This window comes from Streptomyces sp. NPDC012466 (assembly GCF_042955215.1).
In the GTDB taxonomy this organism is placed as follows: domain Bacteria; phylum Actinomycetota; class Actinomycetes; order Streptomycetales; family Streptomycetaceae; genus Streptomyces.
Genome location: NZ_JBIBEQ010000001.1, coordinates 223,705 through 278,223, shown reverse-complemented (window position 1 = coordinate 278,223; position 54,519 = coordinate 223,705). Strand labels below are relative to the sequence as shown.

Genomic DNA, 54,519 nt, shown 5'->3' with positions numbered 1-54,519 from the left:
TCGAGAAGCCGTCGGCCGTGCGGGCACGGGCCGTGCCGCGTGCCGTGCTGCGGCTCACCGCGGTCCTCCTGCTCCTGTTCGGGGGGATCGCGCTGACGCCCGTCGGGGCCCGGGTACCGGCGTCCCTGGTCCAGTGGTGGTGCCGGTGGATCGTGCGGGCCGCAGGGGTCCGGGTCCGTATCACCGGTGCCGCCGCGCCCACCGGCGGACTGCTGCTGGTCGCCAACCACATCTCCTGGCTGGACATCCCGCTGCTCGCTGCCGTCCGCCCCGCCCGGATGCTGGCCAAGACCGAGGTACGGCGCTGGCCCGTCGCCGGTGCGCTGGCCGCGCGCGGCGGGACCCTGTTCATCGACCGGGACCGGCTGCGCGCCCTCCCGGACACGGTCGCCCGGATCGCCGGGGCCCTGCGCGAGGGCGCCGCGGTCGCGGCGTTCCCCGAGGGCAGCACCTGGTGCGGCCGGGCCCAGGGCCCCTTCCGCCGGGCCGTCTTCCAGGCCGCCCTGGACGCCGGGGTGCCGGTCCAGCCGGTGCGCATCGGCTACCGGCTCAGCGGCGGAACGGCCACCACGGCCCCCGCGTACGTCGGCGAGGACACGCTGATGGCCTCCCTGTGGCGGGTGGCGACGGCCCGCGGCCTGATCGCGGAGGTCGAGGTCCGGGACCCCATCCCCCCGGGCAGCAGTCCCGACCGCCGCGCCCTAGCCCACTCGGCACAGCCGTGGCAGACGGCCGCGCCGGCCTGGACGCACAAGGTGCTGGTGGCGTAGCGGCCCGGGCCTCGGCGGGACCCGGCGTGGGTGTTTCCGGGGCCTTCGGCGGGACCCGGTTGCCTGCTCGGGGGCCTCAGCGGCCCCCGGACAGCGTGCGCGCCAGATACGGCGCGGTCCGGCTCTCCGTCGAGCGTGCGACGTCCGGGGGCGGTCCCGACGCCACGATCCGGCCGCCCGCGTCGCCACCGCCCGGGCCGAGGTCGATCACCCAGTCCGCCCGCGCGACGACGGACATGTCGTGCTCGACGACGATCACGGTGTGCCCGGCGTCGACGAGGCCGTGCAGCTGGCGCATCAGGACGTCCACGTCGGCCGGGTGGAGGCCGGTCGTGGGCTCGTCGAGGAGGTAGAGCGTGTGGCCGCGCCGGCCGCGCTGCAGTTCGCTCGCCAGCTTGATGCGCTGGGCCTCCCCGCCGGAGAGCTCCGTCGCGGGCTGCCCCAGGCGGAGGTAGCCCAGACCCACGTCGAGCAGGGCGCCGAGGCTGCGTGCCACGGCCGGGATGTCCGCGAAGAACTCCGCCGCGCTCTCCACCGTCAGATCCAGCACCTGCGCGATGTTCCGCCCGCGGTACGTCACTTCCAGCGTCCGCGGGTTGTAGCGGGCCCCGCCGCAGTCCGGGCAGGGCGCGTACGTGCTGGGCAGGAACAGCAGCTCCACGCTGACGAACCCCTCACCCTGGCAGGTCTCGCAGCGCCCTCCCGCCACGTTGAAGGAGAACCGCCCGACACCGAAACCGCGTTCGCGGGCCCCGTCGGTCGCCGCGAACACCTTGCGCACGACGTCGAAGAGGCCCGTGTAGGTGGCGAGGTTCGAGCGCGGTGTGCGGCCGATCGGCTTCTGGTCGACCGAGACCAGCCGGCCCACCCCGGCCGTGTCCTGCGTGATCTCGCCGATGAGGGTGGATTTGCCGGAGCCGGACACGCCGGTGACGGCGGTGAACACGCCGAGCGGGAACTCCGCGGTCACGCCGCGCAGGTTGTGCCGGGTGACCGGGCCGGTCCTCAGCCACCCGGTCGCCTCGCGCACGGCCCGGGCCGGAACGGGGGAGCGGTCGAACAGGTAGCGGGCCGTCGCCGACTCCCCGACACCGGCCAGCTCGGCCACCGGGCCGCTGTGCAGCACCCGCCCGCCGTGCTCGCCCGCGTCCGGACCCACGTCCACCAGCCAGTCGGCGCCGCGCACCACGTCCAGGTGGTGCTCCACGACGAACACCGAGTTCCCGGACGCCTTCAGCCGCTCCAGCACCGTGAGCAGCGCCTCGGTGTCCGCCGGGTGCAGTCCGGCCGACGGCTCGTCGAGGACGTAGACGACACCGAACAGGCCGGAGCGCAGCTGGGTGGCCAGGCGCAGGCGCTGGAGTTCGCCCGCGGAGAGGGTGGGGGTGGGGCGGTCGAGGCTGAGGTAGCCGAGCCCCAGCTCGACGACCGGCGCGATACGCGACCTCAGGTCGTCGGTGAGGACCCGGGCGGCCTCCGCGTCCCCGTCGAGACCGGCGGCCAGGTCCACCAGAGGCACGGCCGCCAGCTCGGCGATGGTCCGGCCGCCGAAGGTCACCGCCAGGGCCTCGGGGCGCAGCCGGCTGCCGCCGCACGCCGGGCAGGGCGCGCTGGTGAGGAACCGCTCGGCCTTCGCCCGCAGGGTCGGGCTCTTGGAGTCCGCGAACGTCTTCATCACATACCGGTGGGCGCTCATGTAGGTGCCCTGGTACGGCCGCTGGATGCGGTCGGCGTCCCGCACCGGGTGCACGGTGACCACCGGCTGCTCGTCCGTGAACAGGATCCACTCCCGCTCCCCGGCGGGCAGCTCCCGCCACGGCCGGTCCACGTCGTACCCGAGCGCGTCGAGGATGTCCCGCAGGTTCTTGCCCTGCCAGGCGCCCGGCCACGCGGCGATCGCGCCCTCGCGGACCGACAGCGACGGGTCGGGGACCAGCAGTTCCTCGCTCGAGCGGTGCACCTGCCCGAGCCCGTGGCACTCCGGGCAGGCTCCCACGGCCGTGTTGGGCGAGAAGGAGTCGGAGTCGAGCCGCCCGGCGCCGGGCGGGTAGGTGCCGGCCCGGGAGAACAGCATGCGCAGGGAGTTGGAGAGGTTGGTGACGGTGCCGACGGAGGAGCGCGAGGTGGGCGCCGCGCGGCGCTGCTGGAGCGACACGGCCGGGGGCAGACCGGTGATCTCCCCGACCTTCGGGGCGCCGACCTGGTGGATCAGCCGGCGCGCGTAGGGCGCGACCGACTCGAAGTAGCGGCGCTGCGCCTCCGCGTAGATCGTGCCGAACGCCAGCGACGACTTCCCCGAGCCGGACACGCCGGTGAACACGGCCAGCACGTCCCGGGGGATGTCGACGTCGATGCCCTGGAGGTTGTGCTCGCGGGCGCCGCGGACACGGACGAACGGGTCATGGGGGTCGCGGTCGTGCATGGGAGACGACTCTAACCGGAGGTGATCGCGGCCAGCCGCCGGTAGGAGTCCAGCAGGGCGTCACGGTCGTACGTGCTGGTCGTGACGAGTACCTCCTGCGCGCCCGTCTCCTTCAGCACCGTCTCCAGCTCGTGCGCGACCTGCTCCTCGGTGCCGGCGATGTGCCCGGTCAGGCCGGACTCGTAGAAGCCGCGCTCCTTGCCGGTCATCGTGCGTGCCTCCACGCGCTCGGCGGGCGGCAGGGGCGGGAAGGTGCCGTGGGTGCGGGAGTACGCCATGGACCAGGCCTCGGGGATCAGCAGCCGCCGGGCCTCGTCGGGGGTGGCGGCCACGGCGATGGTGCCGGAGATGACGACGTAGGGTTCCGCGGCCCAGGGGGAGGGGCGGAACCGGTCGCGGTAGAGGTCGATGCCGCGCCGCATCTTCTCCCGGTTCCTGAGGTCGCCGATGACCATGGGCAGGCCCGCGCGGGCGGCGATGCCGGCGCCCTCACCCATCGCCAGGACGAACGGCGGCACGTTCAGGCCCTCCGCGGGCCGGGCGTGGACCCCGGTGGGGGAGGTGCCCCGGAACCAGCCGAGCAGCTCCCCGAGCTGGGCCTCGAAGTCCTCGGCGTCGCCCTTGTCGCGGCCCAGCGCCCTGCGCACGCCGTCGGTGAAGCCGACGGACCGGCCGAGGCCCATGTCGATCCGCCCGGGGAACAGCGATTCCAGCACCCCGAACTGCTCGGCCACGACCAGCGGCCGGTGGTTGGGCAGCATCACCCCGCCGGTGCCGACCCGGATCGTGCGGGTCGCGCCCGCCACCGCGGCGGCCAGGACGGTCGGCGCGGAACCGGCGACCCCGGGCACGCCGTGGTGCTCCGAGACCCAGAGCCGGTGGTAGCCCAGCCGCTCCAGCTCCCGCGCCAGCCGCACGGTGTCGCGCAGCGCCTCGGGGTGGGTGTGCCCCTCGCGGGTGCGGGAGCGGTCGAGGACGGACAGGCGCACGGGTTCCATACCAGGTTCTACGCCGGGCGGGGCCGTCGGTATTCCGCCGCCGCGGCGGGGCACCCGCGGAAAACGGGGTGACCGCGTCCGGGTGCGTCAGGACAATGTCACGGTACCCAGAAGCGAAAGGCGGCCGACCGTGACCGTCCCCAACGTCCTGCTCTCCGGCATCGTCGGATCGACCGCCTACGGCCTCGCCCGCCCGGGCTCGGACATCGACCGTCTCGGCCTCTTCGCCGCGCCCACCGAGGAGCTCCACGGTCTGCGCCGGCCGAAGGAGTCCCACGTCAGCACGGCGCCGGACCGCACCCTGCACGAGGCGGCCAAGTGGTGCCGGCTGGCCCTGGGCGGCAACCCGACCGCGATGGAGCTGGTGTGGCTCCCGGACGACCTGTACGAGGTGCGCACCCCGCTCGGCGACGAACTCATCGGCATCCGCACGGCGTTCCTGAGCGCCAAGCGGGTCAGGGACGCCTACCTGGGCTACGCCACCCAGCAGTTCCGGCGGCTGGAGGCACGCGGTGACGGTTCCTTCTCCGCGGACACCCGCAAGCGCACCGCGAAGCACGCCCGGCACCTGAAGCGGCTGTGCGGGCAGGGCCTGGAGCTGTACACCACGGGCCGGTTGACGATCCGGGTCGAGAACCCGGAGGAGTACCACGCCTTCGGCGAGCGGGTCGCCGCCGACCCGTCGGCCGCGCTGCCCCTGCTCAGGCACTACGAGGCCGCCTTCGACGCGGGCCCGACGGCGTTGCCGGACGAGCCCGGCGAGGCGCCGGTCGAGGCGTGGCTGCGCCGGGTCCGCGCACACTTCTACACGGAGGCGGCGTGCTCAGCCGTCGGGGCGTAGCAGCCCGCGCTCGTAGGCCTTGACGAGGTTCTGCGGTACGAGGTGACGGACGCCGTCGACGGTGACCGGCACCAGCGCCGGCATGGCCGCCTTCCACTGGGCGCGGCGGTGACGGGTGTTGCTGCGGGACATCTTCCGCTTCGGGACAGCCATGGGACTCCTCCTCGGTGGGGCGGGCACCGAGGACGCTACATGAAAATGGATCCCATTAACAATGTGCGTCCCGGTGCCCGGCCGCGGTAGCCCCGCGGGGACGTGTCAGTCGTCCGCGCCCACCAGCATCCGCACCTCGAACTTCTCGTGCGCGGAGGCCTCTTCGGCCGGACCCTTGTCCAGCACCGTGCCGAGCCAGCCCAGCAGGAAGCCGGCCGGGATGGAGACGATGCCGGGGTTCTGCAGCGGGAACCAGGCGAAGTCGGCCTCCGGGTAGAACGAGCCCGGGGCCGAGGAGACGACGGGGGAGAAAACGGCCAGCAGCACCGAGCAGAGCAGCCCGCCGTAGAGGCTGAGCAGGGCGCCCTTCGCGCTGAAACGCCGCCAGAACAGGGTGTAGATGATCGTCGGCAGGATCGCGGACGCCGCGATGGCGAAGGCCAGGAAGGCCAGGGTCGCGGTGTTCGCCCCCCAGGCGACGAGGGCCAGCAGGATGCCGAGGACGCCGATGACCGCCCCGGACAGCCGGGCGACGGTCAGCTCCTCCGTCTCGCTCGCCCGGCCCTTGCGGATCACCTCGCTGTACAGGTCGTGCGCGAGGGAGGACGCCGCGGCCAGCGTGAGACCGACCGCCACGGCGAGCAGCGTCAGATACGCCAGGCAGGTCAGCAGCGCGGTGAGGACACTGCCGCCCAGCTCGTGGGCGAGCAGCAGGACGGAGGCGTTGCCGGTGCGGTCCGTGCTCTCGATGGTGTCCCGGCCGAGCAGCGCGGTGGCGCCGAGGCCCATGATGCCGGCCCCGAAGCAGACCGCGCCGACCAGACCGACGGCCCACAGCACGGAGGAGCGCAGCACGCCGCTGGTGCGCGGGGTGAGCAGCCGCATCAGCACGTGCGGGAGGGCGGCGAGACCGAGGACGATGGCCAGTTCGAGGCTGAGGAAGTCCAGCTTGTTGCTGACCGTGCCGCCGTAGCGCAGCCCGGGTTCCAGGAAGCTCAGGCCCGAACCGCTGCGCTCGGACGCCCTCTCCAGCAGGGCGTCGGGATTCCAGTCGAAGTGGTACAGCACCCAGCCCGCGGTGAACAGCACGCCCACCACCAGCATCACGGCCTTGATGATCTGGATGACCGTCGCACCGGGCATGCCTCCGAGCGAGGCGTACAGGATCACGAAGGTACCGATCACGACCACGCACAGGGTGCGGGTGGTGCCGCTGGGCACACCGGTGAACTGGGTCAGCAGGGCCACGCTGCCGACGAGTTGGGCCACCAGATAGAGCGTGGCGATGGCCAGGATGCAGACCGCCAGGGCGACCCGCACCGGCCGTTGCCGCCGTGGCAGGCGCAGCGCCACCGTGTCGCCGAGGGTGAACCTGCCCGTGCGGTGCAGGGGTTCGGCGATCAGCAGCAGCACCATCATCCAGGCCACGGTGGTGCCGCCGAGGTACATCAGCCCGTCGTACCCGGTGAGCGCCACGAGGCCGGTGCTGCCGAGCAGGGTGGCGGCGGACAGGTAGTCGCCGCACATGGCCAGGCCGTTGCGCAGCGGCGACATGGCGCGGTTGCCGAGGTAGAACTCGCTGATCTCGTCGCGCTGGGGAGCCGTCAGCAGGGCCATGAAGAGGGTGATCACGACCACGGTGAGAAACAGGACGAACGTCAGTTGCAGGCTGCGGTCGTCGATGGCGGCGGCGGTCACCACGTGCGGAACCCCCTGGTTCCGTGGTGGAGCGGCTGTCCGGCCCCCTGCGAGGACGCCGCCGACCGGGCGCGGCGGCTCTCCGTCCCGTGCAGCCGGGATCTCAGGCCGCGGGCGAGCGGATCGACGCGGGTCCGCATGTGCCGGGCATGGCACCACGCTGTCACGCCCATGATGACGAACTGCCCGAGACCGAGGGTGAGTCCGATCGTGAGGCGGCCGAACAGCGGCTGGTTCATCACCTCGGGTACAAAACTCGACAGCAGCACATACAGCAGGAATCCGCCGACGGACAGGATCGTCGCCCGCAGCCCGAACCGGCGTTGCGCACGACGCAGAGAGTGAAATTCCGGGTGGTCGGATATGCGAGACGGCGGAGTATGTTCGATGTGCGGAAGCGGGAATGTGGGAGTGTCATCCCGCCGCGGTGAGAATTCGGGCACAGGCGCACCTTCTTCGCTGCATCGTGCCCCGCACTCGACCCCGTCGGGTCGGTGGACGCGTCCGGTTTCCGGGCAGGGGGAAGCCATGCCGGACGCGCGAGGGGGTGCGGGCTCGTGGGGGGTTCGTGCATCCGAAGAACTCACTGTTCGGATTCACGCGGACGGCCTCGGGGTTCTGTGTGGAGTCCCCGGACAGCCCCGGCCACGGGTGGTGGTGAGGCTGAAAGCGGAGTATGTCAGTGCTCTGCTTGAGCCATCAACTGTGAGGATGAATTGTCTTGCGTTCGTGGCTCGTTCACGCCCCCATGGCGGGTTGGCCCTACGGCGACAGCCTGCGTGAAAAGGGCCGGTCGCCGGACGGTAGGGACCAATTCCCGGCTCGGCCTGTCTCGAATGCGCTCCCCGCGCGAGGGACCCCTTACGCTGGGCGCGTGAGCGACGACCGCAGCAAGGCCCCGCTGGCCGTGTTCGACCTGGACAACACCCTCGCCGACGCCTCGCACCGGCAGAGCTTCCTGGAGCGCAGGCCGAAGGACTGGGACGGGTTCTTCTCGGCGGCGCCGCAGGACCCGCCGATCCCGGAGGGCATCGCGCTGGTCGAGGAGAGCGCGCGGGAGTGCGAGATCGTCTACCTCACCGGGCGGCCCGAGCGCTGCCGGCGCGACACGCTGGACTGGCTCGCCGCCCAGGGGCTGCCCGAGGGGCGCGTGTACATGCGGCGGGACACCGACCGGCGGCCCGCCCGGTTCACCAAGCTGGAGATCCTGCGGCGCCTGGCCCGCACCCGCGAGATCCGTGTCCTCGTCGACGACGACGAGCTGGTCTGCGCGGACGCCCGTCGTGCGGGCTTCACCGTCGTGCGGGCCGACTGGGTGAGCCGGTCCGCCGAGATGAAGGCGGCGCAGGAACGGGAAGGGCGGACCTGAGGCCGGGAGCCGGCCCCGGCCGGAGCGAGAGCGTCACCGGGACGGACGATCCCTAGACCGCCCGCCCCGGCCGCTCGCCTACGCGGACTCGTCGAGGCGGAAGCCCACCTTGAGGCCCACCTGCCAGTGCGCGATCCGCCCGTCCTCGAGCTGGCCGCGCACCTGCGTCACCTCGAACCAGTCCAGGTTGCGCAGCGTCTGCGAGGCCCGGCCGATGCCGTTGCGGATGGCCTCGTCGACGCCGTCGGGGGAGGTGCCGACGATCTCCGTGACCCGGTAGGTGTGGTTCGACATGCCGCTGCTCCTCTTCCAGTGACGGGTATGTCACGCGTCACTCCACCGTGCCCCAAGCGGCGGCGAAGCGCGAGACGTCGTCCCCCGCCGTCGCCGCCGCCCCGGGACGCACCGGTGTCAGCGCGCCACGCTCAGCGACAGCGCGAACCGTCCCTCACCGTCCGTCCACCAGTGGGCGAGGTCCAGCCCCGCCGCGGACAGTTCGGCGCGCACGCCCTCCTGCCGGAACTTCGCCGACACCTCGGTCCGTATCTCCTCGCCCGCCGCGAAGTCCACGGCGAGGCCGAGCGCCGGCACCTTCACCGTCTGCGCCGTACGGGAACGCAGCCGCATCTCGATCCACTCGTGCCCGGCGTCCCACAACGCCACGTGGTCGAACGCGGCGGGCTCGAAGTCGGCGCCCAGCTCGCGGTTGATCACGGTCAGGACGTTCTTGTTGAACGCGGCCGTCACCCCGGCCCCGTCGTCGTACGCCCGGACCAGCACCTCCTCGTCCTTGACCAGGTCCGTGCCCAGCAGCAGGGCGTCGCCCGGAGCGAGCAGGGCGCGTACGGACGCCAGGAACGCGGCGCGTTCGGCGGGCAGCAGGTTGCCGATCGTGCCGCCGAGGAACGCCACCAAGCGGGGTCCCGGCGTGTCCGGCAGGGTCAGTTCCGCCGTGAAGTCGGCGATCAGCGCGTGCACGTCGAGCCCCGGCCGCTCGGCGGCGAGCGCCTGCCCGGCCTGGGTGAGGGCGCTCCCGCTGACGTCGACCGGGACGTAGGTGTGCAGGTCCGTGAGGGCGTCGAGCAGGTGCCTCGTCTTCTCCGAGGAGCCGGAGCCGAGCTCGACCAGGGTCCGTGCCCGGGCCGCCGCGGCGATCTCGCCGGAGCGCGCGAGGAGGATCTCCCGCTCGGCACGCGTGGGGTAGTACTCGGGCAGTTCCGTGATCTTCTCGAACAGGTCGCTGCCGTGCGCGTCGTAGAACCACTTCGGCGGCAGGGTCTTGGGGCGGCCGGTCAGCCCCCGGTGGACGTCGGCGCGCAGCGCGGCGTCCGTGGCGTCCTCCGGCAGGGTGCGGGTGAGGTGGAACGGGCTCACGTACGGGGCTCCTTCGGCGAGGGGGAGGGCACGGCGACGTCGGCCGGCTCCTTGAGCGGCGTGAGCAGCACGTCGGTGCGGCTCGCCGCCAGCAGGGTGCGGTCGGGGACCTCCCGCCAGTGCGGATCGTCGTCGTAGGGCTCGGAGGCCACGACGGTGCCGCCGCCGGGCCGGGTGAGGTACCACAGGGCGTCGCCCCAGGCGGTCGCGGTGATGGTGTCGCCGTTGGTGAGCAGGAGGTTGAGCCGGGAACCGGGGGCCGCGGCGGCGACCTCCAGGACCGTGTCGGCCATCGCCTGGCCCTCCTCGTCACCGCTTCGCAGCCGCGCCAGGACCAGCGCCCACACGAGCGCCGAGTCGTTGCGGGCCTCCAGCGACAGCAGCTCCTCGTGCGGCAGTGTCCGGGACACCGCGGCCAGCGAACCGGGCCAGCCCTGCACCGCGCCGTTGTGGCTGAACAGCCAGGTCCCCGCGGCGAACGGGGCCGCGGCGGCCTCCGCGTCCGCGCCCGAGAGGGTCGCGTCCCGCACCGCGGCGAGCAGCGCGGTGGACCGTACGACCCGGGCGAGATCGGCGAACGACAGGTCGGCCCAGATCGGCCCGGCCCGGCGGTAGCGGGCCGGTACCGGGTCGCCCTGCGCGTACCAGCCGACACCGAAGCCGTCGGCGTTGACCGTCCCGTACCGCTGGTGCCGGGGCGCCCACGACTGCCGGTACAGCCCGTGCGGGGGGCGCACGAGGAGGCTGCCCAGCGGCTCTTCGGGCCCCACGTACGCCACGTGACGGCACATCAGACGTCCTCCGACCGTGCCGTGCGGAATCCGGAGAAGATCTGGCGCCGGATCGGGTAGTCCCAGTTGCGGAAGGTGCCCCGGCAGGCCACCGCGTCCACCGCGAACGAACCGCCGCGCAGCACCTTGTGCTCGGGCCCGAAGAAGACCTCCGAGTACTCCTTGTACGGGAACGCCTTGAACCCCGGGTACGGCAGGAAGTCGCTGGCCGTCCACTCCCACACGTCGCCGATCAACTGCCGTACGCCGAGCGGCGACTCGCCGGCCGGGTAACTCCCGGCGGGCGCCGGACGCAGGTGCCGCTGGCCGAGGTTGGCGTGCTCCGGCCCCGGGTCGGCGTCGCCCCACGGGTAGCGCATCGAGCGGTCGGCTGCCGGGTCGTGCCGGGCCGCCTTCTCCCACTCGGCCTCCGTGGGCAGCCGGCGTCCCGCCCAGCGGGCGTAGGCGTCGGCCTCGTACCAGCACACGTGGAGCACCGGCTCGTCGGGCGGGACGACCTCGGTGACGCCGAAGCGGCGCCTGAGGAACTGCTTTCCGTCGCGCCGCCAGAACAGCGGGGCGTCGATGCCGTGCTTCTGGATGTGCGCCCAGCCGTCGGCCGTCCACCACCGAGGGTTGCGGTAGCCGCCGTCCTCGATGAACGCCCGGTAGGCGCCGTTGGTCACCGGGGTCGTGTCGATGTGGAAGGGCGCCACCTCGCGCCGGTGCGCGGGGCGTTCGTTGTCCAGGGCCCACGGTTCGCCGGAGGTGCCCATGGTGAACGGCCCGCCCGGCACGAGGACTTCGGACGGCCCGGTGAACAGCGGCACCGGATCCGGGTCGGGCGCGGTCAGGGCCTGCGGGCCCGTACGGAGCTGATGGGTGATCAGCATCGTCTCGTCATGCTGCTGTTCGTGCTGCGCGATCATCCCGAAGGCGAACCCGGCCTCCGTCAGCCGCGTCCCGTGGAACGCGGCGCGCTCCAGCACGTCCAGCGCCCGGCCGCGCACCTCGGCAGCGTACGTCCGCGCCTCGGCCGGTGACAGCAGGGGCAGCTTCGGCCGCTCGGCGCGCGGGTGCTCGAAGGCGTCGTAGAGGCCGTCGATCTCCGGGCGTATCGCCTCGTGCCCGGCGACGGTCCGCAGCAACCACTGCTCCTCCTGGTTGCCGATGTGCGCGAGGTCCCAGACCAGCGGCGACATCAGCGGCGAGTGCTGGGCGGTGAGGTCGGGATCCTCCACGCAGCTCGTCAGCAGGGTGGTGCGGTCGCGGGCCACGACGAGTGAGGCGACCGCCCGCTCACGGAGCATCTCGGGGTCGACGCTCCCGGCATCGACGGCGGGATCGGTGTCGGTCATGGGCGGAAGTCCTTCCCGTGGGCGCGACCGTCCGTGCCGCGCTGTCGGTCGAGCAGGTCGTCGGCGGGGCAGCGGCCCAGGACGACGTAGCGGTCCAGATAGGCCGTGACGGCCTCGATGACCTCGGGGGCGGCGCCGAGCCGGGGCAGGGCGTCCAGCGCGGTCGTGAAGCAGGTGACGGCCACCTCGCGCAGTTCCGCGTCGGCCAGGCCGGTGCGGGCCGCGTCGAGCCACAGCGGGTTGTGCGGCGCGGGCAGCCCCAGCGTCCGCTCGGCCAGCGGCTTCACGGCCCGGTAGACGGTCTCGGTGGCCTCCGGGTCGTCGAAGAGTGCCGCCGTCACGGCGAGCGGCACGATCCAGCCGTCGTCGCCGGGCTGTGCGTCGATCATGCGCAGTTCGAGGTGGCCGCGCGGCCTGACCGGCGGGAACAGCGTCGTGACGTGGTAGTCGAGATCCTCCCGGGTGGGCGGCCGGGGCGCGCCCGTGCGGATCCAGTCCCGGAAGGTGAGCCCCTCGGGAACGTCCCAGGGCCCGCTGTCCTGCCGTACGCACATCACGGGGGCGTCCAGCACGTGCCGGGTCCAGGCGCCCCGCGGGTCGGTGTCCAGCCGCGGTCCGCCCGCCCGGCCGGCGCCGATCCGGGTCCACGCGAGCTGCCGGGTGGACAGCCAGCCGGTCGGCCGGTGCCCGGCGAGCGGGGAGTTGGCGAACGCGGCGACCAGGACGGCGCCCAGATGGTGGGCCAGCCACCAGCGGCGCACCAGGCCCTGCGGCCCGGGCTCCTCGTGACCGGCGTCCAGGCACACCTGCACGGAGGCGGAGGCGCACATCATGGCGCGGCCGGCGGGACCCGTGCGGTCCAGGCATGTCTCCATGGCGTCGTAACGAGGTTCGCGCAGGAACCGGCGGGGTTCGTGCCAGGGATCGTGACCGAGGCCGACGAGGGTGAGGCCGTCCTGGCGCAGGACCGCGCGGACGGCGTCGAGGTCGGCGGAGACGGTGCTGATGACTTCCGTCAGCGAGGCGGCGGGGGGCGAGCTCAGCTCCAGCTGGCCGCCGGGTTCCACGGTGAGCGCCGACCGCAGAGACAGCGGCCGCAGTGCTGCGTAGGCCGCTTCGAGTCGTTCGGGTGTGACGGGGAGCCGCGGTTCGCGCAGCTCGTGGACGAGCCATTCCACCTCGACACCGAGGCGGCGTGGCGGGCCGGTCTTGAAGCAGATGCCGCGGACCAGAGCCTCGACCTCGGCTTCGGACAGTGAGGTGCGTGGCCGGGTACAGCCACTTGCCGAATCGGACATTGCGGGATCCTCCTGAGATTCCACCATGCCACCGGTCCGGGCTCTTCGGCGGCCCGGATCGGGATCACTCGTCCCACCCAAGACGCTCACGCCGTTCGGCACAAGGGGGCGAAGCGGGGCGTTTCCGGGCGGTCATACGGTCCGGCCCGGCGTTTCCCGGCGATTTCCCCCGCGTTTCTCCGACGGCGAAAACTCCGTTGCGCCGGAGATCGCACATCGCCCACCATGCCTGCGTGAGCACGACAAGAAGGGCCGCGTGGCGCGCGGTCACAGCGCGTACGGGGGTCGCGCCGTGAGCGCGCGCCTGCGCGGTATCGCCCAGCAGACCGAACAGATCGTCGCGGCCGGGTCCTACCGCGCCCCGGACGGGCGCGAGGTCTCCATCGCGGCGGAGCTGCGGGCGGCACGCGAGGGCACGCGCCTGTACGGACCGGAACCGGTGCCCGTGCCCGCCGATCGGGTGACGGGGACGCTCAAGACGCGGGTGGAGGTCACGGGCGAGAGCAGCCTGGAGGCCGCCCGCCGGCTCGGCGGGCGCGTGGCGGTGCTGAACTTCGCCTCGGCCCGGAATCCCGGCGGCGGCTATCTGAACGGTGCCCAGGCCCAGGAGGAGGCCCTGTGCCGGGCCTCCGCGCTCCACACCTGCCTCCTTCAGGCCCGCGCCTTCTACGACCATCACCGGGCCCACCGCGACCCGTTCTACACGGACCGTGTCATCCACTCACCGGCCGTGCCCGTGTTCCGCGACGACCGTGGCGGCCTGCTGGCCGAGCCGTACACCGCCGGCTTCCTGACCTCTCCCGCGCCCAACGCGGGCGTGGTGCTGCGCACGGCGCCCGAACGGGCCGCCGAACTGCCGCGGGCCCTCGCGGTGCGCGCCGAGCGCGTCCTGGAGACGGCCGCGGCCCACGGGTACCGCGGGCTCGTCCTGGGCGCCTGGGGCTGCGGGGTGTTCCGCAACGACCCCGCGCAGGTGGCACAGGCGTTCCGGGCGCTGCTGGAGCCCGGCGGCCGGTTCGCGCGGACTTTCGAGCATGTGGTGTTCGGGATCCTGGACCGGACGCGGGACCGTGCGGTCCTGGGAGCCTTCGAGCAGGCGTTCAGCTCCAGCCGTAGCGCTCCTGCAGGCGGCGCCTGACCAGGTTGAAGCGCATCCGGTCCAAGGCACAGGCCTCCCGGCGCATGCCGTCCTCGTGCAGACGCAGCACGCGGTCCACGTCGACCCACGAGTCCCGGCCCGTCCGGTCCCACGGCCCGCCGCCGATCGGCACCCACTCGCGGTCGCCGTCGTGCCGCTTGCTCGACAACTGCACGGCCAGGAACGTACCGCCCGGCTCGCGGGCGACCACGAGCACCGGACGGTCCTTGCCGCGGCCGTCGTTCTCCTCGTAGGGCACCCACGTCCAGACGATCTCCCCGGGGTCCGGGTCGCCGTCGTGCGCGGGGGAGTACTCCGTCCGCACCCGGCCCACCTGGCGCGGGTCGGCCTGGACGGTGGCGGAGGGGCCGTGACGGCCCGGGACGTTCTCATCGGTGTACGCGGTCACGGGGGCACCCTAGAGGCTGCCCCCGTGATCACGCCCGACGGGGCACCTGTCGCCCGTCGGCACCTTCCGCGCCTGCCCGTTGAGGGCGGAGGTGTCCTGCGGTGCCTGCCCGGTCCGGTCCGTCGAGGCGCGCAGCCGGCGGGCGGGGCCCAGCCCCGTGCCCCTCACGGTGAGCGCCTCGGCGAACAGGTCCGCGATGCCGTCGGCGCCGTCCGGCGGCACCATGTCGTCGACGTTGTCGAAGGCGGACGCGCCCGCCTTCACGATCTCCGGCCCGTTCGCGGCGAGTTGCTGGCCGGCGGCGGCCTCGCTGCAGATCCACGGGATCGAGGACCCGACCAGCTTGAACGGGCCGATCAGAACGAGGACGGCGGCAACCGCCACCCCCGCAACGACGCCGACGGCCATCGGCATGCGCTCCCTTCGCATGGTGCCCTCTCGGCGCCGAACGAAGGGGAGTGTGCTCCGGTGCGGAGCCCGGGTACGGACACCGGCGCATCCTTGGCCGGAGCGTGACACCCACGGCTCTCACCCGCGTCGCAGTGGGCTGGGCTGTCGTACGCCGGCGTGACGTGGACGGTTCTCGGCGGGAGGTGCTCAACCATCGTCACGACCGTGCCCGTCTCGATGCGGTCGACCGCGGAGGCGGGGTGGGCGAGGAAGCGCTCGGCTCCGCCGCGCACCCGGACGCTCACCTCACCGACCGGGCCGGGCCCGGCCGTTCCGGTGACCCGGCCCATGAGCCCGACCAGCGACGCGTCCGCCGAGAGGACACCCTGCGGTCGCTCAGGCGGCAGCGGAACGCGCCGTGACCGGTGGTGACGGCCACTTCTCCGCCCAGCGCAGCTCCGCCTCCAGTTGCGCGGCCACCTGCACGAGCAGGGGCTCACTGTTGGCCGGGCCCAGCAACTGCGCGCCGACCGGCAGGCCGTCCGGTGTGAAACCGGCGGGCACGTTGACGCCGGGCCAGCCCAGCACGTTCCACGGCCAGGCGTACGGGCAGGCCGCGATCATCGCCCGGTCGGTGGCGAACCCGTTGAGTTCGAGCAGGGCGCCGATCCGGGGCGGGGGAGCGGCGGTCGTGGGCGCGAGGACCACGTCGTACGAGGTGAAGAAGGCGCCGATCCGCCGGTGCAGCACGGTCTCCGCACGCCGGGCCGCCCGCAGCGGGGCCCCGCCGAGCAGCCGGCCCAGCCTCGCCGCGTCCCGGGTGCGCCGGTCCAGCAGCGCAGGGAAGGGCGCCTCGCCCACGCGCTCGGCGATCCCGGCTGTGGCGCGCGGTACGAAGGTCAGCCCGATCTGCCCGTACGGCGGGTCCGCCTCCTCGACGAAGTGGCCCGCCGCGGCCAGCCGCTCGGCCAGGTCGACCACCCGGGCGCGCACCTCGGGCAGGAGTCGGGCGGGCACCGCCGTGAAGGGCGGTTTGAGCGAGAGCGCGATGCGCAGCCGCCCGGGATCGCGGCCGACGGCCCGGGACACGTCCAGGGCCGGGGGCTGGTGAGGGTCCTGCGCGTGGTTGCCGCTCGCCGCGTCCAGCAGCAGGGCCGCGTCGGCGACCGAGCGGGCCAGGGTGCCGTTGACGGTGATGCCCTGGAAGGACTCGCCGCGGGGCCAGGTCGAGACACGGCCGCGCTGCGGCTTGATGCCGACCAGATGGGTCCAGGCGGCCGGGATCCGCACGGAGCCGGCACCGTCCGAGCCGAGTGCGGCGGGCACGAGCCCGGCGGCGACCGCGGCGGCCGAGCCGCCCGAGGAACCGCCGGGTGTGTGGTCCGTGCTCCACGGGTTGCGGGTGGCGCCGAAGGCCGGCCCCTCGGTGAAGGGCCACTGCCCGAACTCGCAGGTGTTGGTCTTGCCGATGATCACGGCTCCGGCCGCGCGCAGTCGCCGGACCGCCTCGCCGTCCTCGGCGACCGGCGGGAACTCACCGCAGCAGCCGAACGCGGTCGGTTCGCCGGCCACGTCCATGTCGTCCTTCACCGCGACGGGAACGCCGAGCAGCGGCTTGTGCGCGCTGTGCGAGGCCGCGTCCCGGTCCGCGGCAAGCTCCCGGTCGGCGGCGTCGGCCTCGGCGAGCGCGGCCTCGGTCCGGACGATCCGGAAGGCGTTGAGGCCGGACTGTGTCGCCTCGATCCGCGCCAGCGTCCGCTCGACCAGCGCCCGCGACGTCACCTCCCCGGCAGCCAGCGCACGGGCGGTCTCCGCCAGCCCTTCGCAACGGTCGAGCGTCATACGGACACCTCCGGAAGCGGCTTGTCTACCGAACGGTAACGTCCGGTGGCCGGTGGTGGAATGCCGGCGGCGGGAGTGAAGGTTCACCCACGGGCCACATCTTCCTCACTGGGCACATCGTCCCCTGTTCAAACCATTGACGCCCCTCCGCTTCGCCCTTACGTTCTGAGCCCTCACTTCTGATCGAGTAGCCGAACCCTGTTCGCTATATCGAATTCGGTGTCCTAGGGAGAGCCGCCCGTGACTCCACACCCCGCTGCCCCGTCCCGCCGCACGCTGCTGCGTGCCCTGGCCGCCCTGCCCGCCTCGGCGGCCCTGCTCGGCGAAACCCCCGGACTGCTCGGCAGCGCCCTGGCCGCCGCACCCCCGAGCGGCTCGGCCACCCGCTACACGATCGTGCCGTTCCTCAACAGCGACGACGGCACGGTCAACGTCTACCAGTCGGACGACGCCACCGACTTCCGGCTGCTGCGCTCCTCCGCGTACACCCCGCCGGCGAACCGGATCCGTGACGCGAGCGTCATCAGGCACACCGACGGCTTCTACTACGTCACCTACACCACGCACACCTGGCAGGACCCCAGCACGACCATCGGCTTCGCCCGCAGCTCCGACCGCGTCAACTGGACGTTCCTGTACGACTACACCGTCCCCGTCGCCAACCTCTCCCGCGCCTGGGCGCCCGAGTGGTTCGTCGACAGCGACGGCAGCGTGAGCGTCATCGTGTCCTGCTCCACCGCGAACGACGAGTGGATCTTCACGCCGTACCTGCTGAGAGCCACCAACTCGGCTCTCACGGCGTGGAGTTCCCCGGTCGCCCTCTCCGGAATCGGTGCCAACCACATCGACACGTTCATCGTGAAGATCGGCTCCACCTACCACGCCTTCCCGAAGAACGAGACGACGAAGTACATCGAGTACGCCACCGCCTCGAACCTCACCGGTCCGTACACGATCCGCCGGACCGGCGACTGGGCGGGCTGGGGGAGCTACCGCGAGGGCCCGGCGCTGGTGCAGCTCGACAACGGCGGCTGGCGGATCTTCTTCGACGGCTACGGCGACGGGAACTACTACTACAGCGACAGCTACGACACCTTCGCCACCTGGTCGGCCCCGGCCGCACTGCCCGCGATCTCCGGTACGGCGCGGCACTTCACCGTCGTCAAGGAGACGGTCGCGGGCGGCCCGGCTCTGGCCCGGAACACCACGCGTTCCTTCCGCTCGGCCAACTACACGACCCGCTATTGGGAGCAGCAGTCCTCCCTGCTCAACCTGCCCGTGGTCAGCGCCTCCAGCAGCACCGCCGAGAAGCGGGCCGCCACCTTCACGGTCGTCGCCGGCCTCGCCGACGGCAGTGGCTACTCCTTCCGGGACGCGGCCGGCAACTACCTGCGCCACTGGGACTTCCGGGCCCGGTTCGACCCGAACGACGGCACGAGCACCTTCGCCAGGGACGCCACGTTCGTCCTCCGCGCCGGCGCGTCCTCGGGCTCGGTCCGCTTCGAGTCGTACAACTACCCGGGGTACTACCTGCGCCACTACGCCTACCAGCTGCGCGTGGAGCGCTCCGACGGAACGGATCTGTTCCGGCAGGACAGCTCGTTCGTGCCGGTGACGGCCTGGGCGTAGGGGCGGCACGGAGAAGCCGGGCCACCACGGTCGCCCGTGGGGCCCGGCCGGAGGGGGTCAGCGGGTGAAGGTGACCCGGTGCTCCTTCAGGGAGCCGCAGTTGGAGCCGTACACCTGCACGTACGTGTTGGCGATGCTGCCGCCCCAGTCCACGCAGTGGCCCTTGCCGTAGGCGTAGGTGGGTCCGGCGTACGACGTGAAGAGGCCCTCGTCGTAGTCGCTTTCCTCGGTGTCCGGAACGGAGACCCAGGCGGACATGGCCACGGCCGTGCCCGGGTTGTTGCGGATGGTCGTGACGCAGTTCCGGCCGTTGGAGGCGTTGTAGGTCAGGTAGACGGTCCCCAGCGAGCCGACGGCCGCCGAGTTGACCGTCTTGTAGCCACTTCCACAGACCTTCTGCGGGGTGGTGTTGGGCGCGGCCGAGGCCGGCGACGCCAGGGCGGTCATGGTGCCGACGGACAGGGCCGCCACGGCGGACGCGGCCAGGATGGAACGGGTGAATCGCATATTTCCCCCATGCAACTCTTCGAGGTGGTTGCTCCTGCATGGTGTGACCCGCGGGGTGCCCAAAGGGTTGTGCGTCAGTTCGCGGGAGAATTAAGGGAGTTGAGATGAGCGCATGCGGAGGCGGCGTCCCCTGCGCGGTGGCCGAGCTTTCCCGGACGCCGCCCCGTTTACTCACGCGTCACTGATGGCACACGCGAGATCCAGAGGATCTGTGCAGGGGTGTCACACAGACTGCACACCGCCCTTTCAAAGTCTCGTTAGCGTTACGGCTCGATCCCACGTGCGAACGTGACCAGGCCGCGGCCGGCGAGCCGCCGGAACAGCCAGATCGGGAAAACCACACATGGACTACTGCTCCTCGTGCCGTCGGCACCTCAACGGCGCCTTGGTCTGCCCGGGGTGCGGCGCCTACGCCCCCGACATCGACCCCTCCGCCGCGGGCGGCCGCTCCGGCCCGGCCCCCGTGCCCGCCATGACCACCGGTGGAACGGCCGCCTGGGAGTACCCGGCCGCCACCGGCACCTGGCACGACGGGACCGTGTGGGACGAGACTCCCGCCCTTCCGCAGGAGAGCACCGGCCCCGGCGCGCCGGAGGGGTACGACGACCCGGACACCGGCACGACCGAGGGCTATGAGGCCCGGCCGGAGGGGCGGGCGGCGCGGCGTCGTCAGATGGCCCGCTGGAAGAAGAACCAGCGCCGGGCCGTGGTGGCGACGGCGGTCGCGCTCGTCGGAGGCGGTCTGACCGTCGCCGCGATGAACGGGAACGCCAAGCCCGGCGTGCAGGCGGCCACGACGCCGGAGGACACGACCATGGGCGGCGCCGCCGGGGAGGCGCCCACGTACACCGAACCGACGTCGAGCCGGCAGGACGGCCCGCGCTCCTCGCCCGCCACCGCGCGGGACACCGACCGCGCCTCGCGCCACCAGCGGTCCCGGGCCGCCGCCGACCCCCTCGCCACCCCGTCGGACACCCACACGGACGCGGCCGCCGCGCCCCGTGAACTCCCGCTGACGACCTCGCCGCAGCGCAGGACCGTCCCGGACACCGTCGACACCGTCACCGGCGGCGCGGGTACCTCCGGTTCCTCCGGTTCGACGGTCACCGAGCCGACGCCGCCGGCCGCCGGGTCCGATCAGGACGTCCAGCAGCCGACGTCCCCCTCGACACCCCCGCCCGCGTCGACCACCCAGCCCGACACGCCTCCCTCCGGCTCCCAGTCCAAGGAGCTCTGCCTGCTCGTCATCTGCCTCGGCTGACGAGGTGCGGCCACTGAGGAACGGTGGCCGCACGCAGCCGCCCTCCGTACCTTCGGGCGCATGACCGAGGAGTGCTTCCGGCATCCGCGGCTCGCCGCGGTGTATGACGCTCTCGACCCCGGCCGTCGCGATCTCGACCCGTACCTGCGCATGTCTCGCGGAGACCGGCCCGCCGCGCCAGGGAGGAGTGGAACCGCGAGGCCGCGTACGGCGTGACAGAGGTAGCCGGCGTCGGCGTCGTCGAGTCCTCCTGGGCCGATTCGACGTGAGCGGACCGCTGGTGACGTTCCGGTGGACCTATGGGTTCGCCGCGGACGGGCGGACCCTGACGCCGGTCTCGACACCGCGCTTTCGCGAGCGGCGGAAGGTCGAGACGGAACTCGTCGCGCAGGCTTGCGTGGTGGAGGGCGTACGGGACGCACCGGACCGGCCGGGCCGGGAGTTCGTGTTCGTCGCGCGACGCCCGGAAACGGCCCGCTGAGGCGGCCCCGCCGGCTCCGCGGGAAGCGGAAGCCGACCGTACAATCCTCGCGACCAAATCGGGGGCGACAGCAGCGGGGGAGTCCGCGTGGAAACGATCATCGTGCAATTGCCCGGTACCGCCCAGTGGGGCGCGGACGAGACGGGCAGTCCCGAACTGATCCACCTGGGGCCGGGGGACATCGCGGATTTCGGGCGCGGCGGGGCGGGCGTCCGCATCGTCCTGACCGACCCGGGGATCTCCCGCCGGGCCGGGCAACTGGAAGCGGCCGGGGACTACTGGCGGCTGTCCAACTTCAGCCGCAGCGTCTCGTACGTGGTGGAGAACCTGGAGGGGGCCGGCGAGTACCTCACCGTCGCGCCGGGGCGGCTCGGGGCGCCCGTGCCCTTCGAGTTCTCCCGCGTGGTGCTGCCCGCCCTGTCCGGCACCGCCACGTTCAAGGTGTTCGCGCCCCAGCACGCCTATCTCGGCGAGCAGTCCGTGCCGGGCGGCGGCGAACAGACCGTCCACCCCTTCGCGCTGGACCCGACGTCGAAGTACTTCCTCGTCCTGGTGGCCCTGTGCGAACCCCGGCTGCGTGACCCCTCCGACTCGGCACTGCCCGGCGTCGGGCAGATCGTCGAGCGGCTCCGGCCGCTGGAGTCCTGCCGGGACCTCACCCGCTCCGCGGTCAACTACCACATCGACTACCTCGCCTTCGCCAAACTGCGCCTGGACCTCGGCGAGGAGGCCACGGCCGCCGCCGACGGCGGGCGCACCGGCGCCAAGCGCACCCGGCTCGCCTCCGTCGCCCTGCGCTTCGGCCTGGTCCGCGAGGAGCACCTCGGCCTGCTGCCGCCCCGCGGCGCCGCCCGCCTCACCGACCCGCAGGAGGCAGGCGCATGACGACGCCCGGCGAACGGGACGACGAACTGGAAGCACCCCGCCCACCCGGCCTCCCGGAGGGGTTCCGCGTCGAGGGATGGGAACTGGGCCCGGTCATCGGCTCCGGCGGCTGGGGCACCGTCTACGAGGCCCGCAGGGCCGACGACGGCACGCCCGCGGCGGTGAAGGTGCTGCCGACCGGCGCCCTGGGCCCCGGACAACGCGCCGCACTCGGGGAACTCGTGGCCCGCGAGGTCCGCTTCAGCGCCGAGGCCGACCATCCCCACCTCGTCCGCACCCACGCCGTGTGCACCGTCGAGGCACCCGGACTGCCCGCCCTGGACGGCGCGATCGCGCTGGTCATGGACCGGGCCGAGGCCAGCCTGAAGGACGTACTGGACGCCGCGGAGACGGGCGGGCCGATCGCGGACGCCGACCGCGTCCTGCGCGGCGTCGCCGCCGGACTCGCCCACATGCACGACGCCGGCTGGGTGCACGGCGACCTCAAGCCCGCCAACGTCCTGCTGGGCCCCGGCGGTCAGGTGTGGCTGGCCGACTTCGGTCTCGCCACCGAACTCGACGGAACCCACGCCCACTTGCCGCCGCTGGGCACCCTCGACCATCTGCCGCCCGAGTGGTGGTCGCAGCGCACCGGCACCCAGGGCGCCGTCGTCCGGCCCACCGCCGACATCTGGGCCTTCGGCGTCCTCGCCCACCAGGTGCTCACCGGCGGACTGCACCCCTTCCCCGGCGCGACGGCCCGGGCCCGCTCGCTCGCCGCCCAGACCTACGCCCGCGGCACCGCGTCCCTGCGCCTCGACGCCGGACTCGACGAGGACATGCGCCGGCTGATCGCCGACTGCCTGGCCCCGGACCACGCCGCCCGCCTCCCGCACACGGCCGCCGGTGTCGCCGCCCGGGTCGAGGCCATCACCGGCGGCCCGCACCGCCGCCGAAGACGCCTGGTGCCCGCAGCCGCGGCCGGACTCGTCGTCCTGACCGCCGCCGCGGTCGCCGGGGCGGCCCTGCTCGGGGGCGGCGGAGGCGGCACCCAGGACGAAGACCGCGACACCCCCGCCGTCACCGGTACGCCCACGTCGGTCCCGCCGGCCGGCGAGATCCCCGAGGACTCCGACGTGCCCGAGGAGCTGCGTCCCGTCATCGCCCGCGCGGCGCACCGCTGCACCGACGAGGAGATCACCCCCGCCCTGCTCGCCGCGCTGGTCAAGGCGGAGAGCAACTTCGACGCGAACGCCTCCCGCCCGGAGAGCGAGGAGTACGGCATCGCCATGTGGACACCGTCGGTGTTCCGCGCCTGGGCCGTGGACGGGGACGGAGACGGCGACAAGGACCACATGTCGCCGCCGGACGCCATCTCCACCATGAGCCTGTACGTGTGCTGGCTCGACCAGCGCTTCAAGCAGGCCGGGCTGCCGAAGAAGGACCTGCCCGCGCTCGTCGCGGCCGGCTACCGCACCAGCGACCGCACGGTCATCGAGGAGCGCGGCGTCCCGGAGCGGGTACGGCCGCACGTGGACAAGGTGATGCGCTACCTCGCCGAGTACCAGCGCTGAGCCGCACGAACGCGAGCGGTGGACGGGGCCGCAGCCCCGCCCACCGCTCGTCCCCCGTTCCCGTCACGGCAGCGGCTGGCCGCACTCCGGGACGTTCGGCAGCCGGTTGTCCGGCGAGCTGATGTAGATGTTGGAGATGTAGCCCTCGTACTGGGGCAGATAGGCCCACCACTCGTTGGTGTACGGCGGCACATTGACCACCTCGCCCCGGGTCTGGCAGCCCACCAGGACCTCGACGCCGGCCGGGAGCCGTGTCATCGGGTCACCGCCCGTGGACGGCCCCTTGCGGACGTTCACGGACTCGCCCCAGGTGCCGAACCAGGTTCCGGCGGGCCGCTTGGCCCCCGGCACGTTCAGCGAACGGGTCAGCCGGCCGAGGTCGGTGTACGCCTTGCCGTACGACGTGCCGTCCGGGTGCAGCGACAGCACGGCCACGATCGCACGGTCGGTGGCACCCACCGTGCCGGTGGTGTGCAGTGCGGGGTGCGTGAGGTCCACGGCCGCGTCGGCGCGGGGAGCGGGGGCGGCTTCCGTCCGCGCTGCCGAGGACGTTGCCTGAGAGCCGCACGTGCCCTTCCCGAACTGGCCGGACCAGCCCTGCTTCACCGCCCAGGGCCGGTCGAAGGACCCCGCGACACCGAAGTGCTGGTCGAAGTGGTCGGTGGTCGAGCAGCGGGTGGAGCGGCGCAGGTTGTCCATGATGAAGGTGCGGACGGGTGCGGGCGCCTTGTCCAGGATGTACCGGTAGACCGCCACCGTGTCCCGGGCCGAAATGGCGGTGTAGCCCCAGAAGCCCGCGTACCCGGCGGGTGGTGGCGCCGTGTCACGCAGACCGAGCGCCGGCCGGTCGAGCATCCGCTTGATGATCGCCGGGCCGCCGTACGTCGACCAGTAGTGGTTCGCGGCGTCGTCGTCGCTGCCGCGCAGCATCGGTTCCAGCCGGGCCCGGTCGGCCGGGGGGATGGTGTAGTCGGGCCCGCGGTCCCACAGGAAGTCCAGGGTCAGCAGGAGCTTGACGACCGAGGCGGAACGGAACTGCGCGCTGTCGTTGATCTGTTCGGTGAACGTGCCGGTCTCGCGGTCGAAGACGGCCACGCCGGCGGTGACGCCGGGCGGGATCTGGGCGGTCGCGGAGGTCTGGACGGTACCGGCGGGCCTGCCCGTCCGGGGTTGCGCCGCCGCACCGCTCGTGAGTGACGCGACCGTGACGACGGCCGCGAGCGCGGCCGCGCCGCGCAGGAGCATGCGCATGGTTGCCCTTCCTGGATCACCCGGGTTGTCCTACGGGACCTCGGCCCGCGGCGCCACGATAGGAGCTCGGGCGGGGCCACGGTCCTGACGAATGTCAGGGCTCGGGCGGAGCGGGGTGACCTGCGGATTCGACCCTGATAAGTGTCAGGTGTCGGCGGTGCGGTGACGCCTCGTACGGTCACGGCAAGCGAGCGACGGCCGGCCGGGGGCCGGTCGCCGCGCACGCCCGGATCAACCGCCGACACACGAAAGAGGGCTCATGAGCCGCCGATCACTCAGGACACTGCTGGCCGCGGGGGGCGCCGCCGCGGTGATGGCGCTCCTTCCGACCTCCGCCCAGGCCCAGCCGTACTCGGGCGGCAACTACGGGGCCTACGGCATGGAGGGGCAGTACCCCACCACCTCGTTCTGCACGGGCACCTTCCGGCAGATCGGGCCCACCCTGTACGCCGAAGGCATGGCCCTGAAGTACTTCTACTCCGACAAGTGCGGCTCGTTCGCCCGGATCGAGAACTCCCGGCCCGGATGCGCGGCCGTACTGCAGCGTTCCGACAACGGCGCGGGCCGGGTCGACGGCTGGGTCTCCGAGACCGTCGACTCCGGCATCAACTACGCCTACACGCAGATGGGCAACAACCTCAACGGCCGCGTCTCGCGCGCCCTGCTCGCGTGCGACGGCCACGACCTGGTGAACACCGGCTGGTACTGAGCCGCGCACCACACGCGCAACGGGGGCGGCCGGATCTCCGGTCCGCCCCTTCGGCGTCCCCACGGGGAACGGGGTCAGCAGGCCCGGACGCCGGCGGACCCCCAACACGGCCGAAAACCGCTCGACGCCCTCCGCCACCGCTGTCTACGATCCACCGCGCGGCATCGCGTGCCGGTCACCGGCCGGGTGAGGCATGGAGGCGCCGCGGAGATGCCCGTGGAGGCATTCAACCGTGTCAGTCGAGTTCAACCACACCATCGTCCTGTCCCGTGACCGGGAGAAGTCCGCTCATTTCCTCGCAGACATCCTGGGACTGGAGGTCGGTGCACCGACCGGGGTGTTCCTGCCGGTGACGACCGACAACGGCGTCACGCTGGACTTCCTCACCATCGACGCCGACATTCCCATGCAGCACTACGCGTTCCTCGTCTCCGAGGACGAGTTCGACGAGGCCCTGGCCCGCCTCGTGACGGCCCGCGTCCCCATCCAGGCCGACCCGCACGGCAACCACCCCCGCCGTATCAACCGCAACGACGGCGGCCGGGGCGTCTACTTCCTGGACCCGGCGGGCCACGGCATGGAGATACTCACCCGCCCGTACGGCACGGATCCGGCCTCGGAGCTGAACGGGGTCACGGAGGACGTGCCCGGGGCGGTCTGAACCGGCCCCGGGCCGGTCAGCCGCCCTCCGAGTCCACTGTCACGGGGGCCGGTTCGGAGCCGGCCCCCGTGGCGTGCTCCCGGCGCGGGAGCAGCAACGGCGTGGCGAGCAGCAGGGCACCGGCCAGTGCGAGGGCCGTCCGGGGACCGGTCCGGGCGGCCAGCACCCCCCACAAGGCGGTCGTCGCGGCGGTGGTGGCCTTGCCGGTGGCCGACCAGGCGGCCAGGGTGCGGGTGACCCGGTCCCTGGGGGTGCGGTCGAGGCGGTGGGTGGCGAGGACCGGGTTGAACACGCCGCAGCAGGTGATCAGGCCGAACTCGACCAGCATGATCAGGGCCAGGCCGGGCGCCCCGGGGCCGGTGAAGGCCAGGCCGATCGGCCAGCAGGCCCGGAGCGCCCCCGCGGTGAGCAGGACGCGGTGCCGGCCGTGGCGCGCGACGAGGCGCGGAGCCAGGCGGGAGCCGAGCAGGCCGCCGGTGCAGGGCACCGCGAAGGCGAGGGCGTACTGCCACGGCGCGAAGTGCAGGTCGTCGACCATCAGGATCAGCAGCGGTGGCGACGCCGCCATGATCAGGGAGTTCACCAGGAGCGAGTTGAGGAACAACGGGCGCAGGGCCGGGTCGGCCAGGATGTGGCGCCAGCCGTCGAGCAGGTCACCGGCCCGGGGCACCGCCGGGTGCGGCCGTACCGGGTGTTTCTCGGCGTCGCCCATGGCCCGGATGCCGATTGCCGAGAGCAGGTAGCTCACGGCGTCGGCCACCACCGTCGTCACCGGGCCGAACAGGCCGATCGCGGCCCCTCCCAGCGGCGGGCCGATCATGCTGGCGGTCCAGGTCGTCGCCTCGAAGCGTCCGTTCGCGACGAGCAGGTCCCGCCGCGGCAGCAGGTCCTTGAGGAACGCCCCCGCCGCCGCGTTGAAGGTGATGTCGGCCGCCGCCACGGCCACCGACACCAGCAGTAGCTGGCCGAAGCCCAGCCGGCCGGCGGCGAACGCCACGGGGACGCTCAGCAGCATCCCGCACCGGATCAGGTCCGCCGCGATCATCACCGGCCGTTTGCGGCGGATCTCCACCCACGGCCCGAGCGGCACCGACACCGCCGCGCCGACCGCCGGTCCCACCGCGGCCAGCAGCGACACCTGCGTGGGCCCGGCGTCCAGCGCCAGGACCGCGATCAGGGCGAACGCGTCGAACGCGAGCCATGTGCCGGCCGTGCTGACCGCGTACGCGCCCCACAGCCACCCGAACCGTCGCCCCAGCGACCGTCTGCCCGCCATATCCGGCGCACTCCCCGCTCTCCCGGACAACCCGATGTTGTCCGGGAGCCATCCAAGCGAGAAGCGGGGAGGCCGGGCAAACAACCACCCGCAGCCCGCGCCACAACCGACCGTTGTGACGCTGTGAGGACGCGCGGGGGCTCAGCGCTGGTACAGCCCCACCAGTGTCCCGTCCGCGAGGCGGCGCCTCTCGACCTCCTCGTGCACCTGGTCCGCGCGCGGGGCGTCGGGCAGGACACACGGTTCGGACAGGGCGTAGAGCCGGAAGAAGTAGTGGTGGGCGTCGTCACCCGGCGGCGGATGCGGGCCGCCCCAGCCGTGCTGCCCGTAGCCGTTGATGAGTTCCGTACCGCCCGGCGGGCTCTGCCCGGCCTCGACGCCGTCGCTGTGCGGGTCGATGCCGACCACGACCCAGTGCGCGAAGGTCCCCGACGGGGCGTCGGGATCCTCGCACAGCAGGACCAGTTCGGCCGCGTCGTCCGGTACACCGCTCCAGGTCAGCGGCGGAGAGATGTTCGGTCCCTCGTAGGAGTACCGGCGCGCGATGAAGGAGTGGTCGTTGAACGCGTCGCTGCTGAGTTCGATGCCGGTCATGTCGCCCGGGGTACCCCCGGGGGTCCCGGGCCACACGGTTCGGCACCCGATCCCCCGGGTACCCGGCAGGGCGAGCCGAACGAGGCGGGGGAGTGAGGAACCCGACGATGTCCCCCCTGGCAGAAGACCCCGCGGACGAGGTCCGGGAGGACCGCCGCGCCCCCGCCCGCACCGCGCGGCTGCGCAGCCGCATCCCCGAGCCCGACGAGGAACCGGACCTCCTCGGCCAGTACCTCGCACAGATCTCGGCGACCCCGCTGCTCACCGCCGAGGACGAGGTACGGCTGGCCCGGCGGATGGAGGCCGGCGTGCGGGCGCTGGAGGAGCTGGACCTGGCCGACGCCGGTGAACACGGCCTCACGGCGAAGCGGCGCCGGGAACTGGAGGGCGCCCTCCGCGACGGGCTGGCTGCCAAGGACCACATGGTCCGCGCCAATCTCCGGCTCGTCGTGTCGATGGCCAAGCGGCACGCCCACCGCGGTCTGCCCCTGCTGGACGTCATCCAGGAGGGCAACCTGGGGCTGATCCGGGCCGTGGAGAAGTTCGACCACACCAAGGGCTTCAAGTTCTCCACGTACGCGACCTGGTGGATCCGCCAGGCGATCGAACGGGGCCTGGCCGCGCACGCGCGCTCCGTGCGGCTGCCGATGCACGTCGTGGAACAGCTGCAGAAGATCGCCAAGGTCGAGCGGCGGCTGCGACTCGACCTGGAACGGGAGCCGACCGCCGAGGAGGTGGCCCGGGAGAGCGGCCTCGCCGAGGACAGGATCGGCTGGCTGCGCCATGTCGGACGGGACGCCGTCAGCCTGGACACGCCGGTGGACGACAGGGGCGAGACCGTCGTCGGCGACCTCATCGCCGACACCGAGGTGCTCCGGGCCCCGGAGGTGGCCGAGTTCCGGGCGCTCGCCGAGGAACTCCGCGAGGCCGTCGGCACGCTCGCGCCCCGGGAGGCCATGATCCTCAGCCTGCGCTACGGGTTGCACGACGGACACACCCGCACCCAGAACGAGGTCGCGCGGCGCGTCGGTCTGACCCGCGAGCGGGTACGCCAGCTCGAGAAGGAGTCGCTCGCCCGGCTACGGGAGCCGGGCAACCGCGAACGGCTGGTGGCCTGGGCGGGCTGACGCCCCGTCTCTGCCACCTCACGCCCTCGACGTCCGGCACCGCGACGATCAGCTCGCCGCCACAGACGTGCCCCGCCGCCGAGGTCAGGCGTCGACCGTCACCGCACACGACCACCCGAACGGATCCGGTCCGATGCGCAGCCGGTTCCACACCACCGCCGTCGGAACCGCCCCCGTGATCTCCACGTCCGCGATACCGGTGACCGCCAGGCGTACGTCCAGGCCGCCATCGGCCTCGTCCGCCTCCACGTCCACGGGCACCTGGCCGTACACCTCCAGCCGGAAGATGATCTCGTCCAGCAGCGAGGCGAGCAGGTCGTCGTCGCTGGCCTCGGGCAGCCGCACCCGGTCCACGGCGGTGGCCCGCACCCCGGAGACGTCCGCGAAACACTCCACCATCGCCAGGACGGCCTCCGCCAGACAATGCTCCCGGCACGACGCCCACGCCTCGATCCGGATATCGCCTGGATGCGGCACCACCCGGTGCCCGCACTCGCCCGGCTGCCGCCCTTGCCCGCCGTCGCCCGTGTCACCGCACATGAACAACGCCTGCCCGAGGCTCGCCCACCCATGCGGCCCCGGCCCCGCCGTGTCGATCAAACGGGCTCGTCCGCGAGGTACGGCGGCGCCGGGTCGTACTGGACGCAGCGCCGCACATCCCGCGCGTGCTCCCGCCCGTGCAACCTCCCGACCAGCCACAACGCGCTGTCGATACCGGCCGACACACCCTGGCTGGTGACCAGGTTGCCGTCCACGACATAGCGGGCGTCCCGGACGACGGTCACGTCCCCTCGCGCCTCCAAGGTGTCCTCGTGGCTCCGGTGTGTGGCCACCCGACGCCCGCGGGCGGGCCCGGCGGCGTGCAGCAGGAACGTTCCGGTGCACACGCCGTGCACCCACGCGGTCCGCTCCGCCGTCTTCCCGATCCATCCGGTGACCACCGGGTTGTGCGGCTGGACCTCCCGCGCGCCGCGTCCGCCCGGTACATGCAGCACGTCCAGCGGCGGATGGTCGTCGAGGGTGTGGTCGGGCAGGACACGCAGGCCCTTGTTGCAGCGCACCGGCCCGGGGTGCTCGGCGATGAGCACGGCCGAGTCGGCGCTCTCCCGGAGCCGGGCCGAGACGGTGAACACCTCCCAGGGCCCCACGAAGTCGAGCTCCTCGGCGTCCTCGAAGACCAGCAGGCCGTAGGTCGTCATGCGCTTCTTCCTTCCTCTGCGGGATCTGCCAGGGACCCCGCGGTGGAGCGGAACCTGGCGCGGTAGTCCGACGGCGCGACACCGAGCCGGCGGTGGAACGTACGGCGCAGGGTCTCGGCCGTGGAGAAGCCGTAGCGGCGGGCGATGGTCTCGACCGGCTCGTCCCCGTCCGTGAGCGCGCGCTGCGCCGCCTCGACACGCACCCGCTCGACGTACGCCGCCGGCGGGACGCCCAGTTCGGCGGTGAAACGGCGCTGCAGGTGGCGGGGGCTGAGCCCCGCGTGCGCGGCGAGACCGGCGATGTCGTGCCGGGCGCCCGGATCGGCGTGGATCGCGACGACGGCGGCCCGCACCGGGTCCGTCGCCGGCTGCCGTGACCACAGCGCCACACTGAACTGCGACTGGCCCCCCGGGCGGCGCAGGAACAGCACCAGCCGACGGGCCACCTCGTGCGCGACGTCCCGGCCCAGGTCGTCCTCCACCAGGGCGAGCGCGAGATCCATCCCGGCCGTCACCCCGGCCGACGTCCACACCCGCCCGTCCCGGACGAAGATCGGCTCGCAGTCCACGCGCACTGCGGGATGCTCCCGGGCCAACTGCTCCTCGCGGGCCCAGTGCGTGGTGACCCGCCGCCCCTCCAGCAGCCCCGCGGCCGCCAGCAGGAACACCCCGCTGCACACCGAGGCCACCCGCCGGGCACCGGACGCGGCGGCGGCGACCCAGGCGACCAGTGCCTCGTCCTCCCGCGCCCGGTCGACGCCCCGGCCCCCGACCACCACGAGGGTGTCCGTCCCGGCGGGGTCGAGGTCCGCCACACCGTGCCCGGCGTGCACGAGCAGCCCGCTCACCGACCGGACCGGCCCCGCCCGGGTGGCCACGACCTCACAGGCGTACTCGCCCGCGCTGTGGAACACCTCGTGCGGCCCGGTGAGGTCGAGCGGCTGGAAGCCGTCGAAGACGACGAAGACGACACGGCGATCGGTCACGACCTCACGCTCCACCGGCCCCCGGCACGGCGTCAACGACACGCACCCCACAGATCGCGCCATGGGACGTCCCTCCCGGGGCGGGTACCACGGGAGGCGGGGGAGAGGAGGCTGACGATGATCTCCCGGACCGTCACCGTGCCCGCGGGTGGCGTCGGACTGACCGGCGATCTGGCCGTGCCGGAGGACGCCCGTGCGGTCGTGCTGTTCGCGCACGGCAGCGGCAGCTCCCGGCACAGCCCCCGCAACCGCGAGGTCGCCGCCGGTCTGCGCACCGCCGGACTCGGCACCCTGCTGATCGACCTGCTCACCGAGGAGGAGGAACGCCAGGACGCCGCCACCGCCGAACTCCGCTTCGACATCCCCCTGTTGGGTCGCCGGCTGACGGACTCCCTCGACTGGCTGGCGCGGGAGCCCGCCACCGCGGGTCTGCCCGTGGTCCTGTTCGGCGCCAGCACCGGCGCGGGTGCGGCCCTGGTCGCCGCGGCGCAGCGCCCCGACCGGGTACGGGCGGTCGTCTCGCGCGGCGGACGCCCCGATCTGGCCGGCGACGCCCTGGACTCCGTTCGGGCCCCGGTGCTGCTGATCGTGGGCGGCCGGGACACGCACGTGCTGCGGCTCAACCAGGAGGCCGCCCGGCGGCTGCCCGGCCCGCACACCCTCCACGTGGTGCCCGGCGCCACCCACCTGTTCGAGGAACCGGGCGCGCTCGGACAGGTCACCGAGGCGGCCCGGCAGTGGTGCGGCGAGCAGGTGCAGACCGCCGACGGCCGGTGACCGTCGGGCGTGCTTCGCCCCACGGGCCCGGGGGTACGCGGGAGACGGACCGGCCGGGGGCCCTCTCCGTGCGGGAAGCAGAGGTGACCGTCATGCGCTTCCGTGATCGCCGGCAGGCCGGTGAGGAACTGGCCGGAACACTGCGCACCCGGCAGCGCGAGGGGGACCTGCCCGACCCCCTCGTCCTCGCCCTGCCCCGCGGTGGTGTCGCCGTGGCGCGCGAGGTCGCCGCCGCGCTGGGCGCCCCGCTCGAGGTGCTCGTCGTACGCAAGATCGGGGCGCCCCGCCAGGAGGAGCTCGGCGTCGGCGCGATGGCCGGGGACGAGGTGCCGCTCCTGGACGAGGACGCCCTGCGCCACCTCGGCATCAGCGAGGCAGCCCTGGCCCCCGTCATCGAACGGGAACGCGCCGAACTGCGTCGCCGCGAGCGGCTGTACCGGCAGGGACGGCCCGCCCCGGACCTGCGCGGACGGACCGTCATCGTCGTCGACGACGGCCTGGCGACCGGCTCCACGGCCCGCGCCGCGCTGCGCTTCGTACGCCGTCAGGCGCCCGCACGGGTGCTGCTGGCCGCGCCCGTGTGCTCCCCGGAGGGGGCCGGTCTGATGCGGGCGGAGGCCGACGAGGTGATCTGCCTGCACCGGCCGGCCGCGTTCATGGCCGTGGGCCTGTGGTACGAGAACTTCGACCAGCTGACGGACCAGGACGTTCTGGAAGCCCTCCACGTGCAGCTTTGACCCATTGTTCACCTGGCAGGAGTGGCGGAATCCGGCCACCGCGGACCACGATGTCCTTCCCCCCACCTGTACCAGGAGTAACAGTGAACGTCTCGCTGTCCGTGTGGCTGCTGACCGTGGCGGCCCTGTGCGTGCTCGTCGCCGTCGACTTCTTCGTCGGCCGCAAGCCGCATGACGTGTCCATCAGAGAAGCCGGGACGTGGACGGTGGTGTGGGTCGTCCTGGCCGTGCTGTTCGGCGTGGGGTTGTGGTTCTTCGGCGGGAGTGGTCCCACGGGGGAGTTCTTCGCCGGGTACATCACCGAGAAGTCGCTCAGTGTCGACAACCTCTTCGTCTTCGTCCTGATCATGGGGAAGTTCGCGGTGCCCACGCAGTACCAGCAGCGGGTCCTGATGGTGGGCGTCCTGATGGCCCTGGTGCTGCGGGCCGTGTTCATCGCGGCCGGCGCGGCGATCATCTCCGCCTTCTCCTGGGTCTTCTACCTCTTCGGCGCGTTCCTGATCTGGACCGCCTGGAAGCTCGTCCAGGACGCCCGCACCCAGGACCACGAGGAGGAGTACCAGGAGAACAAGCTGCTGAAGATGGCGGAGCAGCGCTTCGGGGTGGCCGACCGCTATCACGGCACGAAGCTGTTCATCACCGAGAACGGCAAGCGGATCATGACCCCGATGCTGGTCGTGATGCTCGCGATCGGCTCCACCGACGTCCTGTTCGCCCTCGACTCCATCCCGGCCATCTACGGCCTGACGCAGGACCCCTACATCGTGTTCACCGCGAACGCCTTCGCCCTGATGGGCCTGCGCCAGCTGTACTTCCTCATCGGCGGCCTGCTGAAGAAGCTGGTCCACCTCTCCTACGGCCTGTCGATCATCCTGGGCTTCATCGGTGTGAAGCTGGTGCTGCACGCCCTGCACGAGTCGGGCGTCCACGTCCCCGAGATCGGCATCCCGTTCTCGCTGGGCTTCATCGTGCTGGTCCTGGCGGTGACGACGTTCACGAGCCTGCGGGCGTCGAAGAAGCAGGCGGCCGAAGCGGCGGCACAGCCGGCCCCCGAGTCTTCCTAGGCACCCCGCGCATGACGGGGCCCGTCAGACGACTCCGTCCGCGCGCAGGGCGGCCACCTCGTCCGCGGTGCGGCCGAGTTCGCTGAGGATCGCCTCGGTGTGCTCGCCCACCGCCGGAACCGGGTCCATGCGCGCGGGCACGCCGACGAGGTCGGCGGGCGGGAGCAGCGCCTCCACGGTGGCGCCCGGCACCCCCACCTCGGTCCAGCGGCCGCGGGCGGCCAGCACGGGGTGGTCCAGGAAGGCGGCGACGTCGTTGACCCCCGCGCAGGCGATGCCGATGCGCTCCAGGTCCTTGAGGATCTCGTCGGAGCCGGAGCGGGCGAACCGCTCGGCGACGACGACGTCGAGCTCGTCCCGGTGGGCGACACGGTCGGACCCGGTGGCGAAGCGCGGATCGTCGACCAGCTCCGGCCGGCCGAGGAACTCGGCGCACAGGGCGGCCCACTCCCGCTCGTTCTGGATGGAGAACAGCACCTCCTTGCCGTCGGCGGCGGTGTACGTCCCGTACGGCGCGATGGTGGCGTGCCGGGTGCCCAGGCGCGGGGGCTGGGTGCCGCCGTGCCGGGTGTAGTAGGCGGGCTGGCCCATCCACTCCGCCAGCGCCTCGAACAGGGACACCTCCACGGGGTGGGCCTCGCCGGTGGTGGCGCGGGTGTACAGGGCGGTGAGGATGCCGCTGTAGGCGTACATCCCGGCGGCGATGTCGGCCACGGAGATCCCGGTCCGGGCGGTCCCCTCGGGGGTTCCGGTCAGTGACACCAGCCCGGTCTGGCACTGCACGAGCAGGTCGTAGGCCTTGCGGTCGGCCCAGGGGCCGGTGGTGCCGTAGCCGGATATCGTGCACGGGATCAGGTTGGGGCGACGGCCGGTGACGGTGGCGGCGTCCAGACCGAGCCGGGCGGCGGCGCCCGGGGCGAGGTTCTGCACGAAGACGTCGGCGCCGTCGAGGAGGTCGTGCAGGATCTCGTGGCCGCGGGGGTCCTTCAGGTCCAGCGTGAGCGACTCCTTGGAACGGTTGAGCCAGACGAAGTAGCTGGAATGGCCGTGCACGGTCGTGTCGTACCGGCGGGCGAAGTCGCCGCCGCCCGGCCGCTCCACCTTGATCACCCGGGCACCGAGGTCGGCGAGTTGCCGGGTGGCGTAGGGCGCGGCCACGGCCTGCTCCAGACTGACCACCGTGACCCCGGCCAGGGGATACCGCTGCACGCTCATGCCTCAAGCTCCCGAATCGTGTACGGAGGGCGCTGGACAGTCTGCCGCAGGGGCACGGCGCCGGCGCGGGCCGCCGACGCGATCCGGATCACGCCGGCGGAGGGTTTCGCGGGGCGGTGATGCCGGTGGCGTGCGGCTTTTCACCGGCGCGACGCGGCTCGGGGCGGCAGAGCCCTCGGCCGGGCGTAGGGCGGATACGGGCGGGCGTACGGCAGATGCCCCCTGGCGTACGGCTGCTACGGCCGGGACAGGTGCCGCATGGTGAGGGCCAGTTGCAGCCGCAGCCGGCCCTGCGGGGTGCGGATCGGCCAGCCCAGGAGGTGCTCGGCGTGGGCCAGGCGGTCCTGGAGCGTGGAGTGGTGGACGTTGATCTCGGCGGCCGCCGCCCGCAGGCTCGCGGTGGACACGACCGCGTGCACCGTGGCGAACAGCCAGGGCGTGGTCGCCGCGGCGGTCTCCAGGGCGCGGACGTCGGGCGGCGGCTCCGCGCCGGGTACGACGACATCGGCGAGGAGCGCGATACCGCCCAGTTCGTCGGCGTACACGACCCGGGGCCCGGGGTCCTGCGGGGTGCCCTCGGCGGTGAACCGCAGGGCGGTACGGGCCTCGGCCCAGGACCGGGGCAGGTCGAGCACGGGGACGGCGGGGCCGATGCCGAGGCGGCCGGCGGGGAGGCCGGGCTCTGCGAGAGCGGTTCGCTGACCGGCGACGGCGACGGCGACGGCAGCGGCGGGGGCGGGGCCGGTCCGGGCACGCGGAGCGGCCTGCGCGGCTTCCGGGTCGACAGGCTGCCCTGGGGGAGGGGTTGTCCCCGGGCCTGTCCGGGGTCCGGGCAGGGCAGGAGGGGTCCGAGGCCGGGCGGGGGCTTCCGCCGCGGCGTGACGTGCGTGCGGAACGGCCTCCGGGCCGGCGGGTATCACCCGTGGGCGGCCGTTCAGCGGGGCGAGGGCCCGGGCCGGGGCGGTGAGGTCCAGTCCGAGGCGGCGGGCGGCGTGCAGACGGGCCGGTTCGGGGGCCGTGGCGTCGAGGAGCGTCTCGACCAGCGCCGGGTCGTCGGCCGGGGCCCGGCCGCGGGTGCGGTCGAGCACCAGCCGTACGGCACCGGCGGCCCGTTCGAGGATCACGGCGTCGACCACGCTGGGAGTGTGCCGCGTTCGCACCTTCTCGGGCGTGGACGCGTCGGGCACCTTCGCGGCCGGGCCGCCGTGCTCGGCGTCGGCCCCACCTCGGCCGGCTCCGTCTCGGACGACCCCGTCCGAGGTGGCGCCGTCCCCGCTCCGTTCCAGCCACAGCGTCGCCGTACCGTCGGTGCTCAGTCGCGCGGCGGGCCAGGCCGGGTCGGGCGGGGTTTCGCTGTCCCCCCGGGTGCCGTCGGCCTCCACCCTGACGTGCACGCGCCGGTCCGGATCCACCAGCCGGGCCGGGCAGCCGGCCAGGACGGCGGCACCGCGCACGAGTGCCTCGAGCCCGGCTCTGGACTCGGTCAGGCGGTCGAAGTAGGCGATGACCCGGACCGCCGCACCGGCGTCCGGGTCGAGGGCGGTCAGCCGCCCGGCCAGCTCTTTCATAGGCCCCATGGTGCGGTATGCGGCCGCTTTCGGGGACGGCCGGCGTTCGACGGCTTCCCCGCCACCGCGACCGACGCCCCACCGCCCCGGTCGCTCAGGCCCCCAGCAGCCTGCGCAGCCAGTTCAGATGCGCCGCCCGCGCCGACTGCGACACCGCCGCCTGAGGCGCGAACCCGTCGAAACCGTGGAAACCGCCCGGCCACACATGCAGTTCGGCCACCCCGCCGGCCTGCCAGATGCGCGAGGCGTAGGCGACGACCTCGTCGCGGAAGGTCTCCGCCGAACCGACGTCCAGGAAGGCCGGAGGCAACCCCGTCAGGTCCTCGGCCCGGGCCGGTGCCGCGTACGCCGGCACGTCGGGGCCACCGCGGCGCGAGCCCAGCAGCGCGGTCCAGCCGGTCTCGTTGGCGGTGCGGTCCCACACCCCGAGACCCTCCATCTGGTACGTCGACGGCGTGTTGTTGCGGTCGTCGAGCATCGGGCACATCAGCACCTGCCCGAGGGGCTGCGGACCCTTGCGATCCCGGGTGAGCAGGGCCAGGGCCGCGCACAGCCCGCCGCCCGCGCTCGCGCCCGCGACGACGATCCGCTCGGGGTCGGCGCCGAGTTCGGCGGCATGGTCCGCCGTCCACAGCAGCCCGGCGTACACGTCCTCGACCGGCGCGGGGTGCGGATGCTCCGGTGCCAGCCGGTACTCCACCGACACCACGACCGCGTCCAGGGCCTGCGCCCAGGCCAGCGGGACGTCGACCCCGACCCGGTTGTTCCCGATGATCATGCCGCCGCCGTGCACGTGGTAGATCACGGGGCGTGGCCCGGCATTCTCCGGTGCGGCCGGGCGACAGATCAGCAGGGAGATGTCCGGCTCGCCCTCCGGCCCCGGCACCTGCCGGTCCTCCACCTCGAACGTCCCGCCCATCGTCAGGTCGAGCTCGGCCAGCATCCGGATGCCGGGGCCCTGGCGCACCTCGGCGATCTCGTCGAGCGTGAGCCCCGGACTGATCATGTCCTTGATCAGTTCCAGGGCGGCGGCGAGTTCGGGGTCGAACGGGGGCGGAACGTACGTCATGGACGTCTCCTCACGCGGGGTCGCGGCGGCTCGTGCAGCCATCGTCGGTTCCGCGGGCCTGCCCGCGGGCGCCGCCGAGCGGCGGAAGCTGCCCGCCGTTCGGCGGGTGGCGTCACGGCGGCGGGCCGGGCCACAGCGACGAGCGGGACACCAGCGCCCCCGCGCGAATCCCGCCGCGAGCCGATAGGCGTCCGCGCCCCGCCGCGAGCCGACGGCGCCACCAAGATACGCAGGTCATGAGCGCGCTGGTGAGCCGGCTGCCGCGCACTCGGCCGAGGCGCCCCGAGCCGCGGCTCGTCGGCGACCGACGCGCGTGCCCCGGTCAGCGGCGGCAGCGGCTCGCCGTGCCCGACCGTGCGGGGGCCGGCGCGGGCGCCGGCCTGCTGCGCGAGACGACACGTGTGCCGCGGCCGTCGGAGACCCGGACCTGGAGCGAGCCGCATCCGCAGCGCGTCCACTCCGTGCGGCCCGTCGCCGTGGTGTGCCGCGACAGCACCCGGAACGGTTCGCCGTCCGGCCGGCCGCAGTGCGGGCAGGCGGTGGCGTCGGTGCTGGTCATGTCTGACTCCTCGTCCCTCGTGGCTGGTGGATGTCGCGACACAGCCAGGGTGCGTCCGCGGGTCCGTACAGGTCCAGGTTGACTTTCCGGATGTCACTGTGAAGCCTGGCCTTCATGATCGACCTGCGCCGACTCCACGTCCTGAGGGCGGTCGCCCACTACGGCACGGTCACCGCGGCCGCCCGGGCCCTGCACTTCACGCCGTCCGCCGCCTCCCAGCAGATCCGTCAGCTCGCCCGGGACCTGGGCGTCGACCTGCTGGAGCCGCTGGGGCGCGGGGTGCGGCTCACCCCGGCCGCCGAGAGTCTGCTCGCGCACGCCGATGCCATCCAGGCCCGCTGGGACCAGGCCGAACTGGATCTACGGGCCGACCACGGGACGCCCTCAGGGGTGCTGCGGGTGACCGGCTTCCCGGTGGCCGTCTCGGTGCTGCTGGCGCCGATGGCGGCCCGGCTGGGGGAGCGGCATCCGCGGCTGTCCGTCCGGATCACCGAGGCGGGTGTCCCGAAGAGCTTCGACCTGCTCTTCGAGGGCGAGACCGACCTGGCGGTCGTCGAAACGACCCCGCACAACCCGCCGATGAGCGACGCGCGGTTCGATCAGCGGCCGCTGCTCGACGACCCGTTCGACCTGGTCGTACCCGAGGAGCACCGGCTGGCCGGGCGGGCCCGGGTCGATCTCGCGGAGGCGGCACGGGAGGCGTGGATCGCGCCGGTGGAGGACAGTCCCTGCCGTCCGAGCGTCCTCTCCGCCTGTGGCGCGGCCGGGTTCACCCCCGACATCGTCCATCACGCCCTCGACTGGAACGTCTGCGCCCACCTCGTGGCCCACCGGCTCGGCGTCGCCCTCATCCCGCGCCTGGCCCATCTGCCCCCGCACCTGCCGGTCACCCGGGTCCGCTGCGCAGGCAACCCGCACCGCAAGCTCCTGACCTGCACCCGGGGCGGCGGGCACGCCCGGCCGGCGGTGGCGGCGGCACTCGGGGAACTGCGCGAACTGGCACCCACGGCGATCGCCTGAAGTGCCCGGGCGGTCCCAGGGCCCGGCCCTGTCTGCCGCACGCCACCCCTGCGGACCCGGCCGGGCCCGCACCCCGTGTCATAGGCCGGACCCGCCCCTGTGCGTCTCGGCCGGGCCTGCCCCCGTAATGTCATCGGCCGGGCCTGCCCCCGTAATGTCATCGGCCGGCCTGCCCCCTGTGTTTCACCCGCCGGACCCGACCTCTGCGGACCCGGCCGGGCCAGCCCCTTGTGTGTCACCGGCCGGGCCCGCCCCTGTATGTCACCGGCCGGGTGCCCCCACGCGCAGCGCGTCCATGACGAAGTCCAGCAGGCGGGTGGCGCGCGGCTGCCAGTCGCCGCCGCGGGGGTCCATCGTCCAGAGTCCGCCGATGGCGAGGAAGAGGTCGTCCGCGGTGATCCCCGGCCGGATGGTGCCGGCCTTCTCGGCGGCTCGCAGCAGGAGTTCGGCCGCCTCGGTCACCGGGGCGTGCCCCGGCTTCGCCGGCTGCCCCGGTGCGCTGGTGGCCTGGCGGATGGCGTCGGCCAGGCCCGCCTTGGCCATGGCGAACCGCGCCAGCCGGTCCATCCACTCGCGCAACGCCCGGTCGGGCTCCCGGCTCTCCAGCAGCGGTGCCGCGGTGTCGGCCACCTGCTGCATCTCGTGCCGGTAGATCTCCAGGACGAGTGCCTCACGGGTGGGGAAGTGGCGGTAGAAGGTGCCCTGCCCGACACCCGCCTTCCTGGCGATCGCGCTCAGCGGGGCGTCCGCCGAACGCGTCAGTTCGTCCAGCGCCACCGCCAGGATGCGCTCGCGGTTGCGCTGCGCGTCCGAGCGCAGCGGAGCGTCCCTGTCCTGCCGCACTCGCCCTCCTCGTGATCCATGGCCGAAAGCCGGCCCTTGTTAAGCGGACAGTTGTCCGTTACGTTTTCCCGGTAGCGGACAACTGTCCGCTTGTCTCATCGTATCGGCGTGCCGTCCGTACGGACAGCCCGTGGCTGCCGCGCCCGGGACCGGCCCGCCCGCATCCCGCACGGTCGCGCGACGGCACCTCCAGCCGCAGCGCCGTGCTCCCCGACCTCGCGATGTGAGAGAGAAGGCTTCCATGCCCCCATCGACGTCCAGCGACCTCACCCTGTCCGTCAACGGCGAGAAGTACACGCTGACCGTCGACCACCGCACCACCCTGCTCGACGCCCTGCGTGAGCGCCTCGACATGACCGGCACCAAGAAGGGCTGCGACCAGGGGCAGTGCGGCGCCTGCACCGTCCTGGTCGACGGCCGCCGGAGCGTGGCCTGCCTGCAACTGGCGGTCGCCGCCGAAGGGCGCGAGATCACCACCATCGAAGGTGTGGCCGACGGCGATCGACTGCACCCGGTTCAGCAGGCGTTCCTCGACCTGGACGGTTTCCAGTGCGGCTACTGCACGCCGGGGCAGATATGTTCGGCCATCGCCGTGATCGAGGAACACGCGGCCGGCTGGCCGAGTGCGGTCACCGGCGACGTCCGGCCCGAGGCGGGACCGCCACCGCTCACCCCGGAGGAGATCCGGGAGCGCATGAGCGGCAACCTGTGCCGCTGCGGCGCGTACGTGTCGATCGTCCAGGCCGTGGCCCGGGCCGCCGAGGAGACGAAGGGAGCCGCGGCATGAGGGAGTTCGGCTACCAGCGGGCGTACGACGTCTCCGGCGCCGTGGCGCTGCTCGACGGCGACGGGCAGGCCCGTTTCCTGGGCGGTGGCACCAACCTCGTCGACCTGATGAAGACCGGCGTCGAACGGCCCGCCCGGCTCGTGGACATACGCGAACTGCCCCTGAACCGCGTCGAGCCGGCCGCGGACGGCGGGCTGCGCATCGGGGCGACCGTCACCAACAGCGACCTGGCCGCCCACCCCGAGGTCCGGCGCCGCTACCCCGCACTCGCCCAGGCGGTGCTGGCCGGCGCTTCCGGGCAGCTGCGCAACATGGCCACCGTCGGCGGCAACCTGCTCCAGCGCACCCGCTGCGGCTACTTCGCCGACATCGACTCGCCCTGCAACAAGCGCGATCCCGGCAGCGGCTGTCCGGCGATCGCGGGCGAGCACCACAACCACGCCATCCTGGGCGCCTCCGGCCACTGCGTGGCGACCCACCCGTCGGACATGGGCGTGGCCCTGACCGCCTTCGACGCGCGCGTGACCTACGAAACGGCCGCCGGGCCGGGGGAGTTGCCGCTCGCCGACCTGTACCTGCCGGTGGGGGAGACCCCGCACCGGGAGACCGCCCTGCCGGCGAGCGCCCTGATCACCGGCGTCACCCTGCCGCCCACCGTCGCGGCCGTCAACTCCCGCTACCGCAAGGTGCGCGAGCGGGCCTCGTACGCCTTCGCCATCGGCTCCGTCGCCGCCGCGCTCGACGTACGGGACGGGCTCGTGCACGACGTGCGCCTGGCGTTCGGCGCCGTCGCCTCCCGCCCCTGGCGCGCTCGCACGGCCGAACGCCTCCTGACCGGCGAGCCGGCCGAGGCGGGGAACTTCGCGGCCGCCGCGGACGCCGAACTGGCCGCCGCCCGGCCCCTGCCCGACAACGGATACAAGGTGACCCTGATGCGCAACCTCGTCGTGGCCGTGCTGAGCGAACTCGCCGAGGAGGCCGCCCGATGACCACCGCCACCAGGGGAGCCGCCGGCACCGCGCACACGCGCGTGGAGGGCCGCGACAAGGTCACCGGAGCGGCCCGCTACGCCGGCGAGATCCCGTTCGCCGCACTCGCCCACGGCTGGCTGGTGCTGTCCACCGTCGCCCGCGGCCGCATCCGTGCCCTGGACACCGAGGCCGTGCTCGGCATGCCCGGTGTCCTCACCGTGCTCCACCACCACAACGCCCCGCGCGTCGACACCGGTTACATCGGCGTCATGGGCGTCCCGCCGGACCCGAGCGTCGGCCTCTTCCAGCACGACCGGGTGCCCCACGCCGGCTGGCCGGTGGCCCTGGTCGTCGCGGAGACCTCCGAACAGGCCAGGGAGGCCGCCGAGGCCCTCGTGGTGCACTACGACCAGGAGCCCCACGACGTGGCGTTCTCCGCCGGGCGCGACGCCGAGGCGTACCCGGTCGACGGGCACATGCCGGCCGTGGTGGAGAAGGGCGACCTGGAAGCCGGACTCACAGCGTCCGCCGTCGTGGTGGACGCGCGGTACACCACCCCCGAGGAACACCACAACCCGATGGAGCCGCACGCGGCGGCGGCCCGGTGGGAGGGCGGCCGGCTCGAGGTCGTCGACTCCAACCAGGGCACCAGCTGGGTCGCCGACGAGCTCGCCAGGCTGTTCTCCCTCGACCCCGGCTCGGTGCGGGTCCGCTCCGAGCACGTCGGCGGCGGCTTCGGCAGCAAGGGCGCCCGCGCCCACCAGGTGGCCGCGGTGATGGCCGCGACCGTCCTGCAGCGTCCCGTCAGGGTCGTCATGACCCGCCGGCAGATGTTCTCGCTCGCCGGCTACCGCAGCCCCACCGCCCAGCGGGTCCGGCTCGGCGCCGACGCGGACGGGCGGCTGCGCGCCCTGGAGCACCGGTCGCTGAACCAGACCTCGACCGTGCACGAGTTCATAGAGCCGAGCGCCGCGGCGAGCCGTTCGATGTACGCCGCCGACGCCCACCACACGGCCTGCCGGCTCGTGCGGCTCGACGTCCCCACCCCGACCTGGATGCGCGCCCCGGGCGAGGCACCGGGCTCGTTCGCGCTGGAGTCGGCGCTCGACGAGCTCGCCGAGCGGTGCGGCGTCGACCCCATCGAACTGCGGATCCGCAACGAGCCCGCGGTGGGCCCGGTCTCCGGGCTGCCGTTCAGCGGCCGCAACCTGATCGCCTGCTTCCGGGAGGGCGCCCGCAGGTTCGGCTGGGACGGGCGGGATCCGCGGCCCCGCGTGCGCAGGGAGGGCCGCTGGCTGCTCGGCACGGGCACCGCGGCGGCCTCCTTCCCCACGCTGGCCATGCCGTCCACGGCGGCCGTGACCGCGGAGGCGGACGGCACCTTCACGGTGCGGATCAACGCCGCGGACATCGGCACCGGCGCCAGGACCGCGCTCACCCTGGTCGCCGCGGACGCCCTGGAGGTGCCCGCGGACCGGGTCCATGTGCGGATCGGGGACAGCGACCTCGGCCCCGCGTCGATCGCCGGCGGCTCCGCCGGCACCCGCTCCTGGGGCTGGGCCGTCACGGCCGCCGCCGGGGAACTGCGCCGGAGCCTCGCGCCCGGCGCCGACATCCCGCCGGAGGGCGTCACCGTACGGTCGGACACGGCCGAGGCCGTCGGCGCGCTCGCCCAGAAGGAACGGCACGCCTTCGGGGCGCAGTTCGCCGAGGTCGCCGTCGACCCCGCCACCGGTGAGGTCCGTGTGCGCCGCATGCTGGGCATCTTCGCGGCCGGCCGCATCGTCAACCCGCTGACCGCCCGCAACCAGTTCGTCGGCGGCATGACCTGGGGCATCTCCATGGCCCTGCACGAGGAGGCCGTCCGGGACCGAACGAGCGGCGGCCTCTACGGAGCCGACCTGGCCGGCTACCACGTCGCCGCGCACGCCGACGTACCGCACATCGAGGCCGACTGGGTGGACGACCCCGACCCGGACGACCCGGTCGGCATCAAGGGCATCGGCGAGGTCGGCATCGTCGGCGCTGCCGCGGCGGTCGCCAACGCGGTGTGGCACGCCACCGGCGTACGCCACCGCGACCTGCCGATCCGGCCCGACCGCGTCCTGATGGCCCGCGGCGATGCTTGATCTCGCCGGGCCCCTGCACGCGTGGATCGAGGAGGGCCGTGACTTCGCCGTCGCCACGGTCGTCGGCGTCGGCGGCAGCGCCCCACGCCCTCCCGGCGCCGCGCTCGCCGTCCGTGCCGACGGCACGGCGGTCGGCTCGGTCTCCGGGGGCTGCGTGGAAGGAGCGGTGTACGACCTGTGCCTTCAGGCCCTCCAGGACGGCGAGGTGCTCGTCGAGCGGTTCGGCTACAGCGACGAGGACGCCTTCGCGGTGGGGTTGACCTGCGGCGGGACCATCGACGTCATGATCACCCCGTTCGTGGGCGGCCGTGCGGTCGAGTCGGCGGCGCTGGCGGCCGCAGCCCGGAGCGAGCCCGTGGCCCTCGCCCGGGTGGTCCGGGGCCCGGCCGCCCTCCTCGGCCGGGCCCTGCTGGTCCGCCCCGACGGCTCCGGCGACGGCGGGCTCGGCGGCGACCCGGACCTGGAGCGCACGGCGGCCGGCCAAGCGCGTGCCCTGCTCGACACGGGCCGCACCGGCACGGTGGAGCTCTCCGAGGACGGGGCGCACTGCCCCGGCGGTCTCACCCTGCTCGTCGAGTCGGCCGTCCCGCCGCCCCGCATGATCGTGTTCGGGGCGATCGACTTCGCGGCGGCCCTGGTCCGGGTGGGCAGGTTCCTCGGCTACCACGTCACCGTCTGCGACGCCCGCCCCGTCTTCGCGACCCGGGCCCGCTTCCCGGAGGCCGACGAGATCGTCGTCGACTGGCCCGACCGCTACCTGCGGCGTACCGGGACCGACGGGCGGACGGTGCTGTGCGTGCTCACGCACGACGCGAAGTTCGACATCCCGCTGCTCACGGAGGCACTGCGGCTGCCCGTCGCGTACATCGGCGCCATGGGCTCCCGCCGCACCCACGAGGACCGTGACCGGCGGCTGCGCGAGGCGGGCCTGAGTGAGCGCGAGCTGACCCGGCTGAGGTCGCCGATCGGCCTCGACCTGGGGGCCCGCACGCCCGAGGAGACCGCCGTGTCCATCGCGGCGGAGATCATCGCGGCGCGGCAGGGCGGCACGGGGGCACCGCTCACCGGCTCGGACACGCCGATCCACCGGCCCGGGCGCGAGCCGCAACCGGCCTGAGCACCGGCCGGTCCGGGCACCGGCCGGTCCGGGCACCGGCCGGCGGAGGCCGCTGGGGCGGGGCGGACAGCCGGGTCCCTGTCGGCGAAGATCCTGCCGACGGCATGCCGGAGGGGCCGGGGCCGTTGCCGGCCGCGGCCCCTCCGTGGGCGCGAGGTGAGGACGGTCAGGCCGCGGCGGGCGCGGAGGCGTGACCGTGCAGGCGGGCGATGACCTCGGTCAGCTGCTCGGCGACCTCGGCGTCGTCGGCCGGGTGCGTCTCGGCGAAGCGGGTCATCGAGCCGGGGATGGAGAGCTTGACGTCCTCCAGGACCTTGCCGCCGGCCACGCCCACGGACTTGCGGGTCTCGTCGTGCGCCCAGACACCGCCGTACTGGCCGAAGGCGGTGCCGACCACGGCGACCGGCTTGCCGCTGAGGGCACCGGCACCGTACGGGCGGGACAGCCAGTCGATGGCGTTCTTCAGGACGGCCGGGATGGTGCCGTTGTACTCGGGCGTGAAGAGGATCAGGCCGTCGGCGGTGTTCGCGGCCTCGCGCAGGCGCGCCGCGGCGGCCGGGACGCTGCCCTCCACGTCGATGTCCTCGTTGTAGAAGGGGATCTCGGCGAGACCCTCGAACAGGCTCACCTCGGCGCCCTCGGGGGCGAGCTTGACGGCCGCCTCGGCGAGCTGGCGGTTGTGCGAGCCGGCACGAAGGCTGCCGACGAGGGCGAGGATACGAACGGACATGCTGACTCCCACGTATGAGGCACTGCTCTGAAAACACTGCGTATCGATCCGGACCGGGGTCCGTTTAACGTTCTAGCATCCTAACCGGACCGCGGTCCAGTTTTGTTCCCGATGCTTTACGCTGGCTTCATGTCCGCCGTCCCGCCGCCCGCCCCGACGCCCCAGGAGCCCGTCGACCACCCCGAGCTGCTGCAGCTCGGCACCGCCCTGGAGGCCGACGAGCCATGTCTGCGGGCCGACGCCGCGCGCAACCGCGCCCGGCTGCTCGAGGCCGCCGGCCGGCTGGTGGCGGAGCGCGGCGCGGAGGCCGTCACGATGGAGGCGGTGGCGGCCGAGGCCTGCGTCGGCAAGGGCACGGTCTTCCGCAGGTTCGGCGACCGCACCGGCCTGCTGACGGCGCTGCTCGACCACTCCGAGAAGAAGTTCCAGGCCGCGTTCCTCGGTGGCCCGCCGCCGCTCGGCCCCGGAGCGCCGCCCGTGGAGCGGCTGCGGGCGTTCGGCTGCGCCATGCTGCGCCGCTCGGCGGACGAGCTGGAACTGCAACTGGCGGCCGACCCCGGCGCCGGCCGCCGTTACGTCGTCCCCGCCCGCCGCGTGCTGCGGCACCATATCGAGATGCTGCTGCGGCAGGCGGTCCCCGGAGCGGACAGCGAACTCCTCTCCCACGCGCTGATGGGCCAGCTCGACCCGGCCCTGATCCACCACCTGACCGAGCAGTGCGGCATACCGCTGGCCCGCCTGGAGGCCGCGTGGATCGACCTGGTGGACCGGGTGACGGGCGCGGGCTCGGCCCGCTGAGAACTGCCCGCCCTGCTTCGTGAGCGCTCACGGCTTCCTCACAACTCCCCCGCCGGAAGGGCGCATTGGGGCTTCTGCCAAGATGCCGTACGTCATGGTGCAGATACCGAAAACGCCCGCGCCCCCGTCCCCCGCACCGTCGCGCTCCGTGCCCACGAGCGCCGATGTGGCCCGCCTGGCCGGCGTCTCGCGCGCGACCGTCTCCTACGTCCTGAACAACACCAGCGCCGTACGGATCAGCGAACCCACCCGCCGCCGTGTGCACGAGGCCGCCAGGGAACTCGGGTACGTACCGCACGCGGCGGCCCGCAGCCTGCGTGCCGGGCACAGCCGGATGGTCCTGATCCCCGCGCCGACCTTCCCCGTCGGCCCGCTCTACAGCCGGTTCCTCGCCGACCTCCAGGGTTCGCTCGCCGGTCTGGACTACACGGTGGTGCAGTACGGCACCGGCGGCCCGCACGGCGACGAAGCCGCCCGCGCCTGGGCCGAGTTGCGGCCCGTCGCCGTCCTGGTGCCCGGCTCCGGACTGGGCCCGCGCGGGGTGGCGGTGCTCAAGCGCTCGGGGGCGCGGGCCGTGGTCACCCTCGGCCCCGAAACCATCGAGGGCGCCCACGCCCTGCTGATGGACCACGACGTCGTCGGCCACAGCGCGGGCGCCCACCTCTACGACCGCGGCCGGCGCCGGATCGGCGTCGTCGTGCCGCAGGACCCCGGTCTCGAGGCGTTCTCCGCGCCCCGCCTCGACGGCGTGCGCCAGTCGCTGCGCGGCACGGACGCCACGGTGACCGAACTGCCGCTGGCCTACGACGAGCAGGCCGCGGCGCGCCTGGCCGCCCGCTGGCGGAGCCTCGGTCTGGACGCCGTGTTCACCTACAACGACGAGTACGCGATGCTGCTGATGCGGGCCCTGCTCGACGAGGGCATCGGCATCCCCGAGGAGACGGCCGTGATCGGCGCCGACGACCTGGTGCTCGGACGGCTGTTGCGGCCCCGGCTGAGCACGGTCCGTCTGGAGCTGCCCTCCGGCCGTGAACTCGCCGAGCTGGTCGACCGCACGGTGCGCAGGCCCACCACCGAGCCCGAGACGCACAAGGTTCTGGGCGCGACGGTGCTGCACCGCGAATCCAGCTGAGCCGACGGGGGTGCGACCGGCCGACAGGCGGCCGGTGAACCGGTTTTCGGCCCGCGGCACGGCTAGGATGTTGCATGCTCAACAAAACGGGGGCGCGTTCCCAGCCGGGCCGCGGCGCACTCCGCCGCGCCCGCTCGGCGCGTCCCGCCATGTGACCGCCGAACCGGCCGCGCACACACGGGAATCGACCGTCCCGTCCGCCGGTGACCGATCGATCGGAGAGCCGTCATGCCGTTGCTCGACACCAGGAGCTGGCAGCCCCGCAGCCTCACGGGGCCCGGGTACACCGTCACCGAGCCCGCCACCGGCCAAGCCCTCGGCTCCCTCACCCTCGCCGGGCCCGAGGACGTCGGGGCCGCCGCCGAGCGGGCGGCCACCGCCCAGTACGCGTGGGCGCGCACCCCGCACTTCGCGCGCGCCGCCGTGCTGCGCAAGGCGGGCGACCTGTTCACCGAGCACGCCGACGAACTGCGCGCCTGGCTCGTCCGCGAATCGGGCTCCGTACCCGGCAAGGCCGACTTCGAACTGCACGTCGCCGCCCAGGAGTGCTACGAGGCCGCCGCCCTCGCCTCGCGCCCGGCCGGCCAGGTCCTGCCCAGCGAGGCGCCGCGCCTGTCGTACACGCGGCGTGTCCCTGCCGGTGTGGTGGGCGTGATCTCGCCGTTCAACGCCCCGCTGATCCTCTCCATCCGTTCCGTCGCACCGGCCCTGGCGCTGGGCAACGCGGTCCTGCTCAAGCCGGACCCGCGCACGGCCGTGTGCGGAGGGCTGTCCCTCGCCGCGGTCTTCGCCGCCGCGGGCCTGCCGGAGGACCTGCTGCACGTGCTCCCCGGCGGCCCGGACGCCGGACAGGCCCTGGTCGCCGACCCGCGGGTGCCGGTCATCTCCTTCACCGGCTCCACCGCCGCCGGACGGGCCGTGGGCGAGGCCGCCGGCCGTCACCTCAAGCGGGCCCACCTCGAACTGGGCGGCAACTCGGCCATGATCGTGCTGGAGGACGCCGACCTCGACGCGGTGATCTCCACCGCCGCCTGGGGGTCGTTCTTCCACCAGGGCCAGATCTGCATGACCACCGGGCGGCACCTGGTGCACGCGTCCCTGTACGACGAGTACGTCGAGCGGCTGGCCGCCAAGGCCGACTCACTCGCCGTCGGCGACCCCTACCGGGACCAGGTCCACCTGGGCCCCATCATCGACTCGGGCCAGCTCACCAAGATCAGCGCTCTGGTCGAGGCCAGCACGAGCGCGGGCGCCAAGCTCGCCGCCGGCGGCACCCACGACAGGCTCTTCTACCGGCCGACGGTCCTCGCCCACGTCGACGACCGCTCTCCCGCGTACACAAAGGAGGTCTTCGGCCCGGTGGCACCCGTCCGCTCCTTCAGCACCGCCGACGAGGCGGCGGCGCTGGCCGCGCAGAGCCCGTACGGCCTCTCCCTGGGCATCGTCACCAGGGACCCGGCCCGCGGTCTCGACCTCGCCGATCGCATTCCGACCGGCATCGTCCACATCAACGACCAGACCGTGAACGACGAGGCCGTGGCACCCTTCGGCGGAGTCGCCGCCTCCGGCACCGGCGCCCGCTTCGGCGGTGAGGCCAACCTGGAGGCCTTCACCGAACTGCGCTGGACGACGGTACGCGGAGACGTTGCTCCGTACCCCTTCTAGGATCCGGCCGGACGGGCCTCGGAACCCCGAGGCCCCTCACTCCGCCGGCTGCTGCGCCTGCTGCTCGGCGATCGCCTTGCGCACCTCGTCCATGTCGAGGTTCCGGGCCTGCCCGATGACGTCCGTCAGGGCGGCCTCGGGCAGGGCGCCCGGCTGGGCGAACACGGCGACCTGGTCCCGGACGATCATCAGCGTGGGGATGGACTGGATACCGAAGGCCGCGGCCAGCTCGGGCTGCGCCTCGGTGTCCACCTTGCCGAACACCAGGTCCGGGTTCTCTCCCGCCGCCTTCTCGTAGACCGGGGCGAACTGCTTGCACGGCCCGCACCAGTCGGCCCAGAAGTCGATCAGGACGAACTCGTTGTCCGTGACCGTCTGGTCGAAGTTCTCCTTGGTGAGCTCCACGGTGCTGCTCATGGCGTCATTCCCTGCTTCCTGGGGTGGGGTCAAGCCGTCGGCACAACACGGCCGACCGGACACGTATTCCGCGCCCCTACCCATGTGGCCAGGGCGCACACCACCCACCAGACTGACCCCATGACGGAAACGGAAACCAACGCGTACGACGTCGTGGTGCTCGGGGCCGGGCCCGTGGGGGAGAACGTCGCCGACCGCACCCGCGCGGCCGGACTGACCACCGCGGTCGTGGAGAGCGAGCTGGTCGGCGGCGAGTGCTCCTACTGGGCGTGCATGCCCAGCAAGGCCCTGCTGCGGCCGGTCATCGCCCGCGCGGACGCCCGCCGCGTACCGGGCCTGCGCCAGTCTGTGCAGGGCCCCCTCGACGCCTCCGCGGTCCTCGCCCACCGCGACTACTACACCTCGAACTGGAAGGACGACGGGCAGGTCGGGTGGCTCGACTCCATCGGCGCCGACCTGTACCGCGGCCACGGGCGCCTCACCGCCCCCCGCACGGTGACGGTCACGGGCCCGGACGGCGGCGAGCGCGTCCTGACCGCCCGGCACGCCGTCGCCGTCTGCACCGGCAGCCGCGCCGCCCTGCCCGGCCTGCCCGGGCTCGACGCGGTCAAGCCGTGGACCAGCCGGGAGGCCACCAGCTCCAAGACCGTGCCCGGCCGGCTGATCGTGATCGGCGGCGGAGTGGTCGCCACCGAGATGGCCACGGTCTGGCAGGCCCTCGGTTCGAAGGTCACCCTGCTGGTCCGCGGCAAGGGCCTGCTCCCCCGGATGGAGCCCTTCGCCGGGGAACTGATCGCCGAGGCGCTCACGGAGGCCGGCGCGGACGTCCGCACGGGCACCTCCGTGGAGTCGGTGACCCGGGAGAACGGGACGGTCGTGGCCGTCACCGGCACGGGCGACCGCATCGAGGCCGACGAGATCCTCTTCGCCACCGGCCGCGCCCCACGCACCGACGACATCGGCCTGGAGACCATCGGCCTCGACCCCGGCTCCTGGCTGCCCGTCGACGACAGCCTCCGCGTGACCGGCCACGACTGGCTGTACGCGGTCGGCGACGTCAACCACCGCGCCCTCCTCACCCACCAGGGCAAGTACCAGGCCCGCATCGCCGGTGCCGCCATCGCCGCACGGGCGAGCGGCGAGGCCCTCCTGGCCGAGCCCTGGGGCGCGCACGCCGCGACCGCCGACCACACCGCCGTCCCCCAGGTCGTCTTCACCGATCCGGAGGCCGCGGCCGTGGGACTGTCCCTGGCCGAGGCGGAACGGGCGGGCCACCGGGTGAAGGCCGTCGACGTGGACCTGTCCACCGTCGCCGGGGCCGGCCTCTACGCCGACGGCTACCAGGGCCGCGCCCGCATGGTCGTCGACCTCGAGGACGAGATCCTGCGCGGCGTCACCCTCGTCGGCCCCGGCGTCGGCGAACTCATCCACTCCGCGACCATCGCGGTCGCCGGGCAGGTCCCGGTCAGCCGCCTGTGGCACGCCGTCCCGTCCTACCCGACGATCAGCGAGGTGTGGCTGCGGCTGCTGGAGGCCTACCGCGACGCCTGACCCGCGGCTCGTCCGGCGCCCCGCGCCGGACGGCGGCCCCGGCCGGGGTCACAGGTGCGCGGGCACCACCAGTTCCCGGTAGTCGTCGTCCCACAGGTCCTCCTCCGCCTCCGGCAGCAGCAGCACCCGGTCCGGCCGCAGCGCGTCGACGGCGCCCTCGTCGTGCGTGACCATGACGATCGCGCCCGGGTAGGTGCCCACCGCGGCCAGGACCTCGGCACGGGAGGCCGGATCGAGGTTGTTGGTGGGCTCGTCGAGGAGCAGGACGTTCGCGCCCGAGTGCACCAGACCCGCGAGGGCGAGCCGGGTCTTCTCGCCGCCGGACAGGACGCCGACCCGCTTGCCGGCGTCGTCGCCGGTGAACAGGAACGCGCCCAGGACCCGGCGCACCTCCCCGTCGGTGAGGTGCGGCGCGGCTCCGGCCAGGTGCCCGCGGACCGTCGACTCCGGGTCCAGGGTGTCGTGCTCCTGCGCGAAGTAGCCCAGGCGCAGACCGTGCCCGTGGACCACCCGGCCGCTGTCGGGCGTGTCCTGCCCGGCCAGGATGCGCAACAGGGTGGTCTTCCCGGCTCCGTTGGGCCCCAGCACCACCAGGCGGCTGCCCCGGTCGACCGCCAGGTCGACACCCCGCAGCACATGCTGACCGCCGTACGACCTGGTCAGGCTCACCGCGCCGAGCGGGATCCGGCCGCAGGGCGCCGGCTCGGGCAGCCGGATCCTGGCCGTCTTCGCGGCGTGCCGGGCCGGTTCGAGGTCCGCGATCAGGCGGTCGGCGCGGCGGGCCATGTTCCGTGCGGCCACCGCGGTCGCCACCCGGGCGCGCATCTTGTCGGCCTGGGCGTGCAGCGCCGCCGCCTTGCGCTCGGCGTTCGCCCGCTCGCGCGTCCGGCGCCGCTCGTCGGCGTCCCGCTGCTCCAGGTAGGCGTCCCAGCCGGTGTTGTGGATGTCGAGCGCGGCCCGTCCCGGGTCCAGGTGGAAGACCCGGTTCACGGTGCCGGCCAGCAGGGACGTGTCGTGACTGATCATCACCAGCCCGCCCTGATGGCTCGTCAGGAAGCCGCGCAGCCAGGCGATCGAGGCCGCGTCGAGGTGGTTCGTCGGTTCGTCCAGCAGCAGGGTGCCGTGCCCGGCGAACAGGATGCGCGCCAGCTCCACGCGCCGGCGCTGACCGCCCGACAGCGCGCTGAGCCGCCGGTCCATCAGGCCCGTCGGCAGACCGAGACCGGCGGCGACCCGGGCGGCCTCCGCCTCGGCCGCGTAACCCCCGCGGGCCTGGAACTCCGCCTCGGCCCGCACATAGGCGTCCATCGACCGGTCCGTGCCGTCGGCCATCGCGGCCTCGGCGCTCCGCAGCGCCCGCACGGCGAGGTCCAGGCCGCGCGCGGAGAGGATCCGGTCGGTGACGGTGACCGACTGGTCGGCGGCGCGGGAGTCCTGGGGGAGATGCCCGACTCCGGCCGTACGGGAGACCGAGCCGGCGGCGGGCCGCAGGACGCCCGCCAGGGTGTGCAACAGGGTCGTCTTCCCGGCGCCGTTGCGGCCGACCAGGCCGATGCGGTCGCCGGGGGACACGTGGAAGGAGACGTCGGACAGCAGCAGACGCGCGCCCACGCGCACGTCGACGTCACGAACGGTGATCATGAGAAAACGCTCCGAACAAGCAAGAGGACACACGGGTGGCGTGGGAGTGGGTCCTCGGCTAGGAAATTCGGGGCGTAGACATGCGGTCACGGTAACGGAGCCCCCGCCGCGGGCGCCTCCGAATTTCGGCGGGGCGGCTCCGCGTGCGCTACGGCAGCTCGAAGCCGAGCGCCCGCGCCGCCTCCTCCGGTGTCGGCTGTGCCCAGCGCTCCGCCATCGCCTGGTTGGACGACAGCGAACGCGTCGCGGCGCGGTCCAGGTACAGGACGCCGTCGAGGTGGTCCGTCTCGTGCTGCACGATCCGGGCCGGCCAGCCCGTGAACACCTCGTCCAGCGCCCGCCCGTGCTCGTCCTGCCCGGTCAGCCGCACCTCGGCGTGCCGCGCCACCACTGCCTGCCAGCCCGGCACGCTCAGGCAGCCCTCGAAGAACGCGGCCCGCGCGTCGCCGACGGGCTCATAGACGGGATTGACCAGCACGCGGAACGGCTGCGGCACCCGCCCGCGTGCCAGACGCACCTCCTCCGGCACCGGCGCGGGGTCCTCGATCACCGCGATCCTGAGCGGCACCCCGACCTGCGGAGCCGCCAGGCCGACCCCGGGTGCCGCACGCATGGTGACCCGCAGGGCCTCGACGAACCGTGCCAGCAGGGCGGGCCCCAGCTGACCGTCGTACGGCTCGGTGGCGTGCCGCAGTACCGGGTCGCCGGCCGCGACGATGGTCAAGGGGAGGCCCTCGTCGAGGAGTTGCCCGACCCGCTCGGCCAGGGGTGCGCGATCGCTCGGTGTTCCCATCGCGTCAGGATGGCACGGCACCCCCCGCCCCCGCGTGATGCACGTCACAGGAGTTCTCCGGGAACCGAACGCCCCGCCGTCCCGACTACTGCACCGCCACGGCCGCCGCCCACAGCGCGACGGCCCAGACGACGTCCCCCGGAGAAGCCCGCCGATGACCACCGCTCCCTCGACCACCACGGACGAGGCCCCGCAGCCAGCCGCCCCGGCACCGTCGAAGAGCCGCTGGGCCCCCTTGCGCCCGCTGATCCTGCGGCTGCACTTCTACGCCGGGGTGCTGGTGGCGCCGTTCCTCCTCGTCGCCGCCGTCACCGGCCTGCTGTACGCCGGCTCGTTCCAGGCCGAGAAGCTCGTCTACGACCACGAACTGGCCGTCCCCGCGGGCGAGAAGAAGCTGCCGATCAGTGAGCAGGTGTCCGCCGCCCGCAAGGCGCACCCCGAGGGCACGGTCTCGGCCGTACGCCCCTCACCCGAGGCCGACGCGACGACCAGGGTCATGCTGTCCGGCGTCCCGGGCGTCGACGAGGGCCACGCGCTCGCGGTGTTCGTCGACCCGTACACCGCGAAGGTGCGCGGCTCCCTCGAACAGTACGGCTCGACCGGCGCGCTGCCGCTGCGCACCTGGATCGACGAGTTCCACCGGGATCTGCACCTGGGCGAGCCGGGGCGGCTGTACAGCGAGCTGGCGGCCAGCTGGCTGTGGGTCATCTCGGCGGGCGGACTGGCGCTGTGGTTCTCCCGCCGCCGGGCCCTGCGCAAGGTACGGGGGACGAAGGGGCGGCGGCGCACGCTCGGCCTGCACGGCAGTGTCGGCGTGTGGGCGGCGGCCGGCTTCTTCTTCCTCTCGGCGACCGGTCTGACCTGGTCGGCCTACGCGGGAGCCACCATCGACGAGCTGCGGACCTCTCTGGGCCAGGCCACCCCGTCGGTGTCCGCGGCGGCCGGCGGTGAACACGCCGGCCACGGCTCCGCCGCCGGGCAGGCGGG

At 73.5% G+C, this 54,519-nt stretch carries 53 protein-coding genes and 2 pseudogenes (2 of these 55 cut by a window edge); 25 read left to right on the top strand and 30 right to left on the bottom strand.

The window, feature by feature from the left end; genetic code table 11:
• Positions 1-770, top strand: the 3' portion of a protein-coding gene (locus ACFY9E_RS01305) for a 1-acyl-sn-glycerol-3-phosphate acyltransferase (protein ID WP_390978169.1). Its footprint begins 46 nt before the window's first position; the window shows 770 of its 816 coding nt (coding positions 47-816); the start codon falls outside the window, past its left edge; its stop codon occupies positions 768-770.
• A 76-nt stretch (positions 771-846) separates the two neighbouring features.
• Here ACFY9E_RS01305 and ACFY9E_RS01300 read toward each other — a convergent pair whose 3' ends face one another.
• Positions 847-3,192, bottom strand: a complete 2,346-nt coding sequence (locus ACFY9E_RS01300) for an ATP-binding cassette domain-containing protein (protein ID WP_390978167.1) — start codon at positions 3,190-3,192, stop codon at positions 847-849.
• Between the two features lie 11 nt (positions 3,193-3,203).
• Positions 3,204-4,190 (bottom strand): MsnO8 family LLM class oxidoreductase, encoded by a 987-nt coding sequence (locus ACFY9E_RS01295; RefSeq protein ID WP_390978165.1) that lies wholly within the window; start codon positions 4,188-4,190, stop codon positions 3,204-3,206.
• Between the two features lie 82 nt (positions 4,191-4,272).
• On the opposite strand from ACFY9E_RS01295, the gene ACFY9E_RS01290 reads away from it, so the two are divergent.
• On the top strand, positions 4,273-5,031 hold the full coding sequence (locus tag ACFY9E_RS01290; RefSeq protein ID WP_390978163.1) for a DNA polymerase beta superfamily protein: 759 nt from the start codon (positions 4,273-4,275) through the stop codon (positions 5,029-5,031).
• On the opposite strand, the gene rpmF is transcribed toward ACFY9E_RS01290, so the two are convergent.
• From rpmF to ACFY9E_RS01275, 3 genes are all read right to left on the bottom strand, one after another.
• Complete coding sequence (gene rpmF / locus ACFY9E_RS01285; protein ID WP_390978161.1) at positions 5,014-5,184, bottom strand: 50S ribosomal protein L32; 171 nt, start codon at positions 5,182-5,184, stop codon at positions 5,014-5,016. The genes ACFY9E_RS01290 and rpmF overlap by 18 nt on opposite strands.
• A 105-nt stretch (positions 5,185-5,289) precedes the next feature.
• Entirely contained in the window at positions 5,290-6,885 is a 1,596-nt protein-coding gene (locus ACFY9E_RS01280; protein ID WP_390978159.1) for a cation acetate symporter, read from the bottom strand.
• Complete coding sequence (locus ACFY9E_RS01275) at positions 6,879-7,325, bottom strand: DUF485 domain-containing protein (RefSeq protein ID WP_390978158.1); 447 nt, start codon at positions 7,323-7,325, stop codon at positions 6,879-6,881. Before ACFY9E_RS01275 ends, ACFY9E_RS01280 begins: the two co-directional genes overlap by 7 nt.
• Before the next feature lie 332 nt (positions 7,326-7,657).
• Here ACFY9E_RS01275 and ACFY9E_RS01270 point away from each other — a divergent pair, with 332 nt between their 5' ends.
• A complete protein-coding gene (locus tag ACFY9E_RS01270; protein WP_390980235.1) occupies positions 7,658-8,251 on the top strand; it encodes an HAD family acid phosphatase in 594 nt (197 codons plus the stop codon).
• Between the two features lie 78 nt (positions 8,252-8,329).
• Here the strand turns inward: ACFY9E_RS01270 and ACFY9E_RS01265 are convergent, their stop codons facing one another.
• From ACFY9E_RS01265 to egtA, 5 genes are all read right to left on the bottom strand, one after another.
• Positions 8,330-8,545, bottom strand: a complete 216-nt coding sequence (locus ACFY9E_RS01265; protein ID WP_390978156.1) for a dodecin — start codon at positions 8,543-8,545, stop codon at positions 8,330-8,332.
• A 117-nt stretch (positions 8,546-8,662) separates the two neighbouring features.
• Positions 8,663-9,625 (bottom strand): L-histidine N(alpha)-methyltransferase, encoded by a 963-nt coding sequence (gene egtD, locus ACFY9E_RS01260; RefSeq protein ID WP_390978154.1) that lies wholly within the window; start codon positions 9,623-9,625, stop codon positions 8,663-8,665.
• Positions 9,622-10,416 carry an ergothioneine biosynthesis protein EgtC gene (gene egtC / locus ACFY9E_RS01255; protein ID WP_390978152.1) on the bottom strand — a complete coding sequence of 265 codons (795 nt, stop codon included), beginning with the start codon at positions 10,414-10,416 and terminating at the stop codon, positions 9,622-9,624. Before egtC ends, egtD begins: the two co-directional genes overlap by 4 nt.
• A complete protein-coding gene (egtB, locus tag ACFY9E_RS01250; protein WP_390978151.1) occupies positions 10,416-11,753 on the bottom strand; it encodes an ergothioneine biosynthesis protein EgtB in 1,338 nt (445 codons plus the stop codon). The genes egtC and egtB overlap by 1 nt, the downstream gene beginning before the upstream one ends.
• A complete protein-coding gene (gene egtA / locus ACFY9E_RS01245; protein ID WP_390978149.1) occupies positions 11,750-13,051 on the bottom strand; it encodes an ergothioneine biosynthesis glutamate--cysteine ligase EgtA in 1,302 nt (433 codons plus the stop codon). Before egtA ends, egtB begins: the two co-directional genes overlap by 4 nt.
• Positions 13,052-13,343: 292 nt before the next feature.
• On the opposite strand from egtA, the gene ACFY9E_RS01240 reads away from it, so the two are divergent.
• The gene (locus tag ACFY9E_RS01240) at positions 13,344-14,189 is read left to right on the top strand and encodes a TIGR02452 family protein (protein WP_390978147.1); all 846 of its coding nucleotides are present in this window, start codon (positions 13,344-13,346) and stop codon (positions 14,187-14,189) included.
• Here the strand turns inward: ACFY9E_RS01240 and ACFY9E_RS01235 are convergent.
• The 4 genes and pseudogenes from ACFY9E_RS01235 to ACFY9E_RS01220 all read right to left on the bottom strand — a co-directional run bounded on the left by ACFY9E_RS01235 (position 14,152) and on the right by ACFY9E_RS01220 (position 16,830).
• On the bottom strand, positions 14,152-14,598 hold the full coding sequence (locus tag ACFY9E_RS01235) for a type II toxin-antitoxin system PemK/MazF family toxin (RefSeq protein ID WP_390978144.1): 447 nt from the start codon (positions 14,596-14,598) through the stop codon (positions 14,152-14,154). The two genes, ACFY9E_RS01240 and ACFY9E_RS01235, sit on opposite strands and share 38 nt — an antisense overlap.
• Before the next feature lie 9 nt (positions 14,599-14,607).
• Entirely contained in the window at positions 14,608-15,012 is a 405-nt protein-coding gene (locus ACFY9E_RS01230) for a hypothetical protein (protein ID WP_390980337.1), read from the bottom strand.
• A 137-nt stretch (positions 15,013-15,149) separates the two neighbouring features.
• Positions 15,150-15,338: pseudogene (locus tag ACFY9E_RS01225) on the bottom strand (hypothetical protein); the annotation flags it as partial.
• 46 nt (positions 15,339-15,384) lie between these two features.
• Positions 15,385-16,830 (bottom strand): amidase, encoded by a 1,446-nt coding sequence (locus ACFY9E_RS01220; protein ID WP_390978142.1) that lies wholly within the window; start codon positions 16,828-16,830, stop codon positions 15,385-15,387.
• Between the two features lie 240 nt (positions 16,831-17,070).
• On the opposite strand from ACFY9E_RS01220, the gene ACFY9E_RS01215 reads away from it, so the two are divergent.
• The gene (locus tag ACFY9E_RS01215; RefSeq protein WP_390978141.1) at positions 17,071-18,459 is read left to right on the top strand and encodes an AbfB domain-containing protein; all 1,389 of its coding nucleotides are present in this window, start codon (positions 17,071-17,073) and stop codon (positions 18,457-18,459) included.
• Positions 18,460-18,516: 57 nt separating this feature from the next.
• On the opposite strand, the gene ACFY9E_RS01210 is transcribed toward ACFY9E_RS01215, so the two are convergent.
• A complete protein-coding gene (locus ACFY9E_RS01210; RefSeq protein ID WP_390978139.1) occupies positions 18,517-18,966 on the bottom strand; it encodes a spore-associated protein in 450 nt (149 codons plus the stop codon).
• A gap of 343 nt (positions 18,967-19,309) precedes the next feature.
• On the opposite strand from ACFY9E_RS01210, the gene ACFY9E_RS01205 reads away from it, so the two are divergent.
• From ACFY9E_RS01205 to ACFY9E_RS01190, 4 genes and pseudogenes are all read left to right on the top strand, one after another.
• Positions 19,310-20,227, top strand: a complete 918-nt coding sequence (locus ACFY9E_RS01205) for a hypothetical protein (RefSeq protein ID WP_390978137.1) — start codon at positions 19,310-19,312, stop codon at positions 20,225-20,227.
• Between the two features lie 155 nt (positions 20,228-20,382).
• Positions 20,383-20,708: pseudogene (locus ACFY9E_RS01200) on the top strand (SAM-dependent methyltransferase); the annotation flags it as partial.
• A gap of 87 nt (positions 20,709-20,795) precedes the next feature.
• Complete coding sequence (locus tag ACFY9E_RS01195; protein WP_390978135.1) at positions 20,796-21,593, top strand: serine/threonine protein kinase; 798 nt, start codon at positions 20,796-20,798, stop codon at positions 21,591-21,593.
• On the top strand, positions 21,590-23,146 hold the full coding sequence (locus tag ACFY9E_RS01190; RefSeq protein ID WP_390978133.1) for a protein kinase: 1,557 nt from the start codon (positions 21,590-21,592) through the stop codon (positions 23,144-23,146). Before ACFY9E_RS01195 ends, ACFY9E_RS01190 begins: the two co-directional genes overlap by 4 nt.
• A gap of 63 nt (positions 23,147-23,209) precedes the next feature.
• Here ACFY9E_RS01190 and ACFY9E_RS01185 read toward each other — a convergent pair whose 3' ends face one another.
• Positions 23,210-24,397: a hypothetical protein gene (locus tag ACFY9E_RS01185; protein ID WP_390978131.1), complete on the bottom strand. Its 1,188-nt coding sequence runs from the start codon at positions 24,395-24,397 to the stop codon at positions 23,210-23,212.
• A gap of 259 nt (positions 24,398-24,656) precedes the next feature.
• Here ACFY9E_RS01185 and ACFY9E_RS01180 point away from each other — a divergent pair, with 259 nt between their 5' ends.
• On the top strand, positions 24,657-25,106 hold the full coding sequence (locus ACFY9E_RS01180) for a hypothetical protein (protein WP_390978129.1): 450 nt from the start codon (positions 24,657-24,659) through the stop codon (positions 25,104-25,106).
• Positions 25,107-25,338: 232 nt separating this feature from the next.
• Positions 25,339-25,767 (top strand): VOC family protein, encoded by a 429-nt coding sequence (locus ACFY9E_RS01175; protein WP_390978127.1) that lies wholly within the window; start codon positions 25,339-25,341, stop codon positions 25,765-25,767.
• A 16-nt stretch (positions 25,768-25,783) separates the two neighbouring features.
• Here ACFY9E_RS01175 and ACFY9E_RS01170 read toward each other — a convergent pair whose 3' ends face one another.
• Together ACFY9E_RS01170 and ACFY9E_RS01165 are read right to left on the bottom strand one after the other, a co-directional pair.
• Positions 25,784-27,043 (bottom strand): MFS transporter, encoded by a 1,260-nt coding sequence (locus ACFY9E_RS01170; RefSeq protein ID WP_390978125.1) that lies wholly within the window; start codon positions 27,041-27,043, stop codon positions 25,784-25,786.
• Positions 27,044-27,184: 141 nt separating this feature from the next.
• The gene (locus tag ACFY9E_RS01165; protein ID WP_390978123.1) at positions 27,185-27,637 is read right to left on the bottom strand and encodes a YbhB/YbcL family Raf kinase inhibitor-like protein; all 453 of its coding nucleotides are present in this window, start codon (positions 27,635-27,637) and stop codon (positions 27,185-27,187) included.
• 107 nt (positions 27,638-27,744) lie between these two features.
• Here ACFY9E_RS01165 and ACFY9E_RS01160 point away from each other — a divergent pair, with 107 nt between their 5' ends.
• Positions 27,745-28,764 (top strand): sigma-70 family RNA polymerase sigma factor, encoded by a 1,020-nt coding sequence (locus ACFY9E_RS01160; protein ID WP_390978121.1) that lies wholly within the window; start codon positions 27,745-27,747, stop codon positions 28,762-28,764.
• Positions 28,765-28,848: 84 nt separating this feature from the next.
• Here the strand turns inward: ACFY9E_RS01160 and ACFY9E_RS01155 are convergent, their stop codons facing one another.
• Genes ACFY9E_RS01155 through ACFY9E_RS01145 form a run of 3 tightly spaced genes read right to left on the bottom strand, consistent with a single transcriptional unit; the run spans position 28,849 to position 30,949 of the window.
• Positions 28,849-29,304 (bottom strand): archease, encoded by a 456-nt coding sequence (locus tag ACFY9E_RS01155; RefSeq protein ID WP_390978119.1) that lies wholly within the window; start codon positions 29,302-29,304, stop codon positions 28,849-28,851.
• Positions 29,305-29,360: 56 nt separating this feature from the next.
• Positions 29,361-29,963 carry a DJ-1/PfpI family protein gene (locus ACFY9E_RS01150; protein ID WP_390978117.1) on the bottom strand — a complete coding sequence of 201 codons (603 nt, stop codon included), beginning with the start codon at positions 29,961-29,963 and terminating at the stop codon, positions 29,361-29,363.
• A complete protein-coding gene (locus tag ACFY9E_RS01145; protein WP_390978115.1) occupies positions 29,960-30,949 on the bottom strand; it encodes a DJ-1/PfpI family protein in 990 nt (329 codons plus the stop codon). Before ACFY9E_RS01145 ends, ACFY9E_RS01150 begins: the two co-directional genes overlap by 4 nt.
• 117 nt (positions 30,950-31,066) lie before the next feature.
• On the opposite strand from ACFY9E_RS01145, the gene ACFY9E_RS01140 reads away from it, so the two are divergent.
• From ACFY9E_RS01140 to ACFY9E_RS01130, 3 genes are all read left to right on the top strand, one after another.
• Positions 31,067-31,726, top strand: coding sequence for an alpha/beta family hydrolase (locus ACFY9E_RS01140; RefSeq protein ID WP_390978113.1), 660 nt, complete (start codon positions 31,067-31,069; stop codon positions 31,724-31,726).
• Positions 31,727-31,818: 92 nt separating this feature from the next.
• Positions 31,819-32,463, top strand: a complete 645-nt coding sequence (locus ACFY9E_RS01135; RefSeq protein ID WP_390978111.1) for a phosphoribosyltransferase family protein — start codon at positions 31,819-31,821, stop codon at positions 32,461-32,463.
• 83 nt (positions 32,464-32,546) lie between these two features.
• Entirely contained in the window at positions 32,547-33,527 is a 981-nt protein-coding gene (locus ACFY9E_RS01130) for a TerC/Alx family metal homeostasis membrane protein (RefSeq protein WP_390978109.1), read from the top strand.
• A gap of 24 nt (positions 33,528-33,551) precedes the next feature.
• On the opposite strand, the gene ACFY9E_RS01125 is transcribed toward ACFY9E_RS01130, so the two are convergent.
• The 4 genes from ACFY9E_RS01125 to ACFY9E_RS01110 form a co-directional block, all read right to left on the bottom strand.
• The gene (locus ACFY9E_RS01125) at positions 33,552-34,742 is read right to left on the bottom strand and encodes a CoA transferase (RefSeq protein WP_390978108.1); all 1,191 of its coding nucleotides are present in this window, start codon (positions 34,740-34,742) and stop codon (positions 33,552-33,554) included.
• A 236-nt stretch (positions 34,743-34,978) separates the two neighbouring features.
• Entirely contained in the window at positions 34,979-36,310 is a 1,332-nt protein-coding gene (locus ACFY9E_RS01120; RefSeq protein WP_390978107.1) for a helix-turn-helix domain-containing protein, read from the bottom strand.
• A 94-nt stretch (positions 36,311-36,404) separates the two neighbouring features.
• The gene (locus ACFY9E_RS01115) at positions 36,405-37,379 is read right to left on the bottom strand and encodes an alpha/beta hydrolase fold domain-containing protein (RefSeq protein WP_390978106.1); all 975 of its coding nucleotides are present in this window, start codon (positions 37,377-37,379) and stop codon (positions 36,405-36,407) included.
• A gap of 322 nt (positions 37,380-37,701) precedes the next feature.
• Complete coding sequence (locus tag ACFY9E_RS01110) at positions 37,702-37,938, bottom strand: hypothetical protein (protein WP_390978105.1); 237 nt, start codon at positions 37,936-37,938, stop codon at positions 37,702-37,704.
• Between the two features lie 114 nt (positions 37,939-38,052).
• Here ACFY9E_RS01110 and ACFY9E_RS01105 point away from each other — a divergent pair, with 114 nt between their 5' ends.
• On the top strand, positions 38,053-38,958 hold the full coding sequence (locus ACFY9E_RS01105) for a LysR substrate-binding domain-containing protein (RefSeq protein ID WP_390978103.1): 906 nt from the start codon (positions 38,053-38,055) through the stop codon (positions 38,956-38,958).
• A 261-nt stretch (positions 38,959-39,219) separates the two neighbouring features.
• Here ACFY9E_RS01105 and ACFY9E_RS01100 read toward each other — a convergent pair whose 3' ends face one another.
• Positions 39,220-39,801: a TetR family transcriptional regulator gene (locus ACFY9E_RS01100; RefSeq protein ID WP_390978101.1), complete on the bottom strand. Its 582-nt coding sequence runs from the start codon at positions 39,799-39,801 to the stop codon at positions 39,220-39,222.
• A gap of 241 nt (positions 39,802-40,042) precedes the next feature.
• Between ACFY9E_RS01100 and ACFY9E_RS01095 the strand changes: the two genes are divergently transcribed.
• The 4 genes from ACFY9E_RS01095 to ACFY9E_RS01080 are packed head-to-tail and all read left to right on the top strand — an operon-like array spanning position 40,043 to position 44,805.
• Positions 40,043-40,588 (top strand): 2Fe-2S iron-sulfur cluster-binding protein, encoded by a 546-nt coding sequence (locus tag ACFY9E_RS01095; protein WP_390978099.1) that lies wholly within the window; start codon positions 40,043-40,045, stop codon positions 40,586-40,588.
• Positions 40,585-41,577: an FAD binding domain-containing protein gene (locus ACFY9E_RS01090; protein WP_390978097.1), complete on the top strand. Its 993-nt coding sequence runs from the start codon at positions 40,585-40,587 to the stop codon at positions 41,575-41,577. The genes ACFY9E_RS01095 and ACFY9E_RS01090 overlap by 4 nt, the downstream gene beginning before the upstream one ends.
• Positions 41,574-43,688 carry a molybdopterin cofactor-binding domain-containing protein gene (locus ACFY9E_RS01085; protein ID WP_390978095.1) on the top strand — a complete coding sequence of 705 codons (2,115 nt, stop codon included), beginning with the start codon at positions 41,574-41,576 and terminating at the stop codon, positions 43,686-43,688. The genes ACFY9E_RS01090 and ACFY9E_RS01085 overlap by 4 nt, the downstream gene beginning before the upstream one ends.
• A complete protein-coding gene (locus ACFY9E_RS01080) occupies positions 43,681-44,805 on the top strand; it encodes an XdhC family protein (RefSeq protein ID WP_390978093.1) in 1,125 nt (374 codons plus the stop codon). Before ACFY9E_RS01085 ends, ACFY9E_RS01080 begins: the two co-directional genes overlap by 8 nt.
• A 166-nt stretch (positions 44,806-44,971) precedes the next feature.
• Here ACFY9E_RS01080 and ACFY9E_RS01075 read toward each other — a convergent pair whose 3' ends face one another.
• Positions 44,972-45,535 carry an NAD(P)H-dependent oxidoreductase gene (locus tag ACFY9E_RS01075; protein ID WP_390978091.1) on the bottom strand — a complete coding sequence of 188 codons (564 nt, stop codon included), beginning with the start codon at positions 45,533-45,535 and terminating at the stop codon, positions 44,972-44,974.
• Between the two features lie 129 nt (positions 45,536-45,664).
• Between ACFY9E_RS01075 and ACFY9E_RS01070 the strand changes: the two genes are divergently transcribed.
• From ACFY9E_RS01070 to ACFY9E_RS01060, 3 genes are all read left to right on the top strand, one after another.
• Complete coding sequence (locus tag ACFY9E_RS01070) at positions 45,665-46,333, top strand: TetR family transcriptional regulator (protein ID WP_390978089.1); 669 nt, start codon at positions 45,665-45,667, stop codon at positions 46,331-46,333.
• A gap of 82 nt (positions 46,334-46,415) precedes the next feature.
• Positions 46,416-47,465 carry a substrate-binding domain-containing protein gene (locus ACFY9E_RS01065; protein ID WP_390978087.1) on the top strand — a complete coding sequence of 350 codons (1,050 nt, stop codon included), beginning with the start codon at positions 46,416-46,418 and terminating at the stop codon, positions 47,463-47,465.
• A gap of 228 nt (positions 47,466-47,693) precedes the next feature.
• Positions 47,694-49,130, top strand: coding sequence for an aldehyde dehydrogenase family protein (locus tag ACFY9E_RS01060; RefSeq protein WP_390978085.1), 1,437 nt, complete (start codon positions 47,694-47,696; stop codon positions 49,128-49,130).
• Positions 49,131-49,166: 36 nt separating this feature from the next.
• Here the strand turns inward: ACFY9E_RS01060 and trxA are convergent, their stop codons facing one another.
• On the bottom strand, positions 49,167-49,547 hold the full coding sequence (gene trxA, locus ACFY9E_RS01055; RefSeq protein ID WP_384158646.1) for a thioredoxin: 381 nt from the start codon (positions 49,545-49,547) through the stop codon (positions 49,167-49,169).
• A gap of 120 nt (positions 49,548-49,667) precedes the next feature.
• Between trxA and ACFY9E_RS01050 the strand changes: the two genes are divergently transcribed.
• On the top strand, positions 49,668-51,098 hold the full coding sequence (locus tag ACFY9E_RS01050) for an FAD-dependent oxidoreductase (protein WP_390978083.1): 1,431 nt from the start codon (positions 49,668-49,670) through the stop codon (positions 51,096-51,098).
• Between the two features lie 48 nt (positions 51,099-51,146).
• Here the strand turns inward: ACFY9E_RS01050 and ACFY9E_RS01045 are convergent, their stop codons facing one another.
• Both ACFY9E_RS01045 and ACFY9E_RS01040 read right to left on the bottom strand, forming a co-directional pair.
• On the bottom strand, positions 51,147-52,739 hold the full coding sequence (locus ACFY9E_RS01045) for an ATP-binding cassette domain-containing protein (protein ID WP_390978081.1): 1,593 nt from the start codon (positions 52,737-52,739) through the stop codon (positions 51,147-51,149).
• A gap of 148 nt (positions 52,740-52,887) precedes the next feature.
• Complete coding sequence (locus tag ACFY9E_RS01040) at positions 52,888-53,532, bottom strand: peptide deformylase (RefSeq protein ID WP_390978079.1); 645 nt, start codon at positions 53,530-53,532, stop codon at positions 52,888-52,890.
• 154 nt (positions 53,533-53,686) lie between these two features.
• Here ACFY9E_RS01040 and ACFY9E_RS01035 point away from each other — a divergent pair, with 154 nt between their 5' ends.
• Positions 53,687-54,519: the 5' portion of a PepSY domain-containing protein gene (locus ACFY9E_RS01035; RefSeq protein ID WP_390978077.1), read on the top strand. The gene runs 571 nt beyond the window's last position; 833 of the gene's 1,404 nt are visible here — the first part of the coding sequence; the start codon lies at positions 53,687-53,689; its stop codon lies beyond the right edge, outside the window.

Excerpts from the sequence above, each read along its gene's own strand:
- ACFY9E_RS01045 (WP_390978081.1), bottom strand. The coding sequence starts at position 52,739 with ATGATCACCGTTCGTGACGTCGACGTGCGCGTGGGCGCGCGTCTGCTG.
- ACFY9E_RS01160 (WP_390978121.1), top strand. The coding sequence starts at position 27,745 with ATGTCCCCCCTGGCAGAAGACCCCGCGGACGAGGTCCGGGAGGACCGC.
- ACFY9E_RS01060 (WP_390978085.1), top strand. The coding sequence starts at position 47,694 with ATGCCGTTGCTCGACACCAGGAGCTGGCAGCCCCGCAGCCTCACGGGG.
- egtB (WP_390978151.1), bottom strand. The coding sequence starts at position 11,753 with ATGACCGACACCGATCCCGCCGTCGATGCCGGGAGCGTCGACCCCGAG.
- ACFY9E_RS01085 (WP_390978095.1), top strand. The coding sequence starts at position 41,574 with ATGACCACCGCCACCAGGGGAGCCGCCGGCACCGCGCACACGCGCGTG.
- ACFY9E_RS01040 (WP_390978079.1), bottom strand. The coding sequence starts at position 53,532 with ATGGGAACACCGAGCGATCGCGCACCCCTGGCCGAGCGGGTCGGGCAA.
- ACFY9E_RS01155 (WP_390978119.1), bottom strand. The coding sequence starts at position 29,304 with ATGTGCGGTGACACGGGCGACGGCGGGCAAGGGCGGCAGCCGGGCGAG.
- rpmF (WP_390978161.1), bottom strand. The coding sequence starts at position 5,184 with ATGGCTGTCCCGAAGCGGAAGATGTCCCGCAGCAACACCCGTCACCGC.
- ACFY9E_RS01220 (WP_390978142.1), bottom strand. The coding sequence starts at position 16,830 with ATGACGCTCGACCGTTGCGAAGGGCTGGCGGAGACCGCCCGTGCGCTG.
- egtA (WP_390978149.1), bottom strand. The coding sequence starts at position 13,051 with ATGTCCGATTCGGCAAGTGGCTGTACCCGGCCACGCACCTCACTGTCC.
- ACFY9E_RS01110 (WP_390978105.1), bottom strand. The coding sequence starts at position 37,938 with ATGACCAGCACCGACGCCACCGCCTGCCCGCACTGCGGCCGGCCGGAC.
- ACFY9E_RS01165 (WP_390978123.1), bottom strand. The coding sequence starts at position 27,637 with ATGACCGGCATCGAACTCAGCAGCGACGCGTTCAACGACCACTCCTTC.
- ACFY9E_RS01090 (WP_390978097.1), top strand. The coding sequence starts at position 40,585 with ATGAGGGAGTTCGGCTACCAGCGGGCGTACGACGTCTCCGGCGCCGTG.
- ACFY9E_RS01135 (WP_390978111.1), top strand. The coding sequence starts at position 31,819 with ATGCGCTTCCGTGATCGCCGGCAGGCCGGTGAGGAACTGGCCGGAACA.
- egtC (WP_390978152.1), bottom strand. The coding sequence starts at position 10,416 with ATGTGCCGTCACGTGGCGTACGTGGGGCCCGAAGAGCCGCTGGGCAGC.
- ACFY9E_RS01185 (WP_390978131.1), bottom strand. The coding sequence starts at position 24,397 with ATGCGCATGCTCCTGCGCGGCGCGGCCGCGCTCGCGGCCGTCGTCACG.
- ACFY9E_RS01265 (WP_390978156.1), bottom strand. The coding sequence starts at position 8,545 with ATGTCGAACCACACCTACCGGGTCACGGAGATCGTCGGCACCTCCCCC.
- ACFY9E_RS01150 (WP_390978117.1), bottom strand. The coding sequence starts at position 29,963 with ATGACGACCTACGGCCTGCTGGTCTTCGAGGACGCCGAGGAGCTCGAC.
- ACFY9E_RS01095 (WP_390978099.1), top strand. The coding sequence starts at position 40,043 with ATGCCCCCATCGACGTCCAGCGACCTCACCCTGTCCGTCAACGGCGAG.
- ACFY9E_RS01170 (WP_390978125.1), bottom strand. The coding sequence starts at position 27,043 with ATGGCGGGCAGACGGTCGCTGGGGCGACGGTTCGGGTGGCTGTGGGGC.
- trxA (WP_384158646.1), bottom strand. The coding sequence starts at position 49,547 with ATGAGCAGCACCGTGGAGCTCACCAAGGAGAACTTCGACCAGACGGTC.
- ACFY9E_RS01120 (WP_390978107.1), bottom strand. The coding sequence starts at position 36,310 with ATGAAAGAGCTGGCCGGGCGGCTGACCGCCCTCGACCCGGACGCCGGT.
- ACFY9E_RS01140 (WP_390978113.1), top strand. The coding sequence starts at position 31,067 with ATGATCTCCCGGACCGTCACCGTGCCCGCGGGTGGCGTCGGACTGACC.
- ACFY9E_RS01050 (WP_390978083.1), top strand. The coding sequence starts at position 49,668 with ATGACGGAAACGGAAACCAACGCGTACGACGTCGTGGTGCTCGGGGCC.
- ACFY9E_RS01115 (WP_390978106.1), bottom strand. The coding sequence starts at position 37,379 with ATGACGTACGTTCCGCCCCCGTTCGACCCCGAACTCGCCGCCGCCCTG.
- ACFY9E_RS01205 (WP_390978137.1), top strand. The coding sequence starts at position 19,310 with ATGGACTACTGCTCCTCGTGCCGTCGGCACCTCAACGGCGCCTTGGTC.
- ACFY9E_RS01230 (WP_390980337.1), bottom strand. The coding sequence starts at position 15,012 with ATGCCGATGGCCGTCGGCGTCGTTGCGGGGGTGGCGGTTGCCGCCGTC.
- ACFY9E_RS01300 (WP_390978167.1), bottom strand. The coding sequence starts at position 3,192 with ATGCACGACCGCGACCCCCATGACCCGTTCGTCCGTGTCCGCGGCGCC.
- ACFY9E_RS01075 (WP_390978091.1), bottom strand. The coding sequence starts at position 45,535 with ATGTCCGTTCGTATCCTCGCCCTCGTCGGCAGCCTTCGTGCCGGCTCG.
- ACFY9E_RS01105 (WP_390978103.1), top strand. The coding sequence starts at position 38,053 with ATGATCGACCTGCGCCGACTCCACGTCCTGAGGGCGGTCGCCCACTAC.
- ACFY9E_RS01070 (WP_390978089.1), top strand. The coding sequence starts at position 45,665 with ATGTCCGCCGTCCCGCCGCCCGCCCCGACGCCCCAGGAGCCCGTCGAC.
- ACFY9E_RS01065 (WP_390978087.1), top strand. The coding sequence starts at position 46,416 with ATGCCGTACGTCATGGTGCAGATACCGAAAACGCCCGCGCCCCCGTCC.
- ACFY9E_RS01190 (WP_390978133.1), top strand. The coding sequence starts at position 21,590 with ATGACGACGCCCGGCGAACGGGACGACGAACTGGAAGCACCCCGCCCA.
- ACFY9E_RS01295 (WP_390978165.1), bottom strand. The coding sequence starts at position 4,190 with ATGGAACCCGTGCGCCTGTCCGTCCTCGACCGCTCCCGCACCCGCGAG.
- ACFY9E_RS01080 (WP_390978093.1), top strand. The coding sequence starts at position 43,681 with ATGCTTGATCTCGCCGGGCCCCTGCACGCGTGGATCGAGGAGGGCCGT.
- ACFY9E_RS01180 (WP_390978129.1), top strand. The coding sequence starts at position 24,657 with ATGAGCCGCCGATCACTCAGGACACTGCTGGCCGCGGGGGGCGCCGCC.
- ACFY9E_RS01210 (WP_390978139.1), bottom strand. The coding sequence starts at position 18,966 with ATGCGATTCACCCGTTCCATCCTGGCCGCGTCCGCCGTGGCGGCCCTG.
- ACFY9E_RS01125 (WP_390978108.1), bottom strand. The coding sequence starts at position 34,742 with ATGAGCGTGCAGCGGTATCCCCTGGCCGGGGTCACGGTGGTCAGTCTG.